Genomic DNA, 57671 nt, shown 5'->3' with positions numbered 1-57671 from the left:
AAAGCAGATGTCCACCGCGTCATCGCGGAACGGCAGCGCCATCCCCGAGCCGCGCACCGCACCCGCCGCAGACAAACCGGCCGCGTGCATTTCGGACGGGTCCGGTTCCACCGGGATATAGCGTGCGCCCGCGCGCCGGAACTCGTCGGCGAAGTAGCCCGGCCCGCCGCCGACATCGAGAATCGTCGCCCCGGTCAGATCCTGGCCGGTGAGGTCTGTGTAGAAATCGCCGAGCATCGCCGCGCTGTCCTCGGCGAGGCCGCCGTAGAACACCGCCGGATCGGACTGCTCGAACCGGAAACTGCCGAGCAGGCGCAGCGACCGGCGCAACGTCGCGCGTCGCGCGAACCGGGGGGCCGCGCCATCGGCGGGCGATTTTTCGGCTCTCAACACGGCGCCGAGTCTCGCATAACGGTGTTGTGGAGCTGTCGTCCGCTCCTGCGCTCGCGCGGGGCGGGCAAGCCTGCCGATAACCAGGCCGGCGCGGCGCGGTTGCCGATCATGTGCCTGCGTATGCGCCGGTGATCGGCTTCGCGGCGGGTCGCCGGGTTAGGGTGTAGCCCGATATCCGACGTTCCCGAACCCGGGACCACCTGACCGAGAGAAGCTCGACCGTGCGCGAAGTCCTCCTGCTGTGCTGGCGCGACACCGGGCACCCGCAGGGCGGCGGCAGCGAACGCTACCTCGAGCAGGTCGGCGCGCAGCTCGCGGCACGCGGTGTCAAGGTCACCCTGCGCACCGCTCGCTATCCGGGCGCGCCCAAGCGTGAACACCTCGACGGCATCGACATCAGCCGGGCCGGTGGGCGCTACTCCGTCTATCCGCGGGCACTGGCCGCGATGGCGCTCGGCAGGCTCGGCCTCGGGCCGCTGCGCGACGTGCGACCCGACGCCATCATCGACACGCAGAACGGCATCCCGTTCTTCGCCACCGCGGCCGCCAAGGCGCCGGCGGTGGTGCTGGTGCATCACGGCCATCGGGAACAGTGGCCGGTCGCCGGGCGGCTGGTCGGCCGGATCGGCTGGTGGATCGAATCGCGACTCTCGCCGCGCGTACACCGGCGCAATCAATACCTGACCGTTTCGCTGCCCTCGGCCGAGGAACTCGCCACCCTCGGCGTCGAGCAGACCCGGATCGCGGTGGTGCGCAACGGCGCTGAACCCGTCCCCGCCGACGCGCCGACCGGCGCCGCCGAAACCCGCACGGACAACCCGCGCATCGTGGTGCTGTCGCGGCTGGTGCCGCACAAGCAGATCGAGGACGCGCTCGCGGTCGTCGCGCGACTACGCCCCGAAATCCCCGGCCTGCATCTCGACGTGATCGGCGACGGCTGGTGGGCCGACAACCTGAAAGCCGACGCCGCGCGACTCGGCATCGCCGACGCCCTCACCTTCCACGGACACGTCGACGAACGCCGCAAACACGAATTGCTCTCCCGCGCTTGGGTGCACGTGCTGCCCTCGCGTAAAGAAGGCTGGGGGCTCGCCGTCATCGAAGCCGCGCAGCACGGCGTCCCCACGATCGGCTACCGCAGTTCCCGCGGTCTCACCGACTCGATCATCGACGGCGTCACCGGACTGCTGGTAGACGACGTCCCCCAATTGTCCGACGCAGTAGGCGAACTGCTCGGCGACCACGCCGCCCGCACGGTGATGGGCGAGAAGGCGCGGGCCCGCGCCCGGGAATTCTCCTGGGAGCAAACGGGTAACGGGGTGTACGAGGTGCTGGCCGCAGTCGCACGCGGCGAGCGCACGTCGGGGTTGATCGCCCCGCGCCCGGTCGGTTGAGTTCGCGCGGGCGAATTGTGTGGGACTGAGTCTGCCCGTCGAGACTTGGCGCGCGTTTCCCGTGGCGGTTGCGTGGTTCGTGGTGGTGCCGTGGGCTTTTCGGTGGTCAACGGCCTGGCCCGTTTGGTGCCGCGGGCGATCGAGTGGGGCGCAGGCTGTGCGACTGCGTGCGTGACCTCTTCGTAAGTACTGCTGGTGGTTCTGCGCGGGGCTGGAATTGCTCAGCTAAGAACGTGATGCGCGTGTCCTGAGGTGCAGGGGTCTCGGTGCGAGGGTGCGCGCCAGGACTGCAAGGAGCACGCCGCCGAGAAGTAGTGCGGCCCAAAGGAGATGGGCGGCGATGACCAGTAGGCGATTCGAGGGGGAGCCCGTGCGCTCGTCGATCGGGCCGGGCACGCGGTACAACGTGAGGTCGGTGTCGGTGTACACCTGATCCAGTTGCGCGAGTGTGGTTTTCGATTCGCCGAGCGGGCCGGGAGTACCGCGTTCCAGCAGCACCCAGCCGACGCCCTGCCCGGCCAGCTCCGCAGCCGAACCACCGTGCAGGAGCAAACCTTCCACCGTGCGAGCCCGCGTGCCCTCTCCGGCCACCGTGCGCCCGCGCACCGGCAGCTCGCCGGTCTGCAACACGTCGCGCGGCAGGAGGCGGGGTGCCGGGTCGAGCACCGCGACAGTCCCGCTGTACCGGAACTTCCGAAACATTCCCCCCGGCAACACCGCAACGTCCCCCGGCCCATCCACCCGCTCGGCAACCTCCCCCCACCCCGCGGGGTAGTGCACCGGCCGCAACGCCCCTCCCACGCCCCAAGCGAGATCCAGCAGCGGCAGCACCAGCAAAACGATGAAAACACCTGCGACCGTGCGGGTCAGCGCTCTGCCTGGAGTGGTGTGTGGCGTGGCAACGCGAGACGAGGCAGCGGACGCAGTGGCGTGGTCGGCTGCGTCGACCGGGGGTGGCGTGTCGGACAGCAACGGATCGTCGCGGCCGCGCAGCGACTGGCCGATGGTGTCCGGAGTTGTGGCGGTACGGGCGATCCCGTCGCTCCCCGCTGTGCCGGCGTGGGATGCGGCGTCCTCGGCTGTCGCGGTGTCGGCCTCGGGTGCGGTGGTGCCGGTGTCGGAGGTGGTGGCCGTGCAGGTACTGCCTTGGGCCGTGGCGGTGCTTGTGCTGGTCGTGGCTGCGCTGGCTGGAGGTGTGGGGGCGCTGACTGGGGATATGGCGTCAGTTGTTGCCGGTGCGCCCTCGGCACGTTCGGGGTCGAGGGTTGACGGACTGGCGCCGGATGGGATTCGTTGGGCCGCAGTTGTACCGGGCGATTGCTCGTTCCGGGCGGAGTGGCAGCGGGCGGCGAGCAGCGTGCAGCTTGCGGCGGCGCACAGGGCGTAGGCGGGCACGGCGAGTGCGACGTATTTCTGTGTGTCGCGGAGCAATCCGGTGCCGGGGACGTGGGCGACGAGCCATTCCAGCAGGTGCATGCCCCAAGGGGTGGCGCCGAGGGCGGGCAGCAGGATCGCAAGTGCCGCGACGACGACGAGCGCCCGGAGCACGTAGCGGTTGCCCTGCGCAGTCCAGACCGAGCGCAGACCGGTGGCGACGATGGCGAGCAACAGGAGGGTCCCGATCAACGCGAGCAACGTTGTCCGCGTGGCCGGTACCGCGTCCCCGTTCCAGATCCCGCCGAGACCCGCCAGGCTCCCCAGCGTGCCGAGACCGGGCTCGGCCCGAGCGGCGAACGCCGCGATCCCCGCCGGATCCGACGGCTCGCTCCCGGACCCGGACACCGCGGTCGCCAGCAACCACGGCACGGACGCGAGCGCGACCAGCACCGCGACCCCGGCGAACCGCCGCCGCCCGACCACCACCAGCGCGGTCACCGCCCCGAGCACCGCACCGGTCGGCGTAAGTCCCGCCGCCGCGAGCGCCCCCGCCAACCCGGCCCAATTCCGCAGTGCAGCAAACCAGCCGACGGATGTCCCAGGTGCTGGACCACAGCGCATCGGAACGCGAATGCGGTTGGCGGCCAGGATGATCCAGGGGAGGGCGGCGTAGCCGGTGAGCAGGCTCCAGTGGCCTTGGAGGAGTCGTTCGGCGAGGTAGGGATTCCAGAGTGCGACGGTGCTCGCGACGAGTTGAGCGGGCACGGGTGCGTGGAGAAGTTCGCGAACCAGTACGGCGGCACCGTAACCGGCCGCCCACAGCGCGAGGAGCAGGATCGCTTTGACGATGAGGCCGCCGTCGAGCAGCGGCGACAGCACCGCGAGCATCGCGTCCTGCGGGACCGCGCGCGGGGCCGCGTCACCGAGTCCGAGGGCGGAGCCGGTGAGATAGGAACGTGGGGTACTCACCGCGTCGCGCAGCAACAGATATCCCGGACCCAGGAGCGGTCCCATGATGAGCAGCGTGAGCACCGCGCTGTACCCGGCGGGGACGAACTTCCCCCACCGCCCGGGCTCCCTCGGCTCGCTCGCGTTCACGCTTGTGCACCCTACGTCCATTACGTCGCGGCATCCTCGGCGGACGCGTTCATGATCAGGGGGAACTGACCGCGGCGGTTACTCGAACGATGCCGCCACCGGTTCCTCCTGATCATGAACACGCGCGACCAGGGGGTGCGCAGCCGCCGAGGAGCCGCCGGGTGGGACGATGACGAGCGTGTCTGCGGTCCGTCGGTTTCCTGTGGTGGCGGATCTGACGTTGGTGACGGCGGGTGCGATGACCGCCAACGTGGCCGGCTACCTGTTGCAGCTGCTGGCGGGGCGATGGCTGGGCGTCGCCGGATACAGCGAGTTCGCGAGCCTGCTCGCGGTGCAGCTGCTGTGTGCGGTGCCCGCGCTGGCCTTGCAGAACGTGGTGGCGAGGGAACTGGTCCGGGGCGCGAGTGCCGCCGCGTTGCGCGGGTTGCAGTGGCGGTGCGCGGTGATCGTGGCGGTGGTCGTCGCCTTGCTGATTCCGGTGGTGACCGCGGCGTTGAATGTCGGCGTCGCCGCCTGCGCCGCGGCGTTGTGCGCGGCCCCAGCCCTGGTGCTGCTGTCCGGTGAACAGGGAGTGTTGCAGGGCGGCAGGCGGTTTCGGGCGTTGGGCGTCGTGCTCGGCGCGGCTGGTATCGCCAGGGTCGCGCCCGCGCTCGTCGTGCTCGCCGCTGGGGGTGGCGCGGCGCCCGCACTGACCGCGGCGGCGGCGGGTATCGCGGTGGCGGCGGCGTTCGCCAGGTTCGTCGCGGGCTCGCCCGCCCCGCGCGACCGCACCGCCGACGTGGACGAAGACGAAGTGGTGCAGGCCATCGGGGTGCTACCGGTGCTGCGGGCCGCGCAGGTGCAGGCGGCGCTGATGGCACTGTCCTCCGCCGATCTGATCGTCGTCCGCATGGTCCTGGACGACGCGGACGCCAGCCGTTACGCGCTGGGCACCATCGCGGCCAAGATCGCGTTCTGGTTGCCGCAGGCGGTCGGTGTGGTGCTGTACCCGCGGATGGCGCAGCCGACCCATTCGGCGCGCGCGATCCGCTCGGCGCTGGCCGTGCTGTCCGGCATCGGCATCGCCGCCGTGCTGTGCGCCGCCCTGGCCGCACCGATCGCGCCCGTGCTGGCGGGCCAGGACTACGCCCCCATTCAAGGACTGCTGTGGCTGTTCGCCTTGCACGGTGCGATCCTCGCCGTGCTCCAGGGCGCGATGCTGTCCGCCATCGCCGTCGACCGCACCGCCCTCGCCGCCCTGACCTGGTTGGGCCTGGCAATCGAGGTGACGCTGATGGTCGCGTTCGCCCGCTCGATACCCGCCCTCATCACCACCGCCGCCGCATGCGCCGCCACCACGACCCTCGTGGTCGCGGCCATCGTCCTGCACACCGCAGCACGCGACCGCCACCAGACCCACTGACGCCTCCGAGATAACTACGGCGGCAACGCCTCCCCGCCCCGCGCACTTCCTGTCATCCCGCGCGCATGTCGTTCAGCTGACACGCGCGCGGGGTGACAATAGGTGCGCGGGGTGAGGTGAGAGGTGTGCGCGGTGGCATGAGCGCACGGTGACGTGAGGTGCGCGTGATGGTGTGAGGTGTGCGGGGTGGCATGAGGTGAGCGCCGACACCTCCCGCGCAAGGTCGGCGTCCGCCCGCTCGGTGTCAGCGGCAGTGTCAGGTGGCTGTCAGGGCGGTGTCAGGCGACCCGGCGAAAGTACATCCATCGAACAAAGCGGCCGGCGCCAACGGGGTTCCGACCACTGCCACAAACGATTTCGAGGAGTACCAGACATGAGCACCATCACCAGCACCCTGACCGACCAGGACAAGGCCACCCTGCGCACCGCCGCCTACGGCGCGGTATCGCTGATCGCGGCCGCCGGCGCGCCGCACAAGGGCATCGCGCAGGGCTCCACCGCCTTGACGTCCGCGACCGGCCTGGTCGGCCATGTGCTCGCAGCCAAGTCCCGGGACATCCACCTGCCCGGCAAGTCCGTCGCCGAACTCGCCGACCAGGTGCTGCCCGCCCTGACCGCGGCCATGCACCTGCTCGGCGAGCAGTACCCGGCCGAGGCGGGCAACTTCCGCGACACCGTCCTGGTCGCCGTCGACGCGGCCCAGTTCGGCAAGGGCACGCCCGCCCCCGCCGTCGCGGCAATGGCCCGCAAGATCGTCGCGGCCCTCGACGCCGCCTGACCATGCACCGGACCGACTGTGCCGCGGGCTCCTCTCCGGACCCGCGGCACAGCGCGTGCCGTGCCGTCCATCGGGTTCGGCGTCGCGTGACGGATGGACGGATCGGCTGTGTTGGGGGTTCCCACTGTGGACCTGCGGCACAGCGCGTGTCGTGCTGTCCGTCGGGTTCGGCGTCGGTTGACGGATGGGCGGGGCCAGCTGTGTCGCGGGTTCCATTGCGGACTTGCGGTACAGCGCATGCCGAGACGAGAGTCGTACTCGGCGCTGGCTGACCGAGGCACCGGATCGGCTGTGTTGCGGGTTCGACTGCGGACTTGCGGCACAGAGCATGCCGAGCCGTCCGTCGAACTCGACGAGGCGCCTATGGTGCCGGCGGTCTGCGTTCGGCGATGGTCCAGACTTCGGCGCGGCCCCGGTGCATGGCCGGCGATGTCGCGGGGTGGCCGACGGTGCCCCCGGGTACTCGCTCGGTAACCACCCCGCACAGCGTATCGCCCCTGGTGAAAGCGGCTTTGGCCTACGATGGCGCGCATGATCACTGCTGTGCACACGCTGGTGTACGCGACGGATCCGGAGGCGGCGCGGGCTTTTTTTCCGTGACGTGCTGCGCTGGCCGCATGTGGATGCGCACGGGGGCTGGTTGATTTTCGGGACCGGTCCGAGCGAACTCGGTGTGCATCCGACCGACGGCGCGCCGGTGCACGAGATTTCGCTGATGTGTGACGACCTGGCGCAGACCGTCGCCGAATTGGCCGGTCGTGGTGCGGAATTCGCGGGTGAGATCGTCGATCGCGGCTTCGGCCGGTGTATCGACCTGCGGGTGCCGGGCGCGGGCACGATGTTGCTCTACGAACCGCGACACCCGGTGGCCTACAAATGAAACGGCCCCCGGTCGAGGACCGGGGGCCGAATCACGGTGCTACATCACGGTTGTTTCGTGATCTTGATCTGTTCGGTCGGCGGATCGTTGTCCACCGGCCGCGTCCCACCGGCCGCGGCCGAACCACCGGAGCGCCGGTTCAACGGCCCGCCGCTGCCCGCCGGGGCGGCCGCGGAGCCGCCGCGCACGCCGAGGATCACGCCCACGATCAACGCGATCACGCCGAGCACACCGAGGATGATCGGCATGATCCGGCCGTACAGCGACAGCTTGTCGATGTTCTCCTTGGCCACCGCGATCTGCGACTCGATGGTGTTCTCGTTGAAGACGATATGCGACTTCAGCGCGCTGACCTCGGGCTTGTCGCCGGAGCGCGCGTAGAACAGGTGCAGCTGCTCGCCACCCTTGATCACGGTGCCGGTCTCCGGCTCGACCCACACGTCGCGGGTGTTGCTGTACCAGCGGGCCATGGTGACGTCGCCCTCGCCCTCGACGCCCCACTTGGCGGCCGGGAAGGTCAGCTTGTTGGTCGGCGCGGGCACCACGTCGTAGAGGTTGGTCGCCGGGATGGTCTGCTGGAAGTGGTAGACCTTCAGGCTGTTGATCTCGGTTTCCTCGACGAAGTTGATGTCGTAGGTCTTGCGCACGTTGAGATCGAAGTACGGGTAGGTCTTCTTCTCGGTACCGATCGGGAAGCGGTACTGCAGGCCGGTGTGCTGCACCGGGTCGGCGACCGACTGCATCTCCTTGTTCACCGTGACCGCGATCGAGCCGTTCGGCTCCTTGTCGACCGGCTCACCGGTCTTGCGGTCGATGGTGACGCGGTCGATGGTCGCGGTCAGCAGGCCGGTGTCGCCCTGCTTGTCGGTGCGCCGCAACGTCGAACCCGCCTGCACCGTCATCTCGGAGGCATCGGAGGGCTCTTCGACGGTGAGGAAGCGCTGCGAGACCAGGTTGACGTCCTTGTCGATCTTCGCGACGCCGTCGCCGGTGAGCGACTTGGAGTCCAGCACGAGACTCTCTTCACCGGGTTGGTTGGTCGCGATCGTGGTGATCTCGAGATCGAGAGGAGTCTTCGCCAGTTTGCCGACGGTGTATGTCGGGATCATCAGCGCGGCGACGATCAGCAACGCGCCGAGACCCACGAGCAGGCAGGCCACCGTCCTTCTGGTTCCGGCACTCAGTGCCATGCAAACTCTCCTCGTCGTAGAACAGGGTCGTTCCGGCGAGTGCCCCGGGTTCAACCCCCGTGGCACTCGTGAGCCCCGACACTAACAGTCCGATGTCGTACCATGCGGCGTCGAGGCCGGAAACGGCCGAGAAATCGCCCGAGTTTAGCGCGAAATGTGAAACGTAGAGTTATCACCTGAAAATCGGCAAGGCAGACTGGAGCCCGATGACCGCAACGCTGCCCACCGCCGACACGACCGTTCCACCGGCCGCGGAATCCGTGCCCGCGCGCGCATTTCTCCCCGCGCTGGAAGGTATGCGCGGATTGGCCGCGCTCGGAGTGTTGTTGACGCACGTAGCTTTTCAGACCGGTGCGGCCAATACCCCCGTGCTCGGACGGGTCTGGGGACGGTTCGACATGGCGGTCGCGGTGTTCTTCGCGCTCTCCGGTTTCCTGCTGTGGCGTCCGCACGCGACGGGGGCGCGCGGGCTGGGACCGGCCCCGTCGGTGGGCTACTACCTCCGGCATCGCGCCGCGCGCATTCTGCCCGCGTACTGGGTGGTGGTGATCGCGGTGCTGGTGCTGCTGCCCGGTGCGGCCGGGACCGCGGGCCTGCGCGTGTGGGTGTCGAATCTGGCGCTGCTGCAGGTATTCGTGCCGTTGACGCTGACCGATGGGCTGACCCAGATGTGGAGCCTCTCGGTGGAGGTGGCCTTCTATCTGGTGCTGCCGTTGCTCGCGTTCGCCCTGGTGTGGTTGCGCGGGAACGCCGCTCGGTACCGGGTTCCGGTGTTGCTCGTATTCGCGGCGGTGTGCCTGGGCTGGAACTTCATTCCGGTGCCGACCCCCGATGCCATCCATTCCGATAATTGGCTGCCCGCATATCTGCCGTGGTTCGCGATGGGAATGGTGCTGGCCGAACTGTCACTTCATAGCGAAAAGCTATCGAAAGGTTGGCGGGTGGCGGGGAATCAGCCGCTGATGTGGGCGGTCGCGGCGGTCGCGTTCGGCGTCTCGGCGACCGATGTCGCGGGCCCCGCCGGACTGACCCACGCGCAGCCGTGGCAGTACGCGGCGAAGATGGGTCTCGGCGCGATCATCGGCTTCACCCTGCTAGCCCCGCTGGTACTCGGTGCGCCGGGCCGGTCGCACCGGTGGCTGGAGTCCCGGGTGGCCGCGACCGTCGGGCGCTGGTCCTACGGCATCTTCATCTGGCATCTCGCGGTGCTCTCGGTGGTCTTCCCGGTCTTCGGGATCCTGCCGTTCGCCGGCGATTTCGGCTACGTCCTCGTGCTCACCATCGCGCTGACCTTGCCCGTGGCCGCGGCCAGCTATGCGTTGATCGAGGAGCCTGCCCGGCAGTGGATGCGGCGCTGGGACCGCCCGAAGCCGCCGCGCGAACTCGAGGAAGAGGACCGGCTCGCCGCCCCGTGAGCCGGATTGCCTTGCGCGCCAGCTGTCCAGCCGCGCGTCAGCTGTCCAGCTGGAGGTGCATATCGCGCAGATGATGGCGCAATTCGTGCAGGGTGTGCAGCGCGAGCCAGCGCACCGAACGTTCCTGGCGCTGCGGGAAGCTGTAGATCAGGGTGCGCTCCCAGTCCTCGTCCTTCAACCGGTCCAGCACGTTGGCGAACAGCTGCGCGGCGTCGCGGAGCTGCCTGCCGACATCCGACGGACGCTGATCCGCGTAGCCGTCGTGCTCGACGCGTTCGTCGCGGCCCATCGGCGTCGCTTCCGGGGTGTCCCAGCGGCGGGCGGCGAGCGCGCGTTCGCGTTGCACGAACAGCACATCGCGCATGTGACAGGCGTATTCGAGCGGCGACCACACCTCGGGCGCCGGGCGTTGCCGTAGTTTCGGCGAATCGGTGAGGAGCAGGTCGGCGTATTCGACGGCGTGCTCGGTGGCCAGTGACGCCACGTCGGTCGCGCGGGTCAGGTCGTACACGAAACCACATTCTGCACAGGTGTCCACGCCGGGCCACATTAGCAACGAGGTCCGTTGCGCCGCAGCCTGAATCGATACCCGGCCGGTCAGTTCTTCCGGCGTGCGGGCGGCAGCGCCGCGACTCCGACGGCGACCACGGCGAGCAGCGCGGGCAACTGTGCCCAGAGCGAGCCGCCGAGATAGCCGTCGCCGGAGCGCCACGGCCCGGTGGACAGCACCGCCGCCGACAGCACGGTGCCGACGCCCGCGACGACGACCAGCGCACGCGCCGCATATCGGGGACGGAACCGGACGGCCGCGAGTGTGCCTGCGGTGAGCAAGGTTCCGACCGGACCGGCGATCACCGTCGCGGCCGCGGCGAGCCCGAGCGCCCCGAGCCAGCGGGTGCCCCACGTGCGCGGCGCGGAATCCGGCTCGTCGGCAGGGGCTTTCGGTGATGCGGCTGTGTCGCGCGGGATGTGGGGTTCGTCGGCACCCGCTCTCAGTGTCGCGGTGGTATCGCGCGCGGTGTCCGACGGGTCGGCATCGGCTTCCGGCGTCGCCGCTGTGTGGGTCGTCGGGTCCGGTACGTCGGCACCGGTTTTCGATGGCGCGCCTGTGTTGGGCGTGGTGTCCGGCACTTCGGAGTCCGGTGCGGCGGTGTTTTCGGGCGCGGTATCCCCCTGGGCGGCAGCCTTTTCCGAAGTACGCGTACGGCGAGGAATCGCGAGGAAGAACAGCGGGAGCAAGAGCAGCAGCCCGCCGAAGATCCCGAGGCGATACCAGCGGTCGATCGGGAACGACACCGTGACGGACCCGCGCGCGTCGGCCGGGACCAGCCAGGCCTGCTGCCAGCCGTCGACGACCACGGGCTCCAGCGCACGCCCGTCGGCCGTTTTCGCTTGCCAGCCGACGTTCGTGCTCAGCGGCAGCACCAGCACGCGGGTGCTGCGGTCCGCCGGGTCCGCGGCAGTTAAATCGGTGCGGTCCAGGCGAAGCCGGTCGACGAAGAACAGGTCGGTCGGGCCGACGGTGACATCCGCCCGGCCCGGTGCCAGCCCGAGCGCGCCGGAATCGGACTGCGGCGCGGCGTCGTCCGGGCACACCCGCGCGGGAACCGGTGCGCCGGAGCGCAGCTCGTCCGCGGTGGCGGTGACCGAGGTCTGGCGGATCTGCCCGTCGACGGTGATCGTCGGTCCGAGCGCGCAGGGGACGGTGATCTCTCGGTCCAGTGGTGCGGGGGCCGGGTAGCCGGGGCCGAGCACCTCGACCTCGGCCAGACCGGGCGGTTGCGAGAGTACGAAGCCGAGCGCGGTCTGGTCGAGCACCGGCCGCCAGGATTGCAGACTGAGTTCGATGCGATCGGTCACGGTGGGGTGCAGCGAGATCCGGCGCGGGGTGCCGGGGTCGCCCGGTTCCAGTTCCCGCACCTGCGGTCCGTCGCCCAGGTTCACCACCACGGCGGTGGGCGTGGCCGGGAGTCCACCCAGCGGCGGCGTCAGGTCGAGGCCCGTCACCAGCGCGGGTTCGGGAAGTTCGAGTGTCAGTGTGGGTTTCGGGCCGGTCAGCGCGCGCACCGAGTCCTCCGGCGCGGTCCAGCTGGTACGCGGATCGCCGTCCGTCGCCGCGAACGCCGCTCCGCGCAGGTCCCCCACGTCGGCCTGGCCGCGGGCGACCGGCCGGTCGGGGTCGGTGAGCAGCGCCTCCAGCGCCGGGCCCTGTCGAGTGCGGACGGTCAGTTCGGGTGTCACCGACATCGGCTCCGGCACCGAGAGGGTGCGCTGGAACGTGCCGGGCTCCTCCGGTGCCAAGGCCAGTCCCTTGCTGCAGCGCACCCGGTTCGGCGAATCGAAACAGCCACTGCGACCGGGGAATTCCTGCCCGAGGTCCCAGCCGCGCACTTGTGCTCCGGGCTGCGTCGGCGGCAGCACGGTCCGGTGCCGGATGTCGACGCGGACCGGCTGGTCGCGCACGGAGTAGTCGTCCAGTGTCAGCTCGCTGATGCCGAACTGCCCGCCGCGCTTGCCGGTTTCGGTGCGGACGGCGGTGATGGTGACCCAGGTGGTCTTGCCCGCGGGCAGCGAAACCGACACCGGCGTACCGGGTTCGGGAATCCTGGTCGTCACGGTGCCGTTCGCCGTGCGTACCTCCACCCATTTCACCGGGTCGCCGATGGCGGCCGCGCTGGTGCTGAAGGTGAGCTGCCCGGCCTTGACCGGCTGGTCCAGCTCGAGCCGGAGCCACTGGCCCAGTGCGTGTTCGGTGCCGTTGCTGACCCAGGCGGTCGCCGGATCGCCGTCGACGGCGGCGGCGGTCGAGCTACCCGGCGCGGCACCGCCGAGTTGCGTGGCATCGGCGGCGGAGCTGGACGCCGTGACGGTCGCCCCCGACCACTCCCCGCGCACCGGTTCCGCGCCGTCGACCGGGTAGTCGGGCACCAGGTTGTGCGTGCGGCGGGCGTCGCCGGGCGCGCGCAGCGCCGAATTGTGGTTGTCCACCCGGCCGAAGTCGGCCTCGCGATCCATCGGGGTGTCGGTGACGGTCAGCGGTCCGATCGGCAGCCCCGCCCGCACCGCGTCGGCGGCGAGCAAAGCCGGGGTATCGGCCGTGCCGGGATCGCGGCGCAGACGTTCGAGCACCTCGGGCCCGCCTTGGACGACCGGCATCGTATCGAGCGGCACCGTGTACGCACCCGGGAACGATTGCGGCGCACCGGCTCCGCTGCGCACTTCGGCAGGCGTGCCCGGCGCCGGAGCGCCCACGCGATAGATCTCGACCGCCGGGTAAGCGGGGCGCAGATCGCCGTCGGCGACGAGATCTTCGGCGATGACCGCAGATTCGATCGGTGCGCCGAATTCGGCGACCTTGGTCAAGCCCGGCGAACCCTCGATCGCCCGGTGCGCCAGCATCGGCCGGGTCGAGCGCGAGGTCTCGGCGTCGAGGTCGTTGCGCAGCACCAGGATTCCGATGCCCTGTCCGGCCAGTGTGCGGGCCAGGCCGGTGGACGGCCTGCCGTCGGCGATCAGTCGCTGCACCGAATCCATGGCGCGGATGGTGCCCGGCGGGTTCAGCGGCACCGAGTCCCGGACCGCCCACGGCGTGCTCGCCAAGGCCTGCAACGGTTCGTCCCGGGTCAGCCCCCAGACCTGGCTGCCGAACGGCGCACCGGGCACGACCAGCGCTCGGGTGTCGGCGGCGTTGTCGTGCAACCACTGCGCGGTCTGCTCCCAGTACGCGGGCACCCGGTCGTAGGCGCCGCGCGGTGCCAGCCGGCCGGTCCAGGCCAGCGACGTGGCCAGGGTCAGCGCGGTCAGCACCAGGGCGGCGACGGCGACCACCCGGTCCCGCTCGGGATGGGCGAACGCGCTGCGCCACACCGGCATCGGCACCGAGGCCGGCAGCGGCACCCGGGCCAGCAGCTGGGCGAGGCCGAGTACCAAGGGAATTCGGATCAGCGGCTCGAGTTTGTGTACGTTGCGCAGCGGCGCGCCGCCGGAGTCCAGGAACAGCCGCACCGATTCGGCGAACGGACCGCCCAGCTCACCGACGTAGCCCGCGCAGATGCCGACCAGGCCGACGCAGAGGATGAGCGCGAGCCGTCCCCGGTACGGCATGGACCGCAGGGCAAGCCCGGCCATGCCCGCCGCGGCGAGCAGCCCGGTGGCGAGTACCGCGGCAGGCTGGGTCACCAGGACCGCGCCCGCGATGCGTTCCGGCGAGACGAACGGCGTCCAGCTGTCCGTGCCGCGCAACACCTCGGCGAGCGAGGCCCATTGCGTTGTCACGCCGGAGGATTCGATGTAGTCCAGGAACGGCGGGCTCACCTTGCCCAGCAGGAGCAACGGCACCGCCCACCAGAACGTGGCGAGCACCAGCAGCGGCACCCAGGCTCGGGTGAACCGCCACCATTCGCGATTGGGCCGGTAGGAACCCCACCAGAGCAGCGCGGGCAGGAACGCGGCGACCGTCGCGACCGCGTTGACCGACCCCATCAGGGCCAGCGCGAGCGCGCTGCCCGCGGGGGAGACGGCCCCGCCGCGCCGCCGGGCGCGACCGCGGAGCCCGAGGGCGGCCGGCGCGAGCAGCACCCACGGGGCCAGCATCATCGGCAGGGTTTCGGAGGAGATCGAGCCCAGCGTCGTGAGCACGCGCGGCGAGAGCGCGAAGGCGAGCGCCGCGACGATCCGGGAGCCGCGAGTGCCGATGCCGAGGGTCTCGCACAGCCGGACGATGCCCCAGAATCCGGCGAGCAGCAGCAGCGCCCACCAGATCCGCTGGGTCGCCCAGGCCGGCACGCCGAGCGCATGTCCGGCCGAGAAGAAGGCGCCGTGCGGGAAGAAGTACCCGTACGCCTGGTTCTGCACCTGGCCCATCGGAGCCTGGCTGCTCCACAGATGGCTGGCGCGTTCGAGGAAACCCAGCGGGTTCTGCGCCAGGTCGTATTTGGTGTCCGCGACCGTGCGCCCGGGAGCCTGCAGAAAGGTCAGCAGAAACGCGGCGAGAACGGTTCCGGCGAACCAGCGTCTACCCAGCGGCGCAGTACTGTGCCGCCGCGACGCCGCGGCCGGTGCGAGCGAGTCGGCGGTTAGGGCCGAGGTCAGCGACTGCCGTACTCGACGTTGTTCAGCAGCGACGAATCCTTGTCGCCGCTGCGGTCGATGTCCGGACGCGTGTTCTGCTGCACCGCAACGGTCACGAGGAGCACCGCGATCACACCGAGCACGGCGCCGCCGACAGCACTCGCAACACCAGGAACAGCAAACTTCATTGCGGCACTCCAATACATCGATGCAGGCACATTCCCGGTCAACCTAGCAGCCCGCTCGCCGATTCGGTGCGTTCAGCCCGTCGATTCCCCGGTGATAGTCGATGGGTATCGCCGTGTGCGGCGCCGTTGCGCGGTCAGTGGGCGGGGATCGCGCAGTGCAGGCTGCCGAGCAACGTGCGGAGTTTGGCGGTGGTCTCGTCGAGTTCGGCCTTGGGGTCCGAGGCGGCGACGATGCCGCCGCCGGCGTAGGCGTGCACCGTGCGGCCGTCCGCGGACAGTTCCGCGCAGCGGATCGCCACCACCCAGGAGCCGTCGCCGTGCGCGTCGCACCAGCCGACCGCGCCGCCGTAGAAACCGCGGTCCTCTTCGAGGCCGGCGATGGTCTCGAGCGCCAGGTCGGTCGGTGTGCCGCAGAGGGCGGGCGTCGGATGCAGCAGCAGGGCCAGCTCGAGCGCAGTGGTCGCGGGGTCGCGCAGCGTGCCGCTGATCGGCGTGGCGAGGTGCCAGACCTCGTGGGTTCTGACCAGTTCCGGGCCGTCGGGAATGGACAACTCGGCGCAGACCGGTCCCAACCGGTCCCGGATCCAGTCGATGACGAACGCGTGCTCGTCCCGGTTCTTGCCGCTGGCCAGCAGGTCGCGCGCCTGGGCGGCGTCGGCGTCCGGATCGGCCAGGCGGGGCACGGTGCCCGCCAGCGGATGCAGGGTGACGGTCCGGCCGCGGCGCTCGATCAGCACTTCGGGGGTCGCGCCGACCAGCGTCGCGCCCGTGCGCCCGGCCGCGCTCAGGTCGACCGCGAACACGTTCGCGTGCGGATGGCGCGCGAGCAGATGCGCGGCGACCACCTCGGGGTCCAGCGCCGACGCCGCCTCGGCGAGGATGGAGCGGGCCGCGACCACCTTGCGCAACGGCTGCGCCGGATCGCCGAGCTGCTCGACCAGCTTCGTCACTCGCGCGATATGTTCAGCGGCACTGGGGATTTCGGTGAGGAACTGGACCGCGGGCAGCTCCGGCAACGCCGCGGGCCGCCACGGTCCCGCCGTGTGCTCGGCCTGTTCCGGCACGGTCAGCGCGGCCGGTTCGCGCGGATCGAACGGCAGCGCGCCGACGATCAGATCGGCACTGCCCGCACGCAACGCGGCGACCGCGCGTTCGGGTTCGCGGAAAGCGATCCGGCTACCGGTAGCCCGGACCACCCCGCCGGGCTGAGCAAGCAGGAATCCGTCCATAGTCTTTCGACCCTAACCCCGCTCGGGCAGCCGCAGCGGCCCGCGTGACGGCATTCACGGCCGCACCGCGCCCGCGCTCCAGACCCGTATGCGCGCAGCGACTTCCGTGCCCGCGAGCGGGTCAGCGGGATTTGGCCGCGGGCTCCTTGCCGGGCGGAACCATGAGGACCGGACGGTGGCAATGCTTGAGCACGGCGTCGGCCACGCTGCTGTGCATCAGCGCGCGGATGCCGGTGGCGCCCCTGGTGCCCGCGACGATGATGTCCACGTCGAGATCGTCGGCGCATTCCACGATCGCGTTCCAGATGGTCGTCGTGCATTCGGCGGTGCGCGCCTCGGCATTGAGCCCGGCGAGCTTGGCCAGGCGCACGCCCTCGGTATTGATGGTGCGCGCGTCGACGTAGGCGACGTCCTCGACTTCCTCGTCGGGCACCCATTCGGGCTGCATCACCCCCGACAGCCCGGAGAGGCGGGCGGCTTGGCGCACCATCGGCTCCCACGCGGTCAGCACGATGGCTCTGTCCGCGCTGAGGAATCGCCCCGCGTATTCGATGGCGCGCTTGGCGTTTTCGGAACCGTCGTAGGCAATGAGCATCAGATCGCACGGCACGATGGACCTCCTGGTGGGAGTCTCCCGGCTACAGGTCAAGGTTACCGTGGGAAACGCGCGTTCACCTGCTGGCGCGCGGGATCGGACCTGCCACTCGGAAAGGGTCCGGCGGCCCACCCCACCGTGCCGTAACGGCGCTCGAACAGTACCGTTGACCGTCATGCGGAAGACGCCCCTGCTCGTGTTCGTCGTGCTGGCCGCCGTGGCGACGGCCTGCTCGAGCGGCGGCGACGGCAGTCCCACGCCGTCGCGCGCGGTCATCCCCGAGACGGCCACGCAGCCGAGCTCCACCCCGAAGCCGGACTGCACCGCGGGCTACCTCGCGCAGTTCACGCTGCGGCAGAAGCTGGCGCAGCTGTTGACGGTCGGTGTCGCCGACCGCGCCGATGCCGCGAACGTGGTGCAATCCGAGCAGGTCGGCGGCATCTTCATCGGCGGCTGGACCGATCCGTCGCTGCTCGGTGCGGGGCAGATCGAGCAGGTCAAACAGGCGGCGAAGGTGCCGCTGATGGTCACCATCGACGAAGAAGGCGGGCGGGTCTCCCGTGTCCGCTACCTGATCGGTCCCGCGCCGTCGGCCAGGACGACGGCGCAGAGCGTCACACCCGAGCAGTTCTACGAAGCGACGCTGACCCGGGGTCGCGCGTTGAAAGACATCGGCATCACGGTGAATTTCGCACCGGATGTGGATGTGAGCGCGCAGCCCGACGATTCCGTCATCGGCGACCGCTCCTTCTCCGACGACCCCGCGGTGGTCACCCGCTACGCCGATGCCTACATCCGCGCCATGCGTGAGGTCGGGGTCGGCACGGTCATGAAGCACTTCCCCGGCCACGGCTCCGGCTCCGGCGATTCGCATCGCGGCGCGGTCCGCACGCCGCCGCTGGACAGCCTGCGCACCGTCGATCTCGTCCCGTACCGGGACCTCATCGGTTCCGGTGCCGGGGTGATGGTCGGCCACCTGGACGTGCCGGGTCTCACCACGCCGGACGTGCCCGCCAGCATCAGCCCCGAGGCGATGGCGCTGCTGCGGGAGGGAACCGGCTACGGCGCCGCGCCGTTCCAGGGCCCGATCTTCACCGACGATCTCAGCGGCATGGCGGCGATCACCGACCGGCTGTCCATCGAGGACGCGGTGGAAGCCGCGCTGGTCGCCGGGGCGGACAACGCCCTGTGGATCAGTACGGACGCGGTCTCGACGGTGCTAGACCACCTCGAGGAAGCCGTGGCGGCGGGACGGTTGCCCGCGGCGCAGGTGAACGCTTCGGTGTTGCGGATGGCGGCGTTCAAAGGTGTGCTGCCGCGCTGCTGAGTGCGCGCGGCGGCATTGGTTCCGCGACTGGGGAGCAAATCCGACCCGCGGAACTTACCTTGGAGTAATATATGAGATTCACCATTGGTAGGAGAGCGGATGGCGGGCGGAACGAAGCGACTTCCTCGGGCGGTTCGTGAGCAGCAGATGCTCGACGCCGCCGTCGAGGTGTTCTCGCGGAAAGGCTTCCACGATACGTCGATGGACGCCATAGCCGCCGAGGCGAAGATATCGAAACCGATGCTGTATCTCTACTACGGCTCCAAGGACGAACTCTTCCGCGCCTGCATCCAGCGCGAGGGCCTGCGCTTCATCGAATCGGTGGTGCCCGCGGGTAACCCGCAGCTGTCCCCGCACGAGCAGGTGCGGGTCGCGCTGGAGGGCTTCCTCGGCTACGTCGACCGCAACCGCCGCTCGTGGCAGGTGCTCTACCGGCAGGCCATCGGCCAGCAGGCGTTCGCCTCGGAGATCGAGAACGCCCGCGAGCGGTTCATCGAGCTGACCGCCAAACTGCTCGAATCCAGCGCCAAACATCCGGAGCCGGGCACCAACTTCGACGTCGTCGCGGTCGCGGTGATCGGCGCGGGCGAGGCCATCGCCGACCGGGTGGCCAGCGGCCGGATCGAGGTCAGCGAGGCCGTCGATCTGCTCGACGATCTCGCCTGGCGTGGTCTGGCCGGGCGCAAGAAGACGGAATAGCGGCACCGCGGCGGGTGTACGGACGGGTAACCGGCGTGTAGCGGTTGCCGCGTCGCGGGCGGCCTGTCAGAGTGCGGGGGTTCAACAGGCACAGACCGGCTCCGACGAACGAGCCGGGAGGAAACGGGGCGGAATTTGTTCGGGTTGCTCAGGCCGTGTGCGCACGGGGCGGCGAAGTACGGCATCGATGCGGCACAGTGGCGCAGCCATCTGTGCGGACTGTGTCTGGGGTTACGGGACGAGCACGGCCAATTGGCCCGTGCCACAACCAATGTCGACGCCATCGTGCTGAGCGTGCTCACCGAGGCGCAGGCCGGCGGTGCGGTGCAGCGCACCGCGGCCGGGCGGTGTGCGCTGCGCGGCATGCAGCGGGCGTCGGTCGCGTCGGCGAGTTCGCCCGGGGTGCGGCTGGCCACCACCGCGTCACTGTTGCTGGCCTCGGCCAAGATTCACGATCATGTGGCCGACGGCGACGCCGGCGTGCTGGCCCGCGCGCCGCTCGCGCAAGCCGCGACCCGCTGGGCCGGGCAGGCGCGGCTGAGTGCGCAGCAGATCGGCCTGGATGTGGCACCGCTCGTCGCCGCGCTCGGCGCGCAGTCGCGGCTGGAGCGGGCGGCCCAGGAACTCGCGGTGGTCGATCGCACCGACGCGCTCACCTCGCTGACCATCCCCACCCAGCTGTGCGCGTCCGAATTCTTCGCCCACACCGCGGTTTTGGCCGAGCGGCCGGAGAATGTCGACGCGCTGCGCGCGGCCGGCTGGCAGTTCGGCCGGATCGCGCACCTGGCCGACGCGGTTCAGGACTACGAGCAGGACCTGGCACGCGGGCGATTCAATCCGCTCGCGGCAACCGGCACCACCATGCCGCAGGCCTACGACCTGCTGCGGGAATCGGATGCGCGACTGCGGGAATCGGTGGCCGATGCCGAACTCGACCAGGTGCCCACCGTGCGCTGGATGCTGCTCGATCCGCTGACTTCGGTGCTGCGCAAGCTCACTCGCGGTATCGGCGCGGCGGTCGCGCACAACTGCGCCGTCACGCCCGAAGACGCGGCCGCGGTGCCCCGGGCGCAGCGCACCGGTCATCGTCCGCCGACCCGGCGGCCGGGTATCGGCGAGTCGCTCACGCTGATTCTCGGGGCCTACTGCACCGGTTACGCCTGCTGTGCCGACCACACCCAGCCGTGCACCGGCGAACGCAAGGACGCCTGGATCAAGAACTGCGATTGCAGCGGCTGCAGCGACGGTGGTTGCGGTGGCTGCTGTGAATCCGACTGCTGCGGTTGCGACTGTTGCGGTTGCGATTGCAGCTGCTGAACGGTTCTGCGGTGCAACGCTTTACGTGTTGCGTGCGCGAACCGAACGGCCCGGCAAACGAACTGCGCCGCACCCCTCGAAAGAGGTGCGGCGCAGTGGCTTTCGTCCGTCAGCGCAGCGTCGCGGTGAGGTGCGGGTAGCCCTTCTTCGGGTTGCGCAGCGCCAGATCCCAACCGCCTTCGACCTGGTCGGTGTACACATTGACCTTGGCGGGCAACAGGATCGGCTTGCCGAACTTCACCGTGTAGGTGGCCTTCGCGGGCACCCGGCCCTCGATCTCGCCGAGCAGGTGCGCGGCCGACCACATGCCGTGCGCGATCGGCCGGGCGAAGCCGAGCGCCTTGGCGCCGAGCTTCGACACGTGGATCGGGTTGTGGTCGCCCGACGCGGCCGCGTACTGGGTGATCGTCTTCTGATCGATCTTCCACACGCGTGGCGTCGGCGGGGCCGCCTCCTCCGGTTTGGGTTCGGGCTTCGGCCCACCCGAGAGGGAGGTGCGCTGCTGGTGCAGGAACGTGGTGACCTGACGCCACACCAGTTCCCGGCCGACGCTGATCTCGCTGATCGCGTCGACCAGCAGCCCCTTCGGGTGCTCGCGCAGATTCTCGATGTGCGACCGGATGTCCAGCGGCTCGCTCACCGAGATGTCGCGCGTCCGCTCGATCACGTTCTCCGCGTGCACCGCGCCCACCGCGACGAACGGGAAGTCGCGCTGCACCACCAGCTGCATCACGATCGGGAAGGTGAGGATGAAGGGGTAGGTCAGCGGCAGCGCGTCGCCGAACCGCAGCCCCGTCGCCCGGCAGTAGGCGGCCAGGTGCTCCGGATCCACCTGCAGTCCGTCCAGCTGGATCGCCCGATCCGGCAGCGCCGACTTGCGCGCCGAGACCAGCGGCAGCGGCACCGCGCCCAGCGCGGCCTTGAGGTAGAGCGGGCCGTTCTTGGGCGGTTCCGTCAGCGTGATCATCTGGGTCATCATGCTCCGATCAGGCTCTGCCCGCAGACCCGAACGATGTTGCCGGTTACCGCGTTCGACGCCGGGCTGGCGAAGTAGGCGATGGTCTCGGCGACGTCGACCGTCTGGCCGCCCTGCAGCAGCGAACTCATCAGGCGGCCCGCCTCGCGGGTGGTCAGCGGGATGGCGGCGGTCATCGCGGTCTCGATGAAGCCGGGCGCCACCGCGTTGATGGTGATGCCCTTCTCGGCCAGCTTCGGGGCCTCGGCGTTGACCATGCCGATGACGCCGGCCTTGGACGCGCCGTAGTTGGTCTGGCCGCGGTTGCCCGCGATGCCCGCGATGGAGGACACGTCGATCACGCGGCCGCCGTCCTTCAGCGCGCCGCGCGCCACCAGGCCCTCGGTGATCCGGTGCGGCGCAGCCAGATTCACGTTGAGCACCGAGTTCCAGCGGCCCTCGTCCATGTTGGCGAGCAGCTTGTCCCGGGTGATGCCGGCGTTGTGCACCACGATGTCGATGCCGCCGAAGCGCTCGGTGGCGAACTCGGCCAGCTTCTCCGCGGCGTCGGGCGAGGTGACGTCGAGCGCGAGCGCGGTGCCGCCGACCTTGTTCGCGGTCTGCGAGAGCGCCTCACCGGCGGCCGGGATATCGGCGACGATCACGGTCGCGCCGTCGCGGGCGAACACCTCGGCGATGGTCGCGCCGATGCCGCGCGCGGCACCGGTGACCACGGCGACCTTGCCGTCGAGCGGGCGGTCCCAGCTGGCGGGCGCGGTGGCGTCGTCCTTACCGACCCGGATCACCTGGCCGTCGACGAAGGCCGACTTGGCCGAGAGCAGGAAGCGCAGGGTCGACTCCAGGCCGGTCGCGCCGGTCGACGCCTCGGGGTGCAGGTAGACCAGCTGTGCGGTGGCGCCGCGCAGCAGTTCCTTGGCCACCGAGCGGGTGAAGCCCTCGAGCGCGCGCTGGGCGATCTGCTCGTCCACCGACGCGGCCAGCTCCGGGGTGGTGCCGATGACCACGATGCGGCCGGACGCCGCGATGCTGCGCATGGCGGGCTGGAAGAACTCGAACAGCTGCGAGAGGTCTTCGATCGAGCCGATGCCGGTCGCGTCGAACACCAGCGCGCCGTACTTGGTGCCCGCGCTCGCCGCATCGGCGAAGGTGTAGTCCGTCAACAGGGTGCGCAGCGGTTCGGCGACCCGGCCCTTGCCACCGAGCAGCACCGGGCCCGGGAGCGCGGGCTCGCCCTGCTTGTAGCGACGCAGATGCTCCGGCTGCGGCAGCCCGAGCTTGCTCGCCAGGAACTGACCCGGGGAGGAGTGTACGAACGATCCGTAGAGGTTGGGCGCACCCTTGCTCTTGCTGGCTGCCACGGTCCCTGCCTTTTCTGTGTGGTCGGCGGCGTGCACGGTCCCTGCCAAGCTACCGCCGCCGGGGACTGTCGCTCACGCCGCGATTCTGTACTCGGGTCTGCCGTTTCCCCGGCATTCGGTCTGCTCACGCACATTTGCGGGGGTACGGTGTCGACAACAAACTTACTCCAGAGTAAGTTTAATGTAAACCAATCGCGACGGGGCGCCGATCTGTGGAGAACTTCCACGCGGACTCCGGAGCGCCGGACATCCCCAACGAGACCTGGAGACTCGAGTGACAACCAAATCCCGTTCGGCGAAGAGCACCGCCAAGACCGGTAAGACCGCCCGCCCGGTCGCGATCGTGGGCGGCAACCGGATTCCGTTCGCTCGCTCCGACAAGGCCTACGCGCACGCGTCCAACCAGGACATGTTCACCGCCGCGCTGGACGGCCTGGTCAGCCGCTTCGGCCTGCAGGGCGAGCGGCTCGGCATGGTCGCCGGCGGCGCCGTGCTCAAGCGGGTCGGCGAACACGGCATGATTCGCGAGAGCGTGCTCGGCAGCACGCTCAGCCCGTACACCCCCGCGCACGACCTGCAGCTCGCCTGCGGCACCGGCCTGCAGGCCGTGGTCACCGTCGGCGACGCGATCGCGGCGGGCCGGATCGAGGCGGGCGTCGGTGGCGGCACCGATACCACCTCGGACGCGCCGATCGGGGTCAGCGAGGGCATGCGTGAGTGGATGCTCGACGCCAACCGCGCCAAGTCCAACAAGGACCGGCTCAAGCTGGTCGGCCAGCTGCGCCCGAGCATGCTGGGCATCGAGATCCCGCGCAACGCCGAGCCGCGCACCGGGCTGTCCATGGGCGAGCACGCCGCCATCACCGCCAAGGAATTCGGCATCGCCCGCGAGGCGCAGGACGAACTCGCCTACCTCTCGCACAAGAACATGGCGGCCGCCTACGACCGCGGTTTCTTCGACGACCTGGTCACCCCGTTCCTCGGCCTGACCCGCGACGACAACCTGCGCCCCGGCTCGACCATCGAGAAGCTCGCCACCCTCAAGCCGGTCTTCGGCGTGAAGGCGGGCGACGCCACCATGACCGCGGGTAACTCGACCCCGCTCACCGACGGCGCCTCCGCTGTGCTGCTCTCCAGCGAGGAGTGGGCCGCCGAGCGCAAGCTGCCGGTGCTCGCGCACCTGGTGGACAGCGAGGTCGCGGCGGTCGACTACATCCACGGTCCCGACGGCCTGCTGATGGCGCCCACCTACGCGGTGCCGCGCCTGCTCGCCCGCAACGGCCTGACCCTGCAGGACTTCGACTACTACGAGATCCACGAGGCGTTCGCCTCCGTGGTGCTGGCGACGCTGGCGGCGTGGGAATCCGACGCCTACTGCAAGGAGCGGCTCGGCCTCGACGGCGCGCTCGGCTCGATCGACCGCAGCAAGCTCAACGTCAACGGTTCGTCGCTGGCGGCCGGGCACCCGTTCGCCGCGACCGGCGGCCGCATCGTGGCCTCGACCGCGAAGATGCTGGCGGAGAAGGGCTCCGGCCGCGCGCTGATCTCCATCTGTGCCGCGGGCGGCCAGGGCGTGGTCGCCATCGTCGAGCGGTAAGGCTCGCGAAACAGGAAGTGCCAGATGGTGTCCGGCCGTGCGGCCGGACACCATCTGTGTTCAGCGCACCAAACTCGTTCGGGCGGCGGCGAATCGGACCAGCGCGGGCGCGACGCGACCGAAGACGTACTGCAGGCGGGCTTCCGGAGTTACCGGGACCACGTCGCGCTGCTGGCGCACCGCCCGCACGATCTGATCGGCCACCTTGGCGGGCTTGTATCCGCGCAACCGGTACAGCCGGTCGTAGCGTTGCTGCCTGCGCTGCTCTTCCGCGGCCGACACACCGGACATCCTGGTGTTGCGGACGATATCGGTGTGCACGATGCCGGGGCAGATGGTGCTGACACCGATTCCGCTGCCCGCCAATTCGGCACGCAGACAGTCGGAGAACATGAAAACCGCTGCCTTGCTGGTGGAATAGGCGCTGAAGGCCTGCTGCGGGGTGTAGGCCGCCATGCTGGACAGGTTGACGATGTGCCCGCCCGCCCCGCGCTCGGCCATCGCGCCGGCAAAAGCCCGGCAGCCGTTGACGACGCCGTGCAGATTCACCGCGAGCACGCGGTCGAACTCGGCCGACGGAGTGTCCAGGAAGCGCCCGGCCTGCCCGATGCCCGCGTTGTTGATCAGGACGTCGGGCACGCCGTGTTCGCGCAGCACCGAGTCGGCGTGCTTGCGCACCGCCGATTCGTCGGAGACATCCAGTTCATAGGCGTGTCCCTGCCCACCCGCCTGGGCGATCAGCGCCACGGTCGCCTCCGCCGCGATGTCGTTGACATCGGAGACCACGATTTCCGCGCCCGCCCGGGCGAACGCCAGCGCGGTCGCCCGGCCGATACCGCTGCCGCCGCCGGTGATCACCACGAGCTGATCCTCGAAGGGCTTGCGCGGCACGCCGATTCGGGACCGGCGCAGGGTGCGCGCCGGCGGCGCACCGGTGACCGTGTCGATCAATTCGACGGTGGCCGCGGCGAGCAGCCGCGGATGCGAGAACGGCAGCCAGTGCCCGCCTTTCACCACGCGCAGCCAGACCTGCTCGGCCCAGCGGTCCTCGTCGGCGTAACTCGATTGCCGCACCGCCGGATCGCGGGTGCCGACGATGATCTGGGTGGGCACCGAGGTGAACTGCTCGCGGTTCCGAAACGGGTTCGCGGCCCAGGTGGAGCGGTAGATACGCAGCCCGTTCGCCATGTCCGTGGTGAAGCTCGGCGCCAGATGGATCTGTTCCGGCGCGGCGCCCTCGGCGGCGGAAAGCGCGGCGCGCCAGCGCTCTTCGCTCATCCCGAGCTTGATCGCGGCCTGCGGGAGCACCGGCAGCGCCAGGAAGGTCGAGTAGGCGAAGGAACCGAGTTGCGCCAGCGGCAGCGCGATATTGCGCGGTGTCGGCCGGGCCAGGCGCCGCCGCGCCCACTGGGCGACGTGCGCGATATGCGGTCCGGACACCGACGTGAACGAGGCGATCAAACGTTGCGCGTCGGGGCCGCAGACGATTTCCCAGGTCGCGACGCTGCCCCAGTCGTGGGCGAGCACGTGCACGGGCGCGCCGTTGCCGAGGGCCTCGATCACCGCGACGTAGTCCGCCGCCAGGTTCGTCGTCGAGATGGCTTTACTGCCAGGCGGGTTGGTCGACGCGCCGTGCCCGCGGTTGTCCACACGCAACACGCGGAATCGTTCGGTCAGTTCCGGCACCACGCTGTCCCACAGCCGATGCGAGTCCGGCCAGCCGTGCAACAGCAGCACCGTCGGGCCGTCCGGATTGCCCTGCTCGTACACGGCGATATCGACCTCGCCGTTGCGCACCACATGCTTTTCGGCCATGGATTCACCCCACTATCCGGGCCGCGAGCCCCGCGGTCCGTGGACGTAGTTGTCCGCCTCATTCTGTCTGAGACGGTGCGATTCGGGTAGTCCCCGGTTGCCGCGATGCAGGGCTGTGTGCTGCTGTGAGGTTTGTCATGAATGTCCGTCGCGATTCGAGTCGCATTTCGCTGTAATAATTCAACGATTTAATAGCTACTAGCAGGCAACTTTCGTGTTACAGCTTTAATTCGGTTGCTGACGATCGGTCACATTCGTTCTTGCGGTGGGGCTGATCTGTGTGTTTACCTGCACGTCACCTACTGTGCTAGCGGTATCCGGTGATGAAACGTGCGTTTTGTCACCGCGCGACGAACACGCAGCTACTGAAAAGACATCTCTTCGCTCAACGAATTGTTCGACTCGAGCAAGCAGAGAGGAAGGCTGAACAGCTGATGCGAATCGGTATGGCGCTGCGCGCCACCGCGCTGGCCCTGACGGCCGCGGTGGGTCTCGGACTCGCCGCCGCGGCCCCGGCGGGGGCGGCCGGTGACCTGGACCGCTACCTGGATCTACCGCTGGTGAATCGGGACGCGGCGAGCGGACCCGGCGGAGTCAACCCGGAACTGCCCTACGACGCAGCCGAATTGCGCGGCCTGCTCGACGAGGCGCGGGCCCAGGGTGTCGCGCCGACCCGGTACGCCGCGCTGCTCTATCAGTATTGGCTCGTCGACGTGACCGGCAAAGCGGGCATCGACCTGAGGTCCTGGGATCCGCGCGCGGGCGTGGAAGCCAACCGCGCCAACCTGATCAAGTCCTATCGCTACTACGAAGACCTGCAGCTGAACCATCGTGAGCTGCAATGGGCGGGCATGGGTGGCCAGGTCGGCGCCGACTTCGGCGGCGGGCTGGTCGATTTCGAGCTGATGGGCAACATCTACAGCCTGCCCGGCCTGTCCGAATCCGCGCGCGGCATCCTGGCCGCGGTCGAGCAGGCCGCGGGACCGCAAGCGGTGGCGCAACTTCCGAGCGGCCTGCGCGCACTCGCCGCGGCCGGTCCGCAGATCACCCCGGCGGACCTGCATTACCTCATCGGGATGATCCTGGTGATGCAGAAGAACATATTCTCGGATCTGATGCCGATGCACGACGCGTACGTCACCGAGGGGCTACCGGCGCTGGAAGAGTTCCACGCGGCCGGGCTGTTCGACGGCGACGTGCTGGGCGCCTGGCGGGACGTGGCCTCCGGCGACCAGGATCGGATCGCCGCGGGCAACGCGGCACTGCTGCGTCGCGAACAGTATTGGGCCATCCGCGATCAGTGGGACGAGACGCGCAACTACAAGGGTGTGGTCGGCGAAGCGATCACCTACGTCAGCGGCGCGGCGGGATCGCCGTCGGTCGCGGGTGTCGCGCCACCTCGGGAATTCCACCCCGTGCGCATCCCGGTCACGATGGCCGACGGACGTCCAGGGTTGTTGACTTTGCCGCTGCCGGACTGGAATTGGTCGGAATTCGACGCGCGATGGGATTACATCACCACCGAGTTGCTGCCCAAGTACAAGTTCCAGGTCGAGAACAACTGGCCCGCGCTGGAAGCCGTGATGCGCACCCCCTACGAGGTGCAGATGGAATCGCATCGTCCGCTGTTCAACATCCCGCAGCTGCTGGACTCGGCGGCGCGGCAGCTCCAGGTGACCCCGACCGAGACGATGGCGGTGCGCTGAGATGAAACGATTGACCGTGGCCGTCGCGACGGCCGCCGCCCTGTTGCTGTCCGCCGCAACCGCGGCGGCCGAACAGGGCCCGCAGGGCACGCCCGGACTGGACAAGGTCTTCAACGGCTTCGTCGTCGGGCAGATCCAAAACGCCCAACCGGTTCCACCGGACCAGGCGTTCCAGGCGCTGCTCGCCAACGACCCGTTCTACGAGGAACCGCCGCTGACCGGCGCCGAGCAGCCGGGCACGCTGCTCAAGGCGAAGAAGGTCGACGTGATGTTCCTCGGCATCACCCCGCCCGATATCGAGGCGTACAAGCTGATGTACGTGACCACCGGCATCGACGGCGTCACCCCGATGATCAGCACCGGCATCCTGATGATCCCGAATCACGGTGTGCCGGTGGGGGAGAAGAAGGTCGTCTCCTACCAGGAGGCCAACGACAGCGTCGGCTGGTCCTGCCACCCCAGTACGCAGTGGACCGGCGGTGATCCGCTGGACGGCTCGTCGTGGTCGGCGCTCGGTCCGCTGGCGTTGATGTTCGACAAGGGTTACGCGGTGATGATCTCCGACGTGGGCAACGACGGAGATCGCAAGCCGCACGGGGTCTTCGCGGGCAAGTTCGCCGCGCACGCCCAACTCGACGGCGTCCGTGCGGCTTTGGGCTACCAGGAAGCCGGATTGAATCCGAAGGCGCCGATTTCGCTGTTCGGCATCGCGGGCGGCGGGGTCGGGGCGGCGTTCTCCGCCGAGTTGCAGCCGACCTACGCGCCCGAACTCGACGTGAAAACCGCTGTGCTGGAAGGCATGGTCGTCAACCCGCGCAACTTCATGCGGGTCGCCGACGGTTCGGTGGGGTCGGGTTTCGCGCTGGCGACCCTGCTCGGACTGGAGCCCGCGTACCCGGAGATGCGGGTGAACGAGAAGCTGAACCCGGCGGGTGTCGCGCTGGCCGACGCGTTCCGCACGCAGTGCCAGACGCCCGCGTACTTCGGGCTGCCCTTCCTGCCGCTCAACACGCTGTTCAACTCGGGGCTCAGCCCCGCCGACGAGCCCGCGTTCCAGCACGCGTTCGAGGAGAACATCCTCGGCCGTGCCGGAACGCCGAAGGCCAAGGTGGCCATCACCTCCTGTGCCGCCGACGACTCACCCATGTCGCTCGTGCCGGCCAAGGACTCGCGGGAACTGGCCGACATCTATCGGGCGGGTGGCGCCGACGTCGTCTACCAGCCGACCGATTGCAGCATGACCCGGATGCTCACCGACATCTACGGCTGGGGCACCGACCTGTTCGGCATGCAGACAATCGACTGGATCGACCGTAATTTCGACTGAAAAGGACTGACCGCCATGGCATTTCTCTACGGACTCAACTATCTGTTCTGGTACGGCCCGCTGGCGGTCGCCAAGCTGATGGCCCAGGCCGCCGGCTTCTGATCCCCGTGCCGACGGCCGCGGCGCCCGCACCCGCGGGGCCGCGGCCGTCGGTCACTTTCCGGGCAGCTCGTTGTGCCCGCCGAAGGCTTTGCGCATGGCCGAGAGCATCTTGTCCGCGTACAGCGATTCCCCGCGCGAGGAGAACCGCTGGAACACCGCGGCGGCGAGCACCGGCGCGGGCACCCCGGTGTCGATCGCGGCGTCCAGGGTCCACCGGCCCTCGCCGGAATCGGAGACCCGCCCGCTGTAGGAATCCAGGTTCGGGTCGGCGTACAGCGCGCTCGCGGTGAGATCCAGCAACCACGAGGCGACCACCGAACCGCGCCGCCACACCTCGGTGACCTCGGGAATGTCGAGGTCGTACCGGTAGTGCTCGGGATGCTCGAGCGGAGTCTCCTCGGCCGAGAACTCGCCGGCGTGCGTCGCGCCGAAGTCGGCCTTGTGCAAGATGTTCAGACCCTCGGCGTAGGCCGCCATCGCGCCGTACTCGATGCCGTTGTGCACCATCTTCACAAAATGACCCGCGCCCGCCGGACCGCAGTGCAGGTAGCCCTGCTCGGCCGGGGACGGCTCCCCGGTCCGTCCCGGCGTCCGCTCGGCCGCCTCGACGCCCGGTGCGATGGAGCGCAACAGCGGATCCAGGTATCGCACCGGCTCCGGCTCACCGCCGATCATCAGGCAGAAGCCGCGGGTGAGTCCGAAGACACCGCCCGAGGTGCCGATGTCCACGTAGTGGATGCCCTTCGGGGTCAGCCGCTCGGCCCGGGCGATGTCCTCGTGATAGCGGCTGTTACCACCGTCGATGATGATGTCGCCGGGCTCGAGCAGTTCGGCGACCTGATCGATGACCGCGCCGGTGGCGCCCGCCGGGATCATCACCCACACCACCCGCGGTGTCTGCAGCGCCTGCACGAATTCCGTGAGGTCGGTGCTGCCCCGGAAGTCGTCGCCGAGTTCCTGCCGCAGTTCATCGATGGCCTTGGGGCGACGTTCGTAGCCGACCGCGGTGTGCCCGTCCTTGACGATGCGGCGCACGATGTTGGCGCCCATCCGACCGAGGCCGATCATTCCCAGCTGCATTCCATCTCCCTCGTGTATGCGACGCCGGACGTCCGTCCGGACGCTCTGCGAGCCCTGGTGGCGAGAGGTCGTCCCCGATTGTCTCGCGCCGGTGCGAATCGAATTTGCCCGGCTGTGTAACGCATGGTGCGCCGTACCGATAATCAGATCGGCTCCGCGTAGTTGCCAGACCCCCGACCCGGCAACTGCGCGGGGCCCTTTGCGTGTGTCACCCGGCGCTTTGCGGGCGGTTAGCTGCACTTCGGTGCTCGCCTGACGTCGTCGGGACGGCGCACTATCGTTGGCGGGTGACTCGCACCGGGCGGGTCCCGAAGACACCCGAACGGGGAGGACGGTTCGTGACGAGCCAGCCGAGCACCGGACGCCGCGGCCGACAAGCAGGCGGCGAGGTCGGCCTACGCCAGCTGCTCGAGTCGGCCCAGGCGAATGGCGCGAACAGGGCTCCGGGGGAAGCGCCGGGCGGGTCGACCCCGGCCCCCGGCCCGTCGAACCCCGCGCCTGACCGGTCGAACCCGGTCGCGTACGAATCGAACCCCGCGCCGTACGGGTCGAACCCCGCCGCCTACGGGTCGGACCCGGCCCAGTACGGCTCGGATCCGGTCCGGTACGACTCGAATCAGGCTCCGTACGAGTCGAACCCGACACAGTACGGATCGAATCCTTCCCAGTACGACTCGAATCCGCCCCAGCACGGGTCGAATCTGCCCCAGCACGAGGCGAACCCGCCCCGGTACGGATCGAATCATGCTCCGTACGAATCGAATCCGGCTTATGCCGCGAACCCGGCTCCGGGAAGGGCGAATTCCGCACCGTATGAGCCGAATCGGGCCCCGGAGTGGGTCAGCGACTCGGCCCCCACCGAACCCCTGCGGGTCACCACCCCCGCGGCGAACACGCACCGCGCCAGGCCCGCCGAGCCGCGCCCGCCGGGGCGACGTCCGATCTCCGGACCGCCGCCGAAGCGATTCGACCGCACCACGATCCGGCGCGCCGGCATCGCGGTCGGCGCCGTGTTCGCCGTGGTCGGCATCGCCTACGGGGTCGACCTGGCGCTGTCCTCCGGTGAGGTGCCGCGCGGCACGGTCGTCGCGGGCATCGATGTCGGCGGCATGGCCACCGCGGCGGCGGACGAGCGGCTGCGCGCCGAACTCGGTCCGCGCATCGAGCGCGAGCTGCCGTTGCGCATCGGCGACGTACAGACCCGGATGATCCCGAGCGCCGCGGGCCTGTCGGTCGACTGGGACCGCACCTGGGCGCGGGTCGGCGGTCAGCCGCTCAATCCGGTCACCCGGTTCACCTCGCTGTTCAGCGCTCGCGATGTCGCGGTCGTCAGCGTGGTCGACGACGCGGCACTGGATCGTCAGCTGGACGCGTTGCGCGTGCACGATCGTCCGTCGGTCGAGGGCACCATCGCCTTCGACAAGGCCAGACCCGTCGCCGTCGCCCCGGTGCCGGGGCGCGTGCTCGATATCGCCGCCGCGCGCCAGGATCTCATCGACGAGTGGATCAGCGGTCTCACGGTGGATCTGCCGGTGCACCCCGCGCCGTTGAACGTGCGACCGGAAGCGGTCGACCTCGCCTTGCGTACCGTCGCCGAGCCCGCGGTGCGCGCGCCGATCACCTTCGCGGGCAAGGGCGCGGCCGCCAAGCTCGACCCGGAGCAGATCGCGACGACGCTGGCGTTCGCACCCGACGGCAACGGCGGACTGGCGCTCACCGTGGATCAAAACATCGCGGTCGGTTTGCTGGCGCCGCAGCTGGCGGCCACCGAGGTGGAGGCGAAAGACGCCACCTTCGCGCTGACCGGCGGCAAGCCCACCGTGGTGCCCGCCGTGATCGGCGACAAGATCAACTGGCCGAAGACGCTGGAGCAGTACACGGCGCTGCTGACCGCGCCGGGCGAGCGCACCGCGCAAGCCGTCTACGAAAAGGTCGAGCCGAAGCTGACCACCGAGGCGGCACAGGGTCTGGGCATCGTCGAGACCATGGGTTCGTTCACCACCAACGGTTTCAGCGGCCCCTCCGGGGTGAACATCCGGGTGGTCGCCAAGAAGGTCAACGGCGCCGTCGTGAAACCGGGAGATACCTTCTCGCTCAACGATTTCACCGGACCGCGCGGTGCCGCGGAAGGCTATGTGGAGTCCGGCATCATCGACCACGGCAGGCCCGCCACCGCCGTCGGCGGCGGCATCAGCCAGTTCGCCACCACCCTCTACAACGCCGCCTATTTCGCGGGCATGGAGGACGCGGGCCACACCGAGCACAGCTACTACATCTCCCGGTATCCGGCGGCGCGGGAGGCGACCGTGTTCGACGGCGCGATCGATCTGCGCTTCCGCAACAACACTCCGACCGGCGTCTTCATCGAGGCGCTCGCCACGGATTCCGAAGTGACGGTTCGGCTCTGGGGCACCAAGACGCTGAACGTCGAATCGGTCACCGGCGAGAAGAGCAAGCCGACCGAGCCGTCCACCATCAAGCTTCCGAAGGGCAAGGACTGCATCGCCTCCGAGGGCGCCCCGGGCTTCACCATTTCCGACACCCGGATCATCACCGATCGCCGCACCGGCAAAGAGGTCTCCCGCGCGACCCGCACCGTCAAATACGACCCCATCCCCGTGGTGAAGTGCGAGTAACGCCAGCTCAGCGAGTCCTGCACGCAAACATTTTGTGATGTGAATCACTGAAATCGGGCTGTTTCGTCGCGGTGCGCAGCGATCGATCAGTTACCGGCGATCGCGGTGTCGCCCTTCGAATCAGCATGCTGCGCAGCGACATTCGGCTCGGCACCGCATTCGGCGTGGCGACCGATAATGTTACGCCCGCCGGATATGCAATGAATCACAGAATTGCGGTCGGATTGCTGTATGTCGGTCGCGGCACGGGTTGCTGAACATTTAAATGAGCCGTTTCGGTGCCTGGTTGTTGTCCATTTGCCCTGGGCTTCGTCATGTGGGCCGGCTATTGCATTCTTTGTCCTGCGGTTTCGGGTGCGAAAAATTGGTGCCCCTGGCTTCCTTGCCGGTGAAAATGGGGTCGTACCAGGCGAGTTGGTGGCACGACGTCGTTCTGTCGTGGTGTTTGAGTAGTGCAATCAAAGGGCTAATCGTGACCGAATTCCGCGATGACTGAATGGTCGCTGGCCGAGTTTATGCGTGATAGAACTGCTTTCGGCCGAACCGTTCGGGTTATCGGTCGAGAAAGAAATCGGTAAAGGAAGAAGTTACATGAGCAAAACACGAGTGTTCGGTGTCGTCCTGGCCGCGGCGGCCGGTCTGATCATCGCCGGGTCGGGCATGGCCGGTGCGGCGCCGGGTCTCCCGTTGGAGACCGGCGCGGCGCAGCCGGTGGTCGCTCCGGGTGAGCCCGATCCGACCGGTACCGGCTCGAGCAAGGCCATCGCCGACATCGTCAAGCAGCTGTCGAGCGGCTCGGGCAAGGGCACGCCCGCTACGTAGGTCAGCGATCGGCCCGCCTGAGGGTGGGATGGGGCGGCGGGGCGTCCTGAATTCTGCGCAGCGGTCCGGAGCGATCCGGGCCGCTGCGGCTGTGTGCGCGGTGCGGCCCACGAACTGCTCACATCGGTCGGCGGGCGGATCTCACGCATCGTTTGCTGATGGTTCACGATGCGGCGCGGCAGACCGGACAAACCCGTCTTCCCTACACGATTCCACGCTGCCGATCGTGTCCGCGCCCTTGGCTGAAGTGACAAATAATCCGCTGACCAGCAATGATGTTTGCCAAATGCGCCATTCGCCGAGGTATCGGCCGTATGCGCCGCCGCGCCGGACGCAATACACTTGCCTGGTAGCTGGTGGGATTTCTCGACCGATCCCGCGCTCGTCGCAAGCACACGGTACGGATTCCTCTGCACTAGGCGGTGACGGTGGCCCACAGCGGCGCGATGTTCAGAGCTTGGTGGCGGGATCCGGCCGACTATGCCTGGCTCGCGCGGGCGCTGGACTCCTACACGGCGGTGGCCTGGCTGAAGGTGGTCGTCGGCACGGGCGGCGTCTTGCTGACGGGCATCGCCCTGCTGGCGATGTCTTCCGACGGTGGCCCGCCGAACGACTTCGGCCTCGCGATCGACTGGACCATCGCCGGGTTCGCGGTGTTCTGGGCGCTGCGCTGGTGGCTGCTGCCGTGGCCGTCCCGGGTCGAATCGCTGGTGCTGTTCGGGGCGGCGGACGTCGCGATCACCGTCGCCAACCTGCAGGAATCCAATCGGCTCTACGGGGCGCTCGGCCTGACCCTGCTGGTGCTCACCGGCGGCTACCTGGCGGTGATGCACAACGCGAAAGTGCTTGCGCTGCATGCGGCGTGGACGGTGTTCTCGGTGGTGCTGCTGACCGGCCGGATGGTGGCGGGCGGCGGCGATCCGATGATCGGCGCGGCGATCGTGCTGATGACCGCGGCCTGCGGCGTCGTGCTGATGCCCGCGATGCAGTTCTGCTTCTGGGTGTTGCGTCAGGACGCGGTCCGCGACCCCTTGACCACGCTGTTGAATCGGCGCGGACTGGAGTTGTACCTGGCGGCGCTGGCGGGCTCGGGTTGTCGCAGGCCGGTCTATGCGATCGCGCTCGACCTCGATCGGTTCAAGGACATCAACGATCGCTTCGGTCACGCGGTCGGCGACGAGGTGCTGGTGCGGACGGCGCAGCGCCTGCGTGCCGCGCTGTGCGCACCGTTCGTGGTGGCGCGCACCGGCGGAGAAGAGTTCGTGATCTTCGGTCAGATCGCGGAGCGGACCGCGCAGGCCGAGGCCGAACGGATACGACTGGCCGTCTCCGAACCGCAGGTTGTGGGCACGGATGCGGGGGAGCCGCCGGAAACGATCTCGGTGACCGCCAGCCTCGGAGTCGTGGTCTACGAGGGCGCCTGCGATCCCGCGCTGCCCTATTCGATGCTGCGGCGGGCCGATGACCTGATGTACCGCGCGAAACAACTCGGCGGGAACCTGGTCGTCACCGACGAACTCGTCGCGTCCGCCGCCCCCTGAGACCAGACGACGAAAAAGCGGCCCGGATCGCTCCGGGCCGCTTTCGTTGTTCGGTGGATCAGAACGCCGCTTCGTCCAGCTCCATGATGTCGTTGTCCAGGTTGGCCAGCACGGCGCGGGTGGCCGTCAGCTCCGGCAGCATGTTGCGGGCGAAGAACTGCGCGACGCCCACCTTGCCCTGGTAGAACGACTCGTCGGCACCGGTGGCGCCGTTGTCGAGCGCCTGGATGGCGATCTCGGCCTGACGCAGCAGCTGCCAGCCGATCAGCAGGTCGCCGACGGCGAGCAGGAAGCGCACCGAACCGAGGCCGACCTTGTACAGCTCGGACGGGTTCTCCTGGGCGCCCATCAGGTGGCCGGTGAGCGTGGCGGCCATGGCCTGCACGTCCTCCAGCGCGGTGGCGAGCAGCTTGCGCTCACCCTTGAGCCGGCCGTTGCCGGCCTCCGAGTCGATGAACTTCTGCACCTGGCCGGCCACGTGCGCCAGCGCGACGCCGCGGTCCCGGGCGATCTTGCGGAAGAAGAAGTCCTGCGCCTGGATGGCAGTGGTGCCCTCGTACAGCGAGTCGATCTTGGCGTCCCGGATGTACTGCTCGATCGGGTAGTCCTGCAGGAAGCCGGAGCCGCCGAAGGTCTGCAGCGATTCGGTCAGGTACTGGTAGGCGCGCTCGGAACCGACACCCTTGACGATCGGCAGCAGCAGATCGTTGACGCGGAACGCGACATCGGCGTCCGCACCCGAAACCTGCTGGGCGATATCGGCATCCTGGTGCGCCGCGGTGTAGAGGTAGATCGCGCGCAGGCCCTCGGCGTAGGCCTTCTGGCTGGCCAGCGAGCGGCGCACGTCGGGGTGGTGGGTGATGGTCACGCGGGGCGCGGCCTTGTCGGTCATCTGGGTGAGGTCGGCACCCTGGACGCGCTCCTTGGCGTAGTCGCGAGCGTTCAGGTAGCCGGTCGACAGGGTCGCGATGGCCTTGGTGCCCACCATCATGCGCGCGTTCTCGATCACGTCGAACATCTGCGCGATGCCGTTGTGCACCTCGCCGACGAGCCAGCCCTTGGCCGGAATGCCGTGGCCGCCGAAGGTCAGCTCGCAGGTGGCCGAGACCTTCAGGCCCATCTTGTGCTCGACACCGGTGACGAAGGCGCCGTTGCGGTCGCCGAGTTCACCGGTCTCGTGGTCGAAGTGGAACTTCGGTACGAAGAACAGCGACAGTCCCTTGGTGCCCGGGCCCGCGCCCTCGGGACGAGCCAGCACCAGGTGGATGGTGTTCTCGAACATGTCGTCGGCGTCGGCCGAGGTGATGAAGCGCTTCACACCCTCGATGTGCCAGCTGCCGTCTTCCTGCTTGATCGCCTTGGTGCGACCGGCGCCGACGTCGGAGCCCGCGTCGGGCTCGGTGAGCACCATGGTGGCGCCCCAGTCGCGATCGATCGCGATCTTGGCCCACTTCTTCTGCTCGTCGGTGCCGTTGTTGTGGAAGATGGTGTTGAAGCCGGGGCCCGCGGCGTACATGTACACGGCCGGGTTCGCGCCGAGGATCAGCTCGCTGATCGCCCAGTGCACGGTGCGCGGGACGCCGAGTCCGCCGAGCTCCTCGGGCAGGCCGAGCTTCTCCCAGCCGCCTTCCTGCATCGCGCGGAAGGACTTCTTGAACGACTCGGGGATCGCGATGGTGTGCGTTTCCGGATCGAACACCGGCGGGTTGCGGTCGGCGTCGGCGAACGAGTCCGCGAGCGGGCCTTCGGCCAGGCGGCGGACCTCGTTCAGCATCTCCTTGACCGTGTCGCCGTCCAGGTCGCCGTAGGCGCCGCTGTCGAGGATGGAGCCGAGACCGAGGACCTCGAAGAGGTTGAACTCCAGGTCGCGGACGTTGCTCTTGTAGTGACCCATGTCGGTTACTCACTCTCCGTTGAGTTGGTGCGGTCGGTTGGTTAGCCGTTCCCGCCCGTTTGTCGCTCTACCGGTGACCGGCTTTCCGCATGCTACTCGCGGGTAACTTACGGACCATATTACCGACCAGTAATGGGCAGGCAAAGGCTCGAGCGGGCAATGTGACGCGGAAAACAGCGACGCGCGGCGGCGGCGATCGGACCGGTGCTCCGGTTACGGTGAGCTGTGCGCATCGAGACGAGTGCCGGACCGGCCGAGATCGAGCTCGACCGGCCGCGCAAACCGACCTTCCTGCTGCTGCTCACGCACGGTTCCGGCGGTGGCGTCGACGCGAAGGACCTGCTGGCGGTGCGCGACCGTGCGGTCGCACTCGGCGGTGCCGTCGCCAGAGTGGTGCAGCCCTACCGGGTCGCCGGGCGCAGGGCGCCGGGATCCGCCGAGAAGCAGGACGAGGCGTGGCTCGAGATCGTCGCGGCGTTGCGCCGCAAGGTCAAGGGAGTGCCGCTCATCCAGGGCGGGCGCAGCAATGGTGCGCGGGTGGCGTGCCGGACGGCGGTCGCGGTCTCGGCGCGCGGTGTGCTCGCGCTGTCGTTTCCGCTGCATCCGCCGGGCAAGCCGGAGAAGACCCGGCGCACGGAGCTGTTGGCCGCCGCTCCCGTCGAGGTGGTGGTCATCAACGGGAGCAGCGATCCGTTCGGCATCCCGGACCCGGCCGATGCCGCGGAGGTCCGGGTGCTCGCGGGTCAACCGCATTCGTTCCGCACCGGATTCGATGTCATCGCCGACACGGTCACGCCGTGGCTGCGGCGGTGGAGCGAGTAGTCCGGCGCGGCTGCGGGATCAGAGGCAGTATTTGGCGCCGTAGGACAGCGACTGCACCAGGCAGGCCAGCGACGCGGCGTCGCTCGAACCGGGCGAGACCCCGATCTCCGCGTTGCCGACCGGCGTCACCTGGCTGGGCTCGGCCGGTTCCAGCGGCAGCCCGGGTGCCGCGTTCGCCACACCGGCCCCCGCGCCCAGCGTGAGCGCAACGGCGGCAATGATTTTCAGTGGGACACGGCGCATCGGACAACTCCTGTGAGACGGATCGGATCTCCGCCACGCTAGCCAGTGCCCCGCGTCGTGGCACGCCCCCGATTCCGGTGGCCGTGATTCGGACGGCACACCGCTCGTGTCTGCGCTATCCCCCGGTGGCGGCAGCGCGAAAGCGCTTGTAGGCCTGGGGAACTAGCCCCGGAGCCCGATGTGGTACGGCCCGCCTGACTTTACCGTTCACAGCATGCAGAGTGCCCTGATCGGCCGCCTGGAGCGCATCGCGCCGACGGTCCGCAAGCCGTTCATCCGACGCGTGACGCTGGTCGCGTTCCTCGTCCTCGCCTGCGTCGCCGTGGGTTCGGGCCCCGCGAGCGCCGACGTCGCGCCGATTCGCGAGGACGTCGCGTTTCAGAGTCACGGGGTGACCTTGCGGGGCACGGTGTTCGTACCGCCTGCCGCGGCCGGCGCCAAGCGTCCCGGCATCGTGCTCGTGCACGGCGCGGGTCCCGGCCCACGGGACAAATACCTGCCCGAGGCGGAAGCCTTCGCGCGGGCGGGCATCGTCACGCTGGCCTTCGACAAGCGGACCGCGGGTTACTCCCTGATCGAGCGGGATTTCGGCCTGCTCGCCGATGACGTGCTCGCCGGTCTCGCGGTACTGCGTGCGCGCGCCGACGTGGACCCGGCGCGAACCGGGCTGTGGGCGCTCAGCGAGGGTGCATGGGTGGCGCCGCTGGCCGCGTCGCGGTCGCCGGATGTCGCGTTCCTGGTGACCATCGGCGGCTCCGCCTTCGATCCGCTGCGCACCCAGACCTGGAACCTCGGCAATCAACTACGCCACCAAGGGATTTCAGGTGGCCTCGCCGAGGCCATCGCCGGACCGGGCGCGCAGCTCATGGCGGATGCCGGGCTGTTCCCGGAGGCGGGATACGAGCCGGTCCCGGTGCTGGAGCGGTCACGGCTGCCGGTCCTGGCGCTGTGGGGCGTGCACGACACGGTGACCCCGCCGGCGGAGAGTGCGGCGGTCTTCCAGCAGGCGCTCGCGCGGGCGGGCAACCAGCACGCGACCATTCGCTTCGTACCGAAAGCGGGGCACACCGGGCATCGGAGCACCGACGGCTTCGACAAGGTCGGTGGGCAGATCTTCGACGGCAAACCACTCGGCGCGCTCGATCCGGGCTATACCGACGTGATGACTTCGTGGGTCTGGTCGGTCGCCCGCGGGGCCGCGCCGCTGTCCAGCGCCGAACCTGTTCCGCCGCAGGTGGATACGAGTCGCGAGCCGTCGTCCGGGGCCTGGTACGACACCGCGGTGGTGCGGTACGGCGCGTTGGCCCCGCTGTTGGTCGGCTTCCTCGGCTACCCGGTACTGGCCTGGGCCGGGCGACGCCGCGCGCCGGACGGTCGCGCCGTGCGTGCGCCGGCCCGTTGGTTGTCCGCGACCGGCTTGTTCGCGGTGATCGGCACGCTGACCTACGTCGTGTCGTGCTTCGCCACCGGTGTTCAGGGCGCGTCGGCATTTCTCGCGGGTCGCAGCCTGCCTTGGCTGGTGCTCCAAACCTTTTCGGCAGTAGCACTTTTCAGTCTGATCGCGACCGTGCTCGTCTGGTGGCGGACGCGACGCCGGGTGGTCGGCGTCGATCGGGTCCGGCTCGCGCTGCTGGTGCTCGCCGGAATCGTGTTCATCCCTTGGGCGCTGAGCTGGGGCTTGTACTCGCTGTGACGGTTCAGTCGGCGGGCTCGAGTGCGGGCTCGGCAGGCCGGGTCGCGATGACGAGCGCGTCGATGGCGTCGCGTCCTTCGGTCGGGCGTAAGACGCGGTCGGCCAGACGGATTCGGAGGCGGTGGTCGTCGATGGCGGGTGCGAGGTCGGCGACCACATCGTCCGGCGTGAACAGGACGTCCGGGTCTTTCGGGCCGCCGTATCCGTCGGTGAGGTTGGTGGTGTCGTGGCCGAGAACGAGCAGGGTGCCCTCGGGCGCGAGCAGGTCGGCCGCGTGCCGCAGCACGGTGCGCCGCTGGTCGGCGGGCAGGTGCAGGAAGACCATCAGGACGAGTTCGAACGGGCCCGGGACCTCGAGTTCGGTCACGTCGGCGCATTCCCAGGTGATCCGGCTGCGCACCGAGCGGGACAGCCGGGTCGCGATGGTGCGGCCCTTGTCCACCCCGACCTGGGAATAGTCTACGGCGTAGACCTGCCAGCCGTGCGTGGCGAGCCAGAGCGAATTACGCCCTTCCCCGCAGGCAAGGTCCAGGGCGCGGGGCAGCTCCGGGACCTGGCCGTCGCCGTCGGGCACGAGCGGGGTGCGCCGCTCCAGCCCGAAGACGTGTTCCACCACGGTGCTGTTCGGTGGCGCGCCCCAGACCAAATCGGATTGGGCATAGCGCTCGTCCCACTCGGTCGCATCCATGATCGCGAGTCTATTGACGAGCGCGGCTACCTCGCGATCTCGGTATCCGGCAACCAGTGCACGGGCGTGGTCTCGCGCACGTGCACCAGCACGTCGAAGGCCCCGGCGAGCGAAGGCACGGTGATGTTCGCCTCGTCATCCTCGGCCGGGTCGTAGACACCGCTGATCACGCGCAGCTTCGCCGGAGCCTCACGCCACGCGTCGACCGCGCTAGGTGCGTCCGCGCGCAGGTCGAGGTAGTGGCCGGGCAGCTCGACCGCGCCGAGTGCCGCGTCCACCAGATCGGGCCGCGGCTCGGGCGCGCGATGTGCGCCGAGGTCACCGTGCCCGAAACCGAGCGCGACCGAGGCGTAGCCGTCACCGAACTCCGCGCGCAGATAGCTGCCGACGCTACGGAATTCGGCGCTGCCCACGCCGAGCGGGCGCGCCGCGGTGTGGGCGATGCCGTCCCAGTAGACGATCTTGGCGCCGGTGGCGCGCTGCTGTTCGATCACCCGCATACCCGCGGGGCGTTCGTCGCGCGCGAACCCGCCCTGTCCGGCGACGCTCTGCTCGTGGAATTCCACGATCAACCGGGCGCGCCGCCGGGCTTCGACGTATTCGGCTGCGACAGGTGAGGTTTCGAACAACTCGAAGGCGGCGCGCGCGTGCTCGGCGAACGGGCGGCCGGGGTGGGTGCCGAGATGACGCTGGACATGCTCGTCCACCTGATGCGCGGTGCGGATCGGGGCCAGCTGGGCGTCGATGGCGGCCACCTGGTCAGGGGCCACGCGGCGCACGTAATCCAGCACGACGTCGTAGTCCGCCGGCTCGGCCCGCGGCGGTTCGATGCCGAAGATCCGCACCTGATCGTCGGGGTTCGCTTTGTTGTAAGCGCGGATCCATTCCAGTGCCGCAACGGTTTCCGCGGTGCGCCACGGCCGCCATGACCCGGCGAGCACCGTTTCGGGAGCCCCCGCGCCCGCCCGCACGTACGCGTCCCACCGTTCGCCGGAGCGGGCGCTGTCCTGAATCGCCAAGGCGCGGAACCCGTATCGCTGCACCAGCGCGCGGAAGATCCGTTCCTGGAGCCCGTAGATCTGCCGGGAGAATCGGGTCGATTCGCCGAGCCCGACCACCGTGGCCGCGCCGAGCCGGTCGAGCAGCGCGGTGAGATCGGGACCGGTGTAGCCGGGCGCGGTGTCGCTGATCGGACGGGCGTTGGCGGCGAGCCAGTCCCGCACGATCGGCCACTCGGGCACGGCGGGTGCGCTGGTTCCCATGGTTCCTCCTGAACAGACGACGATCCGACGCGGTCCAGCCTCATAGGTGAAGTCGGGTTGAGGTCAAGGACCGCGCCGGATCGTGAGTGTCCGGTGGCGCGAACCGCTACAGCTGCGTGCGCATGAGCAGCACGTTGTACTGGCTGTGCACGGTCGTGAGGTAGTACAGGTCACGGCCGGTCTGATACGGGAAGATCGACGGCGCGTACGCGCTCGGCAGTTCCCTGGTGTCGATCAGCACCTCGGGCTCGCTCCACGGCCCGGTCGGCGCGGCCGCGCGGCGCAGCACCACCGAGTTGAACGGGTCGGTGGTGAGCGAGATGTACTGGCCGAGGTACGCGTTGTACATCACCGACAGCTCGCCGACGCCCCACATGATCGGTGCGGCCGCGTTCACGTCGTCGCGCCGCCACTCCTTGCCGTCCCAGTATTCGTACGCGCTGAGGTCGGTGATCTGGGCTTCCGGGACGCGCGCGACGAACGCCGCCTGGTTGCGGCCGGACGGTGTGCCGTACTCGTAGATGAACCCGCCGTCCTTCAGGAAGGCGTTCATCTGGAAGTTGCCGTTGCCGCCCTCGTCGGGTCGCCGGGTGGCGGGCAGCTCGCCCCAGGTTTCCCCGTTGTCGCCGGAGGCGGCGAGGCTGGAGAAGTTGGTGCTCCACTGCCCGACCTCGTCCCAACTCCGGACCGACATCAGGCTCATGAATTGGACATCGCCCACCGAAATGCCCGCGGTAGGAATACGGCTAATCTCCAGAAACGGAATTTTCGGGCTGGGGATCAGATCGCGCGCCTGACCGAAAACATCGCGCACGACACTGTCGAAATATATGCCGTTGACCGGGTTGGTCGTGTGGCTGCGCATCAGGATGTTGGAGCGCCACGACCACATGCTGCCGGCCAGCAGGTTGGGAAATCCGACGCCCGCGGTGTCGCCGAACGCGGTGAGCAGCTCGCCCTTGCCGTTGTCCCACATGATGCCGAGGTCGGTGCCGAGCACGTTGTAGGCCTGGGTGTTGTTCGGGCTGGCCATGCCGGTCATCTGGAACACGGCCCGGGACCGGCCGACGAGGTTGGGCAGACCGTTGCTGCCGTTGAGTACCGGAATCGGATTGATGGTGTTTGGATTGGCGGCGGCGGGGGTAATCGCTGTAGTCAGTAAGGTTGAAACACCCGCCAACGCGGTAAGCACAATGGCTACGGTTCTGTTCAAGTCTGTGCGCCCTCCGGAATCACGCCGAAAGCAATGCGAAACACAGACTTCCGCGATACACAGACCCCTCGCGGTGTGTAGCGCACCACAATTCGACTGGCTGGCAAATCTGCGGAAAATGCTAGCAGTGATCTCGTCGAAAAGGGCGGCCTCGGTCCGGAACTGCCGGGCCGGATTCAGTCGATGCCGGATTTTCCCCGGTTGACGGCCAGCCGGATGACCAGCGGCAGTTGCGTGGCCCGCTCGAGGGCGAAGGTGCGGCGGGTCGAGGCGTGCCACGCCTTGTCGAAGAGCCGCTTGGCCCCGGCGACGGCGTGCGGCGAGCGCGTCGCGATCCGGTCGGCCAGCTTCTCCGCGGCGGCGACCGGGTCCGCGGTGACCTCGGTGACCAGGCCGATCCGTTCGGCATAGGCGGCGTCGACGGTGTCCGCGGTCATCGTCAGCAGGAGTGCCTGGTCGACACCGATCAGGCGGGAGAGGGTGGCCGCGCCGGTCATGTCGGGCACCAGGCCGTGTTTGGCCTCCATCACCGAGAACTCCGAATCCGGGGTGGCGAAGCGGAAGTCGGCGGCCAGCGCGAGTTGCAGTCCACCGCCGTAGCAGCGGCCGTGCACGGCGGCGATCACCGGCACCCGCAGCCTGCGCCAGGCCCAGCAGGCTTCCTGGAAGACGTTGGTGCCGCGCCAGGGCAGTGGCACGAAGGCCCGCACGATGGACAGCGGATCGCCGGCCGCCTTCGCGATGTCGAGGCCGCTGCTGAAACTGGGGCCGTTGCCGGACAGGATCACCGCGCGCACGTCGTCGCGGCCCGCGATGGTGTGCGCGGTATCGATCAGCTCGCGCAGCATATCGATGGTCAGGCCGTTGTGCTTGTCCGGCCGGTCGAGGGAGACGTAGGCGCGATCGCCGTCGAAGCGCAGCGCGATGTGGGTGCCCATGCCCGGATCTTACCCGTGAGTCAGTTCGAAGTCAGGGGGCATTGCCCGGTCACGGCGACTCTGCTCTAATCGAACCCAGGTTACCGTCAATGCTGACGGTAACTGCGTCGCCTGCCGTGCGGGCGACGGCACGCCTGATCTGCGGAGGAACCATGCTGCCAGCGGGAATTGATCCCCGAACGCCGGTGCTCGTCGGCGCCGGGCAGGTCGTACACCGGAACGGCGAACCCGGCCTGCCGGGTCCGGTCGAGCTCGCGGCCGAATCGCTGCGCCGTGCGGGCGCCGACAGCGGCACCGGCGATCGGCTCCTGCGCGGCGCGGACCTGATTGCGGCCGCGGCCCCGGTCAGCAGGCCGTACCCGGATCTCGGCGCACTGGTCGCCGCCGAACTCGGCGCCGACCCGAAGCGGACGATGCAGTCCGTGCGCTTCGGCGGCGATGCGCCCCAGCGCCTGCTCAACACCGTCGCCCAGGCCATCGCGGACGGGCAGTCCGAGGTCGCGCTGATCACCGGCGCCGAGGCGGTGGCGGCGTGGAACAGTGCGACCCGTGCGGGCGCCACCCTGGATTGGCCGGAGCAGCCGGACGACGTGCAGCCGACCGACCTCGTCGGCTCCGATCGGGCACCCAATTCCGACATGGAAACCGCCGCCGGGATGTGGGGGCCGGTGTACTTCTACGCCCTGATGGAGACCGCGCTGCGCCATCGGCTCGGGCTCAGCGTGGAGGCGCACCGGGCCCGGATCGGCGGGCTGTGGTCGCGGCTGTCCGCCGTCGCGGCGCGCAATCCTTATGCGTGGCAACCGGAATCGCACGACGCGACCGATCTGGTGACACCGGGCGCGACCAATCGGCTGGTCTCGACGCCGTATCCGAAGCTGCTGGTCGCGAACCTGTCGGTGAATCTCGGCGCGGGCTTGATCGTGTGCAGTGCGGCCGCCGCCGACGCGGCCGGGGTGCCGCGGGAGCGCTGGGTGTTCCCGCACGGCGGGGCCACCGCCACCGACGAATGGTTCGTCACCGAGCGCGCGGACATGTCGGTGTCGCCCGCGATCGCCGCGGCGGGGCGGGCGGCGCTCGGCGCGGCCGGCATCGGCATCGAGGACGTCGCGCACATCGATCTCTACTCCTGCTTCCCGGTCGCGGTGCAGGTCGCGGCCGAGGCGCTCGGCCTGCCGATCGATGATCCGGCGCGGCCGCTCTCGGTCACCGGCGGGCTCACCTTCGCGGGCGGGCCGGGCAACAACTACAGCACGCATTCGATCGCGACCATGGTCGGCCTGCTGCGCGAGGACCCGCAGGCCTATGGCCTGGCGACCGCGCTCGGCTGGTACATCACCAAACACGGCGTCGGCGTGTACTCGGCGAAACCGCCTGCGGGACTGTTCCGTTCGCTGGAAGCCGAGGTGCCCGCTGCCCGGCGCGCCGCGGCTCCGGGGTATACCGGTCCGGCGACCGTCGAGGCCTACACCGTGGCCTACCGCAAGGGGCCTGCTCCCGCCCATCTCGACGAACCCGAGGCCGTCGTGGTGAGCGCCTTGAACCCGGCCGGTGCCCGCATACTGGTCCGGACCTCCGCCGCCGACACTGTCGCGGCGTTCACCGAGGGCGACCCACTGGGCGCCGCCGTGCAAATCACTGCCGCTGATGCGCTCACGCTCACCGAAGGGACTGCCCGATGACCGAAAAGATCTTGGTGGAGCGGCGTGACGCCGTCACCGTGCTCACCGTCAACCGCCCCGAGGCCCGCAACGCCATCGACCTCGCGACCGCGCTGGCGATCGAGTCCGCCGTCGACGCGTTCGAAGACGACCCGGCGGCGCGCGTGCTCGTGCTCACCGGCGCGGGTGGAACCTTCAGCGCCGGAATGGATCTCGTCGCCGCATCGAAGGGTGAGATGCCGATGACGCAGCGGCGCGGCCCGCTCGGCATCGCCGCGAAACCGCCGGCCAAGCCGATGATCTCGGCGGTCGAGGGGTTCGCGCTGGCCGGTGGTTTCGAACTCGCCCTCTCCGGCGACCTGATCGTCGCCGCGAGCGACGCGCAGTTCGGCATCCCGGAGGTCAAGCGCGGGCTGGTCGCCGCGGGCGGCGGCGTGCTGCGGCTGACCCAGCGGCTGCCGCGCAGCATGGCCGCCGAACTCGCGTTGACCGGTGGCCGGGTCGGTGCCGAGCGGCTGTACCAGCTCGGACTGGTCAACCGGATCACCGAGCCCGGTGGCGCGTTGGCGGTGGCGCTGGAGCTTGCGGCCGAAATCGCCGACGCGGCACCGCTGGCCGTCGCGGCGAGCAAGCGCATCATCGACGAGTCGCCCGATTGGTCGGTCGCCGAGGCCTTCGCCAAACAGGGCGAGATCGCTTTGCCCGCACTGTTTTCCAAGGACGCCGCCGAAGGCGCGCTGGCCTTCGCGCAGAAGCGTGCACCGCAGTGGCAGGGCCGCTGACCGGCGCCGGGGAACGCGTCCGGGAGACGCAGGCGCAGCGCAGGGCGCGCATGCGCACGCGGCTGCTGGACGCGGCGGTCGAGAGCCTGGTGGAAGTCGGCTACGCCGGCACCACCACGCTCGAGGTGCAGAAACGGGCGGGCGTGCCGCGCGGCACGCTGCAACACCATTTCCCGACCAAGGCCGACCTGCTGGCCGGGGCGGTCGAGCATCTGGCCGCTCGCCGATTCGACCAGCTGACAAGCGAATTCGCGGATATCCCGCCCTCGGTCGATCGGCTGGAGACCGCGGTCGAATTGACCATGCGCATGCTGAGTGGCCCGTCGTTCTGGGCCGCGCTGGAGATGTGGGTGGGCGCGCGCACCGATCCGGAGCTGCTCGCCGCGTTCCTGCCGCTGGAGCATCGGCTGTTCGAGTTGATGCACACCAGCATTCGGGACGTCTTCCGCGCGGAATTCCCCGATGACCCACGGGTGCCGACGATCACCGAATTCACCATCGAGATCATGACCGGCCTGGCCATGCGCGTGCTGCTCACCGGAGACCTCGAGGGGAATCGAATCATCCAGCACCGCTGGCGCAACGCGGTCCGCATCCTGCTCGGCGCGGCCGCGGCGGACACGCTGCTGGCACGCCCCGACCGTCAGGCGTAGACCGTGCTGCGGATCACCGCGGCGCAGGCGGCGGGATCGTCGTAGTACGGGGTGTGCCCGCTGCCGGGCAACGTGACGTGCCGGGCGTCCGGCAGGGTCGCGCGGGCCCGGCGGCTCTGGGTGGCGTAGGTGAGCAGGATGTCGCGGTTGCCCCAGGCGATGGTGACCGGAATGTCTGCCAGCGCACCGATTTCGTGCAGTCGCGCCTTATCGAACGAGGCGAGCGCCGCGGTGAAACCCGGCGCGTCGGCCGCGCCCGTCGCGGTGTCCAGCCCGACCTGTTTGCCGACCGCCCACGGCTTGCCGAAAACCAGCTGCAGGAACAGGGTGCGGCCGAGGGCCGTGCCCATCACCGCGGGCAGGGCGGGCCGCAACAGTCCCGCGAGCTGCTGTGAGCGGCCGAGGGACTGCTGGCACCAGATCCGACCGGCCTTGTCCCAGAACGCGATCGGGGAGAACGCGGTCACCGAGCGGGCCAGCCCGCGGGCACCGAGGTTCAGCGTGATCAACCCGCCCATCGAGTTCCCCGCCAGGTGTGGCCGCTCGATCCCTTGCGCGGCAAGGAATTCGGCGAGTGCGTCGGCGAGCGTGTCGACCGTGGTGGTGGTCAGCGGGGCCGAGTCGCCGAACCCCGGCAGGTCCACCGCGATCACGTCATGCGACTCGGCGAGGGTGTCGATGACCGGTTCCCACACCTGCCACCGGCTGCCGACGCCGTGCACCAGTACCAGCGGCTCGCCCGCACCCGCCCGGTGGTAATTCAACGTCGTCATCGCACTCCGCCTCTCCGCTGCGTCAACCCTAACAGCAGGCACCGGCCCTCAGTTTCTTCTCGGCAGGTCGACGGCCGATCCGCCGCGCCAACGCGGCCGCAGATTTCCTAAGCACATGGGTAACTCGCCGGGTACGGGCGAACTCGGTGGGCCGCTCTACCGGTGGCCGCCGACGTTCCCGCATGCGCGCCTGAGTCTGGCTTGAAGACGCGGAGAGGCGGGTAAGATAATTGGTATGGCAACGCGTAAGGTCACCCTTTCGCTGGACGAGGCCGCTTGGTCCTATGCCGAGCAGGCCGCGGCCCGCGCGGGTATGTCGCCGTCGGCGTGGATATCGAAGGCCGCGCGTCGCGAGGCCGTGCGCACCGGCTGCGGCCCGGCGCCCGATGTGACGGGCGAGGCGGCCGCGGACGCGGCCGAGCTGGCCGCCGCCGAGGAGGCGATGCGTGCGGCGGGGTGAACTGTGGATCTACAACCCGCATGGTTCGCCCCGACGGCGCACGGTCGTGCTCATCAGCAGTGATGGCATCAACGAGTCGCCGCGGCCGTGGCTGATCGCCGCCGAGGTGGTGGCCGAGGACCCGCAGGACATCCTCGCGGTGCCGGTGCAGCGGTACGGCTGGGTGCACGCGGGCAACATCGGCCGCATCTTCCGCGGCTGGCTCGCCGAGCGGGTGGACGAGATGGAGTCCGAGACGCTGGAGCGCCTGGACACCGCGCTGCGCGCCGCGATGGATTTGTGAAAACGGCATCGGCACGACGGTTTCCGGCTCGGTCGGTACCATCGGGGCCGACGTCGGCGCTGTCGTGACGTCCGTTCGGTCCAGGCAATGGCTAGTGCCCATTCGAAAGAAGAGGATTCAGGTGCGGATCTCCCTGATCGCCGCGGCGCTCATCGCGCTGCCGGTGCTCGCGGCATGCGGAAGCGACAAAGCGGCGGCGGCGCCGGCGGTGACCCAGGCCGACCTCGCCAAGTCCCTTCAGGACAAGGGGCTCAAGAACCAGGAACTCGCCGAGTGCGCGGCGAAACTCTTTGTCGAGCAGGGCATCTCGCAGGACGGACTGCGGGTGATGGTGAGCGACGAGTACGACACCAAGGCCGCCGACCAGCAGACCCTCGGCATGAGCAAGGAAGACGCGGAGAAGGCCCGCACCGCGAGCACCCGCATCGCCACGGAATGCATGGCCACCCCGCGCTGAGATCTGCCCAGCCCTGGTAATCACCGGCCTGCGCCGGAGGTTGTGTCCGACTTATCCTGATATCGCGTCGACGTGCGTCGACGAGACACGGGGGTGGACATGCAACCGAACTATCCGGGATCGCCCTATCCGCCGCAGCCGCAGGCCGCGCCGCGGGTCACGCCGTCGGGCTGGTGGTTCGCGCTCGGCGCGTTGCTGATCGCCCTCGGCGTGCTCGGCGGCGCGGCCTTGGCGGTGGGCAGTTTCACCCAGGTGTCCGGCCGGGTGGACGACTTCCAACGGATCGAGGTGCCGGGGTCCGGTGCCGTGCAACTGTCCGAAACCGGCGGATACACGGTGTATTTCGAATACTCGGGCGCGTCGGAGGCGATTTTCGGCGGCGAGGTGAACGTGCGCATCGCCGATCCCGGCGGAGCGCCGGTGCAGTTGCGGCGCTACGACTCCGACGTCACCTACTCCTTCGGCAAGCGTGAAGGCCGCGCGGCACTGTCGTTCGACGCCGCGGTGCCGGGGACCTACCAGGTGACGATCCAAGGTGACCCGGGCACCAGCGCCACGGCGGCGATCGGGCGCGGGCTCGGCACCTCGTTCGTCGGCACCCTGCTCGGCGGTATCGCGCTCGGCGTCGGGGGACTGCTGCTCGGCCTGGCGGTCGTCATCGTGGTCGCGGTCAAGCGCAGTGGCAGCAAGCGCCGGGCCGCGGCGTCCGGTTTCACCGGCGGCTATCCCTCCGGCCCCCCGCTACCCGGCCCGTACCAGTACTGACGGCTTCATAGCGCGACGACGAGTTCGACGCGGGTGCGTGAGCCCGCGTCGAGTTCCTCGGCGGTGCGGATCGCCTTCTTCACCGGTAGCACGTAGGTGGCGCGGGATTTATCCGGGAACAGGGAGGTGGACCAGCGGCTCGCGCCGATGGTGACGTGCACCCGGACCGAGCCGAACCCGCCGACCCGGTGCGCGTAGCGTTCCTCGATCTCGTCGGCGACGTCCTCGGGCAGCGAGACGAAATACCAGGAGCCCGCGTGGTGCTCCCACACTTGCGCGTCGAACGAGTACTGCGATCCAGCCACGCCGCGACTGTAGCGCCACCCTCCGACAATCGGTCAGGACCAGCACTTTCGCCGCGCGTACCGACAGCGGCGCGCCGGATTCGGATCGCGCTGCGCGCAACCCGTGAGCTCCCCCGCGGCGTGCGCGATCGTGGGGTGATGACATCCATCGCAGCCGAATCCGCCACCGACGCCGAACTGGACGCGGTCTTCGGGCCGATCTTCGACCGGATCGCGCAGGGCGCGGTGGAGCGGGAGATCGATCGCCGGCTGCCGTTCGACGAGGTCGGGTGGTTGCGCGAGGCGAGGTTCGGCGCGCTGCGGGTGCCGGTCGAATTCGGCGGCTACGGTGGCACGGTACGTCAGCTGTTCCGGTTGCTCATCGAGCTGGCCGCGGCCGAGTCGAATCTGCCGCAGGCGCTGCGCGTGCACTTCTCGTTCGTGGAAGACCAGCTGCTCGCCGAGCCCGGTCCGGCCCGCGAGCAGTGGCTGCGGGCCGTGGCCGCCGGCACGCTGGTCGGCAACGCGATCACCGAGCCGGGCGTCGGCGCGGTCGACCGCTACCGGACCCGGCTGACCAGGGACGGCGATCGCTGGCTGCTGAACGGCGTGAAGTACTACAGCACCGGTTCGCTCTACGCGGACCACATCCTGGCCGCGGCCGACCGCGACGGCGAGCGGGTCGGCGTGCTGGTCGACGCGAGCGCCGACGGCGTACGGCAGCACGACGATTGGGATGGTTTCGGCCAGCGGCTGACCGCAAGCGGCACCACGGAATTCACCGACGTGGTGGTGTCCGAGGAACGTATCCTCGGGCCCGGCTACGGTGCGCCCGGCCCCACCTACGGGACGTCGTACCTGCAATTGGTGCAACTCGCGGTGCTCGCGGGCATCGCGCAGCGCGCGGAGTCCGACGCCCGGGCCTGGGTGGCGGGCCGGACCCGCAGCTACACGCATTCCGCGGCGGGGCTGCCGCGCCAGGATCCGTTGGTACAGCAGGTGATCGGCAAGTTGTCGGCGGCGTCGTTCGCCGCGCGGTCGAGTGTGCTCGCCGTCGCGGACGTGCTCGACGACGTGCTCGCCGCGGGCGCCACTGACGAAAAATCCCTGGTCGCCGCCGAACTCGCGGCGGCACAGGCCCAGCTCGCGGTGATCGACCTGGTGCTGCCCGCCACCTCGCTGTTGTTCGAAGTCGGTGGCGCGTCGGTGGTTTCGGAGCGGCAGCGGCTGGATCGGCACTGGCGCAACGCCCGCACCATCTCGGTGCACAATCCGGCGATCCAGAAGGCGCGCGCGATCGGCGATCACCTGTTGAACGGCACCGACCTGCCCTTCGCCTGGAGTGCGGGGGAACGCAAAGCCACCGAAGGAGCGGCCGAATGACCCGTCGAATTCGCTTCAACGCCTTCGACATGAACTGCGTCGCCCACCAATCACCCGGCCTGTGGCGGCATCCGGACGACCAGTCGCACCGCTACAAGGAACTGAGCTACTGGACCGATCTGGCGCGACTGCTGGAGCAGGGCCGGTTCGACGGCATCTTCATCGCCGACGTGCTCGGTACCTATGACGTCTACGGCGGCACCGATATCGCCGCGTTGCGTCAGGGTGCGCAGATCCCGGTCGCCGATCCGCTGCTGCTGGTCTCGGCGATGGCCGCGGTCACCGAGCATCTCGGGTTCGGCATCACCACCGGCACCGGTTTCGAGCATCCGTTCCCGTTCGCCCGCCGGCTCTCCACCCTCGACCATCTGACCAACGGCCGGATCGGCTGGAACGTGGTGACCGGCTACTTGCCCTCGGCGGCACGGAATTTCGGCGCCGCCGATCAGCTCGACCACGACGAGCGCTACAACCAGGCCGACGAGTACCTCGAGGTGCTGTACAAGCTGTGGGAGGGCTCGTGGGAGGACGACGCCGTGGTGCGCGACGCCGCCCAGGGCGTTTACGTCGACCCGGCGAAGGTGCATCACATCGGCCATCAGGGCAAGCACTTCACGGTCCCGGGGATCCATCTGTCCGAGCCGTCGCCGCAGCGCACGCCGGTCATCTACCAGGCGGGCGCCTCCACCCGCGGCGTGCGCTTCGCCGCCGAGAACGCCGAAGCCATATTCATCGCCGCGCCCTCGAAAAGGCTACTGGCGCAGACGGTTTCCCGAATCAGGTCCGAGCTGGCGCAGGCCGGGCGTGACCCGTACGCGGCGCGGATCTACGCGCTGGCCACCATCATCACCGACGCGACCGACGAGGCGGCACAGCGCAAGCACGAGGAGTACCTGTCCTACGCCAGCATCGAGGGCGGCCTGGTGTTCATGTCCGGCTGGATGGGCATCGATCTGTCGAGTTACGACCTGGACGACCCGATCGGGCAGGTGCAGAGCAACGCCATCCAGTCCGCGGTGGCCGCCTTCCAGGAGTTCGATGACGACGGACGCGAATGGACCGTGCGCGATATCGGGCGGTGGGCCGGCATCGGTGGCATGGGACCGGTCTTCGTCGGCTCCGGTGCGACCGTCGCCGACCGTCTCCAGGAGTGGGTCGCCGACACCGATCTCGACGGTTTCAACCTGGCCTATGCGATCACCCCGGGGTCGTTCGAAGACGTTGTCCGCCACGTGGTTCCCGTGCTGACCGAGCGTGGCGCCTACGCCGCCGACTATGTGCCGGGCACCTTGCGCAACGCGCTGTTCGGGGCGGGAGATCGGCTGCCGGACGAACACCGCGGCGCCCGCTACCGCGTCGGCGCGGCCGGGTCGACGGTGCTGTCCGACGAGGTCGCGCGGCCCGGCGCCGCGGTTGTCACGCCGAACCTTTAGCGGTGAGACTGTCGTTGCGGTGCATCCGCCGCAACGACAGTCGATTACGCAGGGAGTGCGGCGAGGAACGCCCGCGCGACGGATTCGAGGCCCTGCCGGTCGATCTCGTCGAACCGGCCCGGTTTCGGGCTGTCCAGATCGAAGACGCCGATCAGCGCGCCGTTGTGCACAAGGGGGACAACCACTTCCGAGCGGGTGTCGGCGTCGCAGGCGATATGGCCGGGGAAAACGTGCACGTCCGGCACCAATTGCGTTTCCCCGGTTTGTGCCGCCGTGCCACACACGCCTTTTCCGAGGGGGATACGCACACAGGCAGGTTTGCCCTGAAACGGCCCGACCACGAGTTCGTGCCCGTCGTGAAAATAGAAGCCGACCCAATTGACGTCGGGCAGTGCGTGAAATACCAGCGCCGCGATATTCGCGGCGTTGGCGGTCCGGTCCGGCTCGCCCGCGACCAGCGCGCTCGCCTGCGCGGTGAGCTGGCGGTACTGCTCGGTGCGGTCTCCGGTCAGCTCGGCAACGGTAAACGACATGGGCCGAATGGTACGCCTGCGCAAAGGCTGGTTCGCTCATTGATTCTCGGTGATCGCAACACTCACGAGGGCTGCGCCACACCTCGATGATCCCTACATGACAACGCAGAATTCCGTTCCCCGTTCCCCCCGTTCGGCCGCGGTGATCGGTGCGGGCCAAACCGGCGCCACTGCGGCACTGGGTTTGCTCGACGCCGGATTCGACGTGACCCTCTACAGCGACCGTGATCAGCGCAGTCTGCGCGACGACGTCCCCGCCACCGGCACCGCACTCGAATTCGGCGTGACCCAGCAGGCCGAGTCGGCACTCGGCCTGGACACCTACACCGGTCGCGCACCCCGGCACACCGGCCTCAGCGTCCGGATCGCCGGACCGGAGGGCGCCGAATTGATCCAGTTCGACGGCACTTTCGACGGCTATGTCGGCGTCGCCGTCGACACCCGGTTGAAGGCCGACGAGCGTTTGAGCGCGTTCCTGGAGCGCGGCGGTCGCTTCGTCGTCGAGTCGGTGACTCCGGAGACCCTCGACTCGATCGCCGCCGCGAACGATCTGACGCTGGTCGCCACCGGTCGTGGCGGGCTGTCCGACCTGTTCCCGATCGACGAGACGCGCACCCCCTATGACGCGCCGCAGCGTTCGCTGCTCACCGTCACCGTGACCGGAATCGGCCACGACAAGGACGTTTTCGCGCACCGCAGCCCCGCGGGCGGCGCACACAGCGGCTTCTCCATCCTGGCCGAGCAGGGTGAGGCCTGGTGGGGCCCATACCTGCACAAGGACGCCGGACCCAGCTGGGCGTTCCTCGGCTGGGCGCGCCCCGGTAGCGACTGGGAAACCCGTTTCGCCACAGCGGATTCCGCGGAATCGGCGTTGCGCGTCGTGCAGGACCTGTACCGGGACTTCATCGATTGGGACCTGCCGGAGGTGCTGGCCACCCAGGTGCTCGCCGACGACCCGCACTCCTGGCTGAAAGGCGCGGTGCGGCCGGTGGTCCGGGCGGCCGTCGGGCACACCGCGGGCGGCCACGTGGTGGCCTCGCTGGGCGACACCTCCGCGGCCTACGACCCGATCGCGGGCCAAGGGGCGCAGAGCGGGCTCATCCAGGCCCAGCGACTGGTGGCCGCCGCGGCGGTGCACGACGGTCCGTTCGACGAGGCCTGGTTCACCGAGCAGTACGCCGAGTTCCTCGCGGTGCGCGGCGATGCCGCCAACAAGGTCACCCGGCTGTTCCTCGGCGATCCCGAACTGGCCGAGATCGGCAATCAGCTGTTCGCGGCGGCGAGCGTCGCACCGAAGTTCGCCGCCGCGCTGGTCGGCCTGCTGCACCACCCGCAGCCCTTCCTCGAGGTCGACTCGCTCGACGCCGCCAACGCCTTCATCACCCGGGTCACCGGCGAGGACGCGCTCGCCGTGCTCGGCCGGTTCACGCCCGCGGGCAAGTTCGCCCGGTCCACCTTCTCGGATGCCCTCGCCAGCGCCTGATATCGGCACGCCTCGGCACAGCGATCCGATCGCACAGATTCAAACCCTCGTGCCGATCGGGTCGCGGTGCTGGAGTGGTGTAGATCGACGGCTACCCCCGAAACCATGGAGCAGCTATGACCACGGAGCAGATCGCCGACCAGATCAAATTCGCCTACTGGGTGCCCAATGTCAGCGGGGGACTGGTCACCAGCGATATCGAGCAGCGCACCAGCTGGGACTTCGACTACAACAAGAAGCTGGCGCAGACCGCCGAGCGCAACGGCTTCGAATACGCGCTGTCCCAGGTGCGCTACACCGCGTCCTACGGCGCCGAATTCCAGCACGAGTCGACCTCGTTCAGCCTCGCGCTGCTCGGCGCGACCGAGCGGCTGAAGGTGATCGCGGCGATCCACCCCGGCCTCTGGCATCCCGCGGTGCTCGCGAAGTTCGGCGCCACCGCCGACCACCTCTCCAACGGCCGCTTCGCCATCAATGTCGTCTCCGGGTGGTTCGCGGGTGAATTCACCGCGCTGGGCGAGCCGTGGCTCGAGCACGACGAAAGGTACCGGCGCAGCGCCGAATTCCTCGAGGTGATCCGCAAGATCTGGACCGAGGACAACGTGAACTACGGCGGCGACTTCTACCGGATCCGGGATTTCACGCTGAAGCCGAAACCGCTCAACACCGCGCAGCGGCCGAATCCCGAACTGTTCCAAGGCGGCAACTCGACCGCCGCCCGCCGCAACGGCGGCCGCTACGCCGACTGGTACTTCTCCAACGGCAAGGACTTCGACGGCGTCACCGAACAACTCGACGATCTGCGGGCGGTGGCCCGGGAGAACAATCGCGAGGTGAAGTTCGGCCTGAACGGTTTCATCATCGCCCGGGACACCGAAAAGGAGGCGCAGGACACGCTGCGTGAGATCATCGAGAAGGCGAACAAGCCTGCTGTGGAAGGTTTCCGGGACGCGGTGCAGCAGGCGGGCGCGTCCACCAAGGACCACACGGGCATGTGGGCCGACTCGACCTTCGAGGATCTCGTGCAGTACAACGACGGCTTTCGCACCAAACTGATCGGCACCCCCGAGCAGATCGCCGAGCGCATCGTCGCCTACCGCGAGCTCGGCGTCGACCTGATCCTCGGCGGCTTCCTGCACTTCCAGGAGGAGATCGAGTACTTCGGGGCGAAAGTGCTACCGCTGGTCCGGGAACTGGAGGCCGCGCGGCGGCCGGTCGCGGCGGTGGGCTGATGACCGCGGTCGCGGCCGATCGCATCACCTCGGCGGCACAGGCGTTTTCGGTCGCGCAGGGGCTGGCGGCGCAGTTCGCCGCCGGCGCCGCCGTGCGCGACCGCGACCGCGTCCTGCCGCACGACGAGGTGGATCGGCTCGCGGCCGCCGGCCTGCTCGCGGTGACCGTGCCCGCCGCGTACGGCGGCGCGGAGCTGCCGCCGAGCGCGGTCGCGGAGGTGGTGCGGATTCTCGCGACCGCCGACCCGAATATCGCGCAGATCCCGCACAGCCACTTCGTCTATCTGAACCTGGTGCGGCTGGCCGGTTCCGACGCGCAGCGGCGCAGGTATTTCGGGCAGGTGCTCGACGGTGCGCGCATCGCCAACGCGCAGTCCGAACGCGGCGGTGCGACCATCGCCGATATCAGCACCACCTTGCGCCCGGACGGCAAGCGGTTTCGCGTCGACGGTCGCAAGTTCTATTGCACCGGTTCGCTGTTCGCGAATCTGCTGGCGGTGCTGACCAAGCTGGACGATCCGGACGGTCGCAGCGGGCTGGAGCCGGGGGAGTACATCGTGTACCTGCCCGCCGACACCCCCGGCGTGCAGATCATCGACGACTGGAACGGTTTCGGCCAGCGCACAACCGGCAGCGGCACCGTGCGGTTCGACGAGGTGCTCGTGGATCCCGACCAGGTGATCGCCCGTTCGGCGGCGGTGCGGGCCCCGCACGCGTACGGCGCATTCGCGCAGCTGCTGCACGCCGCCATCGACACCGGCATTGCCCGCGGCGCACTCACGGCGGCAACGGAATTCGTGCAGACCGCCAGCAGGCCATGGTTCGAAGCCGACGTCGCCCGCGCGATCGACGATCCCTTGCTGATCCAGCGCTTCGGCGAGTTGTCCGTGACGGTCACCGCCGCCGAGGCCACGCTAACCGCGGCGGGTCTCGCCGTCGACGGGGCGACCGGTACTGCAGCGGAAGCGAATTCCGCCGCGCGGGCCTCGCTCGCGGTGGCGGCCGCGAAGGTACTCGCCTATCGGGCCGCGACCGAGGTATCGAGCGCCCTGTTCGAGGTCGGCGGGACACGCAGTGCCGCAGCAGATCTGAACCTGCATCACTTCTGGCGGAACGCGCGCACGCACACCTTGCACGATCCGGTCCGATGGAAGTACCAGCACCTCGGCCGTGCCCTGTTGCACGGCACGGCGCCGCCGTTGCACGGGGTGCTCTGACCGCTCGCGCGGTCGAACAGTTTGTCAGCGAGAGGGATACGAACAGTGACAGTGACGGTCGTAGTCGGCAATCCGAAGCCCGCTTCCCGCACCCTGACCGCGGCCACACTGGTCGCGCGGGGGCTGCGCCCCGACGTGGAGCCCGCCGTGCTCGATCTGGTCGAGTTCGGTCCCGCGCTGCTCGGCTGGGGTGATCCCGCGGTGGGC

The 57671-nt window shown here is 69.2% G+C and carries 48 protein-coding genes and 2 pseudogenes (2 of these 50 only partly in view); 29 read left to right on the top strand and 21 right to left on the bottom strand.

Annotation, left to right across the window (positions count from 1 at the left end):
* On the bottom strand, positions 1-393 hold the 5' portion of the coding sequence (locus O3I_RS40855; protein WP_014988942.1) for a class I SAM-dependent methyltransferase. The gene continues 393 nt to the left of window position 1, outside the view; 393 of the gene's 786 nt are visible here — the first part of the coding sequence; the start codon lies at positions 391-393; its stop codon lies beyond the left edge, outside the window.
* Positions 394-614: 221 nt separating this feature from the next.
* Here O3I_RS40855 and O3I_RS40850 point away from each other — a divergent pair, with 221 nt between their 5' ends.
* Complete coding sequence (locus tag O3I_RS40850; protein ID WP_014988941.1) at positions 615-1787, top strand: glycosyltransferase family 4 protein; 1173 nt, start codon at positions 615-617, stop codon at positions 1785-1787.
* Between the two features lie 1362 nt (positions 1788-3149).
* On the opposite strand, the pseudogene O3I_RS47130 reads toward O3I_RS40850, so the two are convergent.
* Positions 3150-4283, bottom strand: a pseudogene (locus O3I_RS47130) (hypothetical protein); the annotation flags it as partial.
* Positions 4284-4431: 148 nt separating this feature from the next.
* Between O3I_RS47130 and O3I_RS40840 the strand changes: the two are divergent.
* The 3 genes and pseudogenes from O3I_RS40840 (at position 4432) to O3I_RS40830 (ending at position 7322) form a co-directional block, all read left to right on the top strand.
* Positions 4432-5664, top strand: a complete 1233-nt coding sequence (locus O3I_RS40840) for a polysaccharide biosynthesis protein (protein ID WP_051066858.1) — start codon at positions 4432-4434, stop codon at positions 5662-5664.
* A 373-nt stretch (positions 5665-6037) separates the two neighbouring features.
* Positions 6038-6442 carry a hypothetical protein gene (locus tag O3I_RS40835; RefSeq protein ID WP_014988938.1) on the top strand — a complete coding sequence of 135 codons (405 nt, stop codon included), beginning with the start codon at positions 6038-6040 and terminating at the stop codon, positions 6440-6442.
* A gap of 531 nt (positions 6443-6973) precedes the next feature.
* Positions 6974-7322: pseudogene (locus O3I_RS40830) on the top strand (VOC family protein).
* Between the two features lie 44 nt (positions 7323-7366).
* On the opposite strand, the gene O3I_RS40825 reads toward O3I_RS40830, so the two are convergent.
* Positions 7367-8512: a DUF3068 domain-containing protein gene (locus tag O3I_RS40825; RefSeq protein WP_041563190.1), complete on the bottom strand. Its 1146-nt coding sequence runs from the start codon at positions 8510-8512 to the stop codon at positions 7367-7369.
* Positions 8513-8718: 206 nt separating this feature from the next.
* Here O3I_RS40825 and O3I_RS40820 point away from each other — a divergent pair, with 206 nt between their 5' ends.
* Positions 8719-9927 (top strand): acyltransferase family protein, encoded by a 1209-nt coding sequence (locus O3I_RS40820; RefSeq protein ID WP_014988935.1) that lies wholly within the window; start codon positions 8719-8721, stop codon positions 9925-9927.
* 37 nt (positions 9928-9964) lie between these two features.
* Here O3I_RS40820 and O3I_RS40815 read toward each other — a convergent pair whose 3' ends face one another.
* The 5 genes from O3I_RS40815 to O3I_RS40800 form a co-directional block, all read right to left on the bottom strand.
* Positions 9965-10438, bottom strand: a complete 474-nt coding sequence (locus O3I_RS40815) for a DinB family protein (RefSeq protein WP_014988934.1) — start codon at positions 10436-10438, stop codon at positions 9965-9967.
* Positions 10439-10524: 86 nt separating this feature from the next.
* Positions 10525-14949 carry an alpha-(1->3)-arabinofuranosyltransferase gene (locus O3I_RS40810; RefSeq protein WP_237748436.1) on the bottom strand — a complete coding sequence of 1475 codons (4425 nt, stop codon included), beginning with the start codon at positions 14947-14949 and terminating at the stop codon, positions 10525-10527.
* Positions 14950-15014: 65 nt separating this feature from the next.
* The gene (locus tag O3I_RS44370; protein WP_014988932.1) at positions 15015-15185 is read right to left on the bottom strand and encodes a DUF2613 domain-containing protein; all 171 of its coding nucleotides are present in this window, start codon (positions 15183-15185) and stop codon (positions 15015-15017) included.
* A gap of 134 nt (positions 15186-15319) precedes the next feature.
* Complete coding sequence (locus O3I_RS40805) at positions 15320-16414, bottom strand: isochorismate synthase (RefSeq protein ID WP_014988931.1); 1095 nt, start codon at positions 16412-16414, stop codon at positions 15320-15322.
* A 121-nt stretch (positions 16415-16535) separates the two neighbouring features.
* Positions 16536-17024 carry a universal stress protein gene (locus O3I_RS40800; RefSeq protein WP_014988930.1) on the bottom strand — a complete coding sequence of 163 codons (489 nt, stop codon included), beginning with the start codon at positions 17022-17024 and terminating at the stop codon, positions 16536-16538.
* A gap of 160 nt (positions 17025-17184) precedes the next feature.
* Between O3I_RS40800 and O3I_RS40795 the strand changes: the two genes are divergently transcribed.
* The 3 genes from O3I_RS40795 (at position 17185) to O3I_RS40785 (ending at position 20352) form a co-directional block, all read left to right on the top strand.
* The gene (locus O3I_RS40795; RefSeq protein WP_041563187.1) at positions 17185-18336 is read left to right on the top strand and encodes a glycoside hydrolase family 3 N-terminal domain-containing protein; all 1152 of its coding nucleotides are present in this window, start codon (positions 17185-17187) and stop codon (positions 18334-18336) included.
* A 99-nt stretch (positions 18337-18435) separates the two neighbouring features.
* Entirely contained in the window at positions 18436-19035 is a 600-nt protein-coding gene (locus O3I_RS40790) for a TetR/AcrR family transcriptional regulator (protein WP_014988928.1), read from the top strand.
* Between the two features lie 144 nt (positions 19036-19179).
* The gene (locus tag O3I_RS40785; protein WP_237748213.1) at positions 19180-20352 is read left to right on the top strand and encodes a DUF5685 family protein; all 1173 of its coding nucleotides are present in this window, start codon (positions 19180-19182) and stop codon (positions 20350-20352) included.
* Between the two features lie 109 nt (positions 20353-20461).
* Here the strand turns inward: O3I_RS40785 and O3I_RS40780 are convergent, their stop codons facing one another.
* Entirely contained in the window at positions 20462-21328 is an 867-nt protein-coding gene (locus O3I_RS40780) for a MaoC family dehydratase (protein ID WP_014988926.1), read from the bottom strand.
* Positions 21328-22686, bottom strand: coding sequence for a 3-oxoacyl-ACP reductase (locus O3I_RS40775; protein ID WP_014988925.1), 1359 nt, complete (start codon positions 22684-22686; stop codon positions 21328-21330). The genes O3I_RS40780 and O3I_RS40775 overlap by 1 nt, the downstream gene beginning before the upstream one ends.
* A gap of 274 nt (positions 22687-22960) precedes the next feature.
* Here O3I_RS40775 and O3I_RS40770 point away from each other — a divergent pair, with 274 nt between their 5' ends.
* Positions 22961-24283, top strand: coding sequence for an acetyl-CoA C-acetyltransferase (locus tag O3I_RS40770; protein ID WP_014988924.1), 1323 nt, complete (start codon positions 22961-22963; stop codon positions 24281-24283).
* 60 nt (positions 24284-24343) lie between these two features.
* On the opposite strand, the gene O3I_RS40765 is transcribed toward O3I_RS40770, so the two are convergent.
* On the bottom strand, positions 24344-26098 hold the full coding sequence (locus tag O3I_RS40765; RefSeq protein ID WP_014988923.1) for an SDR family oxidoreductase: 1755 nt from the start codon (positions 26096-26098) through the stop codon (positions 24344-24346).
* Between the two features lie 434 nt (positions 26099-26532).
* Between O3I_RS40765 and O3I_RS40760 the strand changes: the two genes are divergently transcribed.
* Positions 26533-27804 (top strand): hypothetical protein, encoded by a 1272-nt coding sequence (locus tag O3I_RS40760; RefSeq protein WP_014988922.1) that lies wholly within the window; start codon positions 26533-26535, stop codon positions 27802-27804.
* A gap of 1 nt (position 27805) precedes the next feature.
* Positions 27806-29131 carry a lipase family protein gene (locus tag O3I_RS40755; RefSeq protein WP_014988921.1) on the top strand — a complete coding sequence of 442 codons (1326 nt, stop codon included), beginning with the start codon at positions 27806-27808 and terminating at the stop codon, positions 29129-29131.
* 153 nt (positions 29132-29284) lie between these two features.
* Here the strand turns inward: O3I_RS40755 and gnd are convergent, their stop codons facing one another.
* Positions 29285-30313, bottom strand: coding sequence for a phosphogluconate dehydrogenase (NAD(+)-dependent, decarboxylating) (gnd, locus tag O3I_RS40750; RefSeq protein WP_014988920.1), 1029 nt, complete (start codon positions 30311-30313; stop codon positions 29285-29287).
* Positions 30314-30651: 338 nt separating this feature from the next.
* Between gnd and O3I_RS40745 the strand changes: the two genes are divergently transcribed.
* The 3 genes from O3I_RS40745 (at position 30652) to O3I_RS40735 (ending at position 35312) form a co-directional block, all read left to right on the top strand.
* Positions 30652-32949 (top strand): VanW family protein, encoded by a 2298-nt coding sequence (locus O3I_RS40745; RefSeq protein ID WP_014988919.1) that lies wholly within the window; start codon positions 30652-30654, stop codon positions 32947-32949.
* Between the two features lie 591 nt (positions 32950-33540).
* Positions 33541-33771: a hypothetical protein gene (locus tag O3I_RS40740; RefSeq protein ID WP_014988918.1), complete on the top strand. Its 231-nt coding sequence runs from the start codon at positions 33541-33543 to the stop codon at positions 33769-33771.
* A 446-nt stretch (positions 33772-34217) separates the two neighbouring features.
* On the top strand, positions 34218-35312 hold the full coding sequence (locus O3I_RS40735; protein WP_141691845.1) for a GGDEF domain-containing protein: 1095 nt from the start codon (positions 34218-34220) through the stop codon (positions 35310-35312).
* 58 nt (positions 35313-35370) lie between these two features.
* Here the strand turns inward: O3I_RS40735 and O3I_RS40730 are convergent, their stop codons facing one another.
* Positions 35371-37206, bottom strand: coding sequence for an acyl-CoA dehydrogenase (locus O3I_RS40730; RefSeq protein ID WP_014988916.1), 1836 nt, complete (start codon positions 37204-37206; stop codon positions 35371-35373).
* 225 nt (positions 37207-37431) lie between these two features.
* Between O3I_RS40730 and O3I_RS40725 the strand changes: the two genes are divergently transcribed.
* Positions 37432-38028, top strand: coding sequence for an alpha/beta family hydrolase (locus O3I_RS40725; protein WP_014988915.1), 597 nt, complete (start codon positions 37432-37434; stop codon positions 38026-38028).
* 18 nt (positions 38029-38046) lie between these two features.
* On the opposite strand, the gene O3I_RS40720 is transcribed toward O3I_RS40725, so the two are convergent.
* The gene (locus tag O3I_RS40720; RefSeq protein ID WP_014988914.1) at positions 38047-38271 is read right to left on the bottom strand and encodes a hypothetical protein; all 225 of its coding nucleotides are present in this window, start codon (positions 38269-38271) and stop codon (positions 38047-38049) included.
* A gap of 214 nt (positions 38272-38485) precedes the next feature.
* On the opposite strand from O3I_RS40720, the gene O3I_RS40715 reads away from it, so the two are divergent.
* Entirely contained in the window at positions 38486-39964 is a 1479-nt protein-coding gene (locus O3I_RS40715; RefSeq protein ID WP_014988913.1) for a S9 family peptidase, read from the top strand.
* Between the two features lie 4 nt (positions 39965-39968).
* Here O3I_RS40715 and O3I_RS40710 read toward each other — a convergent pair whose 3' ends face one another.
* From O3I_RS40710 to O3I_RS40695, 4 genes are all read right to left on the bottom strand, one after another.
* Positions 39969-40652 (bottom strand): class I SAM-dependent methyltransferase, encoded by a 684-nt coding sequence (locus tag O3I_RS40710; RefSeq protein ID WP_014988912.1) that lies wholly within the window; start codon positions 40650-40652, stop codon positions 39969-39971.
* A gap of 26 nt (positions 40653-40678) precedes the next feature.
* A complete protein-coding gene (locus O3I_RS40705; protein ID WP_014988911.1) occupies positions 40679-41914 on the bottom strand; it encodes an erythromycin esterase family protein in 1236 nt (411 codons plus the stop codon).
* A 106-nt stretch (positions 41915-42020) separates the two neighbouring features.
* A complete protein-coding gene (locus tag O3I_RS40700) occupies positions 42021-43127 on the bottom strand; it encodes a DUF4185 domain-containing protein (RefSeq protein WP_041563185.1) in 1107 nt (368 codons plus the stop codon).
* A 176-nt stretch (positions 43128-43303) separates the two neighbouring features.
* Entirely contained in the window at positions 43304-44065 is a 762-nt protein-coding gene (locus O3I_RS40695; RefSeq protein WP_014988909.1) for a crotonase/enoyl-CoA hydratase family protein, read from the bottom strand.
* Between the two features lie 152 nt (positions 44066-44217).
* Here O3I_RS40695 and O3I_RS40690 point away from each other — a divergent pair, with 152 nt between their 5' ends.
* From O3I_RS40690 to O3I_RS40680, 3 genes are read left to right on the top strand one after another with little or no spacing between them, the layout of a single operon-like run.
* The gene (locus O3I_RS40690) at positions 44218-45747 is read left to right on the top strand and encodes a thiolase C-terminal domain-containing protein (RefSeq protein ID WP_014988908.1); all 1530 of its coding nucleotides are present in this window, start codon (positions 44218-44220) and stop codon (positions 45745-45747) included.
* Entirely contained in the window at positions 45744-46508 is a 765-nt protein-coding gene (locus O3I_RS40685) for a crotonase/enoyl-CoA hydratase family protein (RefSeq protein WP_014988907.1), read from the top strand. Before O3I_RS40690 ends, O3I_RS40685 begins: the two co-directional genes overlap by 4 nt.
* The gene (locus O3I_RS40680; RefSeq protein WP_014988906.1) at positions 46493-47161 is read left to right on the top strand and encodes a TetR/AcrR family transcriptional regulator; all 669 of its coding nucleotides are present in this window, start codon (positions 46493-46495) and stop codon (positions 47159-47161) included. Before O3I_RS40685 ends, O3I_RS40680 begins: the two co-directional genes overlap by 16 nt.
* Here the strand turns inward: O3I_RS40680 and O3I_RS40675 are convergent.
* Positions 47152-47934, bottom strand: a complete 783-nt coding sequence (locus O3I_RS40675) for an alpha/beta fold hydrolase (RefSeq protein WP_014988905.1) — start codon at positions 47932-47934, stop codon at positions 47152-47154. The genes O3I_RS40680 and O3I_RS40675 overlap by 10 nt on opposite strands.
* Positions 47935-48169: 235 nt before the next feature.
* On the opposite strand from O3I_RS40675, the gene O3I_RS40670 reads away from it, so the two are divergent.
* The 4 genes from O3I_RS40670 to O3I_RS40655 all read left to right on the top strand — a co-directional run bounded on the left by O3I_RS40670 (position 48170) and on the right by O3I_RS40655 (position 49899).
* Positions 48170-48394: a hypothetical protein gene (locus tag O3I_RS40670; protein WP_014988904.1), complete on the top strand. Its 225-nt coding sequence runs from the start codon at positions 48170-48172 to the stop codon at positions 48392-48394.
* Positions 48381-48677 (top strand): hypothetical protein, encoded by a 297-nt coding sequence (locus O3I_RS40665; RefSeq protein WP_014988903.1) that lies wholly within the window; start codon positions 48381-48383, stop codon positions 48675-48677. The genes O3I_RS40670 and O3I_RS40665 overlap by 14 nt, the downstream gene beginning before the upstream one ends.
* 121 nt (positions 48678-48798) lie before the next feature.
* Positions 48799-49134 carry a hypothetical protein gene (locus tag O3I_RS40660; RefSeq protein ID WP_014988902.1) on the top strand — a complete coding sequence of 112 codons (336 nt, stop codon included), beginning with the start codon at positions 48799-48801 and terminating at the stop codon, positions 49132-49134.
* A gap of 93 nt (positions 49135-49227) precedes the next feature.
* Positions 49228-49899, top strand: a complete 672-nt coding sequence (locus tag O3I_RS40655) for a hypothetical protein (protein ID WP_014988901.1) — start codon at positions 49228-49230, stop codon at positions 49897-49899.
* Between the two features lie 5 nt (positions 49900-49904).
* On the opposite strand, the gene O3I_RS40650 is transcribed toward O3I_RS40655, so the two are convergent.
* Positions 49905-50204, bottom strand: coding sequence for a DUF1905 domain-containing protein (locus O3I_RS40650; RefSeq protein ID WP_014988900.1), 300 nt, complete (start codon positions 50202-50204; stop codon positions 49905-49907).
* A gap of 138 nt (positions 50205-50342) precedes the next feature.
* On the opposite strand from O3I_RS40650, the gene O3I_RS40645 reads away from it, so the two are divergent.
* Positions 50343-51566: an acyl-CoA dehydrogenase family protein gene (locus O3I_RS40645; RefSeq protein ID WP_014988899.1), complete on the top strand. Its 1224-nt coding sequence runs from the start codon at positions 50343-50345 to the stop codon at positions 51564-51566.
* Positions 51563-52999, top strand: coding sequence for an LLM class flavin-dependent oxidoreductase (locus O3I_RS40640; protein ID WP_014988898.1), 1437 nt, complete (start codon positions 51563-51565; stop codon positions 52997-52999). The genes O3I_RS40645 and O3I_RS40640 overlap by 4 nt, the downstream gene beginning before the upstream one ends.
* A gap of 44 nt (positions 53000-53043) precedes the next feature.
* Here O3I_RS40640 and O3I_RS40635 read toward each other — a convergent pair whose 3' ends face one another.
* Positions 53044-53532 carry a GAF domain-containing protein gene (locus O3I_RS40635; RefSeq protein ID WP_014988897.1) on the bottom strand — a complete coding sequence of 163 codons (489 nt, stop codon included), beginning with the start codon at positions 53530-53532 and terminating at the stop codon, positions 53044-53046.
* 97 nt (positions 53533-53629) lie between these two features.
* Here O3I_RS40635 and O3I_RS40630 point away from each other — a divergent pair, with 97 nt between their 5' ends.
* From O3I_RS40630 to O3I_RS40615, 4 genes are all read left to right on the top strand, one after another.
* Positions 53630-55015, top strand: a complete 1386-nt coding sequence (locus O3I_RS40630) for a styrene monooxygenase/indole monooxygenase family protein (RefSeq protein ID WP_014988896.1) — start codon at positions 53630-53632, stop codon at positions 55013-55015.
* Between the two features lie 116 nt (positions 55016-55131).
* On the top strand, positions 55132-56247 hold the full coding sequence (gene sfnG, locus O3I_RS40625; protein ID WP_014988895.1) for a dimethylsulfone monooxygenase SfnG: 1116 nt from the start codon (positions 55132-55134) through the stop codon (positions 56245-56247).
* The gene (locus tag O3I_RS40620) at positions 56247-57464 is read left to right on the top strand and encodes an SfnB family sulfur acquisition oxidoreductase (RefSeq protein ID WP_014988894.1); all 1218 of its coding nucleotides are present in this window, start codon (positions 56247-56249) and stop codon (positions 57462-57464) included. The genes sfnG and O3I_RS40620 overlap by 1 nt, the downstream gene beginning before the upstream one ends.
* 45 nt (positions 57465-57509) lie before the next feature.
* A protein-coding gene (locus tag O3I_RS40615) for an NADPH-dependent FMN reductase (protein ID WP_041563184.1) crosses the window boundary here: on the top strand, positions 57510-57671 show its 5' portion. Its footprint extends 351 nt past the window's final position; 162 of the gene's 513 nt are visible here — the first part of the coding sequence; the start codon lies at positions 57510-57512; the stop codon falls past the right edge of the window.

The sequence above is a fragment of the Nocardia brasiliensis ATCC 700358 genome (assembly GCF_000250675.2).
Lineage (GTDB): Bacteria > Actinomycetota > Actinomycetes > Mycobacteriales > Mycobacteriaceae > Nocardia > Nocardia brasiliensis_B.
The sequence above is the reverse complement of the archived record's forward strand: the minus strand, read 5'-3'. Positions and strand labels throughout refer to the sequence as shown.

Excerpts from the sequence above, each read along its gene's own strand:
- O3I_RS40690 (WP_014988908.1), top strand. The coding sequence starts at position 44,218 with ATGCTGCCAGCGGGAATTGATCCCCGAACGCCGGTGCTCGTCGGCGCC.
- O3I_RS40640 (WP_014988898.1), top strand. The coding sequence starts at position 51,563 with ATGACCCGTCGAATTCGCTTCAACGCCTTCGACATGAACTGCGTCGCC.
- O3I_RS40820 (WP_014988935.1), top strand. The coding sequence starts at position 8,719 with ATGACCGCAACGCTGCCCACCGCCGACACGACCGTTCCACCGGCCGCG.
- O3I_RS40825 (WP_041563190.1), bottom strand. The coding sequence starts at position 8,512 with ATGGCACTGAGTGCCGGAACCAGAAGGACGGTGGCCTGCCTGCTCGTG.
- gnd (WP_014988920.1), bottom strand. The coding sequence starts at position 30,313 with ATGCAGCTGGGAATGATCGGCCTCGGTCGGATGGGCGCCAACATCGTG.
- O3I_RS40760 (WP_014988922.1), top strand. The coding sequence starts at position 26,533 with ATGCGAATCGGTATGGCGCTGCGCGCCACCGCGCTGGCCCTGACGGCC.
- O3I_RS40645 (WP_014988899.1), top strand. The coding sequence starts at position 50,343 with ATGACATCCATCGCAGCCGAATCCGCCACCGACGCCGAACTGGACGCG.
- O3I_RS40795 (WP_041563187.1), top strand. The coding sequence starts at position 17,185 with ATGCGGAAGACGCCCCTGCTCGTGTTCGTCGTGCTGGCCGCCGTGGCG.
- O3I_RS40720 (WP_014988914.1), bottom strand. The coding sequence starts at position 38,271 with ATGCGCCGTGTCCCACTGAAAATCATTGCCGCCGTTGCGCTCACGCTG.
- O3I_RS40730 (WP_014988916.1), bottom strand. The coding sequence starts at position 37,206 with ATGGGTCACTACAAGAGCAACGTCCGCGACCTGGAGTTCAACCTCTTC.
- O3I_RS40805 (WP_014988931.1), bottom strand. The coding sequence starts at position 16,414 with ATGGACGGATTCCTGCTTGCTCAGCCCGGCGGGGTGGTCCGGGCTACC.
- O3I_RS40765 (WP_014988923.1), bottom strand. The coding sequence starts at position 26,098 with ATGGCCGAAAAGCATGTGGTGCGCAACGGCGAGGTCGATATCGCCGTG.
- O3I_RS40780 (WP_014988926.1), bottom strand. The coding sequence starts at position 21,328 with ATGACCCAGATGATCACGCTGACGGAACCGCCCAAGAACGGCCCGCTC.
- O3I_RS40705 (WP_014988911.1), bottom strand. The coding sequence starts at position 41,914 with ATGGGAACCAGCGCACCCGCCGTGCCCGAGTGGCCGATCGTGCGGGAC.
- O3I_RS40695 (WP_014988909.1), bottom strand. The coding sequence starts at position 44,065 with ATGGGCACCCACATCGCGCTGCGCTTCGACGGCGATCGCGCCTACGTC.
- O3I_RS40630 (WP_014988896.1), top strand. The coding sequence starts at position 53,630 with ATGACAACGCAGAATTCCGTTCCCCGTTCCCCCCGTTCGGCCGCGGTG.
- O3I_RS40620 (WP_014988894.1), top strand. The coding sequence starts at position 56,247 with ATGACCGCGGTCGCGGCCGATCGCATCACCTCGGCGGCACAGGCGTTT.
- O3I_RS40710 (WP_014988912.1), bottom strand. The coding sequence starts at position 40,652 with ATGGATGCGACCGAGTGGGACGAGCGCTATGCCCAATCCGATTTGGTC.
- O3I_RS40735 (WP_141691845.1), top strand. The coding sequence starts at position 34,218 with ATGTTCAGAGCTTGGTGGCGGGATCCGGCCGACTATGCCTGGCTCGCG.
- O3I_RS40840 (WP_051066858.1), top strand. The coding sequence starts at position 4,432 with ATGACGAGCGTGTCTGCGGTCCGTCGGTTTCCTGTGGTGGCGGATCTG.
- O3I_RS40670 (WP_014988904.1), top strand. The coding sequence starts at position 48,170 with ATGGCAACGCGTAAGGTCACCCTTTCGCTGGACGAGGCCGCTTGGTCC.
- O3I_RS44370 (WP_014988932.1), bottom strand. The coding sequence starts at position 15,185 with ATGAAGTTTGCTGTTCCTGGTGTTGCGAGTGCTGTCGGCGGCGCCGTG.
- sfnG (WP_014988895.1), top strand. The coding sequence starts at position 55,132 with ATGACCACGGAGCAGATCGCCGACCAGATCAAATTCGCCTACTGGGTG.
- O3I_RS40715 (WP_014988913.1), top strand. The coding sequence starts at position 38,486 with ATGCAGAGTGCCCTGATCGGCCGCCTGGAGCGCATCGCGCCGACGGTC.
- O3I_RS40835 (WP_014988938.1), top strand. The coding sequence starts at position 6,038 with ATGAGCACCATCACCAGCACCCTGACCGACCAGGACAAGGCCACCCTG.
- O3I_RS40675 (WP_014988905.1), bottom strand. The coding sequence starts at position 47,934 with ATGACGACGTTGAATTACCACCGGGCGGGTGCGGGCGAGCCGCTGGTA.
- O3I_RS40755 (WP_014988921.1), top strand. The coding sequence starts at position 27,806 with ATGAAACGATTGACCGTGGCCGTCGCGACGGCCGCCGCCCTGTTGCTG.
- O3I_RS40790 (WP_014988928.1), top strand. The coding sequence starts at position 18,436 with ATGGCGGGCGGAACGAAGCGACTTCCTCGGGCGGTTCGTGAGCAGCAG.
- O3I_RS40685 (WP_014988907.1), top strand. The coding sequence starts at position 45,744 with ATGACCGAAAAGATCTTGGTGGAGCGGCGTGACGCCGTCACCGTGCTC.
- O3I_RS40740 (WP_014988918.1), top strand. The coding sequence starts at position 33,541 with ATGAGCAAAACACGAGTGTTCGGTGTCGTCCTGGCCGCGGCGGCCGGT.
- O3I_RS40635 (WP_014988897.1), bottom strand. The coding sequence starts at position 53,532 with ATGTCGTTTACCGTTGCCGAGCTGACCGGAGACCGCACCGAGCAGTAC.